The organism is Streptomyces sp. NPDC017246, from assembly GCF_044331325.1.
Lineage (GTDB): Bacteria > Actinomycetota > Actinomycetes > Streptomycetales > Streptomycetaceae > Streptomyces.
Genome location: NZ_JBIRMW010000010.1, coordinates 114,437 through 163,931, shown reverse-complemented (window position 1 = coordinate 163,931; position 49,495 = coordinate 114,437). Strand labels below are relative to the sequence as shown.

Annotated in this window: 25 protein-coding genes (1 of these 25 only partly in view); 5 read left to right on the top strand and 20 right to left on the bottom strand. The window is 72.8% G+C overall.

Features of this window, described 5'->3' with window-relative positions:
- Nucleotides 1–765: 765 nt before the first annotated feature.
- Nucleotides 766–6,804 carry an RHS repeat domain-containing protein gene (locus tag ACH4MY_RS23615; protein ID WP_398005705.1) on the bottom strand — a complete coding sequence of 2,013 codons (6,039 nt, stop codon included), beginning with the start codon at nucleotides 6,802–6,804 and terminating at the stop codon, nucleotides 766–768.
- 454 nt (nucleotides 6,805–7,258) lie between these two features.
- On the opposite strand from ACH4MY_RS23615, the gene ACH4MY_RS23610 reads away from it, so the two are divergent.
- Entirely contained in the window at nucleotides 7,259–10,354 is a 3,096-nt protein-coding gene (locus ACH4MY_RS23610) for an FG-GAP repeat domain-containing protein (protein WP_398005704.1), read from the top strand.
- Nucleotides 10,355–10,432: 78 nt separating this feature from the next.
- Here the strand turns inward: ACH4MY_RS23610 and ACH4MY_RS23605 are convergent, their stop codons facing one another.
- The 3 genes from ACH4MY_RS23605 to ACH4MY_RS23595 form a co-directional block, all read right to left on the bottom strand.
- Nucleotides 10,433–11,986 (bottom strand): MFS transporter, encoded by a 1,554-nt coding sequence (locus ACH4MY_RS23605; RefSeq protein ID WP_398005703.1) that lies wholly within the window; start codon nucleotides 11,984–11,986, stop codon nucleotides 10,433–10,435.
- Between the two features lie 93 nt (nucleotides 11,987–12,079).
- Nucleotides 12,080–12,490, bottom strand: coding sequence for a RidA family protein (locus ACH4MY_RS23600; RefSeq protein WP_327164787.1), 411 nt, complete (start codon nucleotides 12,488–12,490; stop codon nucleotides 12,080–12,082).
- A complete protein-coding gene (locus ACH4MY_RS23595; RefSeq protein WP_398005702.1) occupies nucleotides 12,487–13,644 on the bottom strand; it encodes an acyl-CoA dehydrogenase family protein in 1,158 nt (385 codons plus the stop codon). Before ACH4MY_RS23595 ends, ACH4MY_RS23600 begins: the two co-directional genes overlap by 4 nt.
- 186 nt (nucleotides 13,645–13,830) lie before the next feature.
- On the opposite strand from ACH4MY_RS23595, the gene ACH4MY_RS23590 reads away from it, so the two are divergent.
- The 3 genes from ACH4MY_RS23590 (at nucleotide 13,831) to ACH4MY_RS23580 (ending at nucleotide 19,233) form a co-directional block, all read left to right on the top strand.
- Nucleotides 13,831–15,453, top strand: coding sequence for an AMP-binding protein (locus ACH4MY_RS23590; RefSeq protein WP_398005701.1), 1,623 nt, complete (start codon nucleotides 13,831–13,833; stop codon nucleotides 15,451–15,453).
- Between the two features lie 125 nt (nucleotides 15,454–15,578).
- Entirely contained in the window at nucleotides 15,579–16,430 is an 852-nt protein-coding gene (locus ACH4MY_RS23585; RefSeq protein ID WP_398005700.1) for a PaaX family transcriptional regulator C-terminal domain-containing protein, read from the top strand.
- A 316-nt stretch (nucleotides 16,431–16,746) separates the two neighbouring features.
- The gene (locus tag ACH4MY_RS23580) at nucleotides 16,747–19,233 is read left to right on the top strand and encodes a phosphatidylinositol-specific phospholipase C domain-containing protein (protein ID WP_398005699.1); all 2,487 of its coding nucleotides are present in this window, start codon (nucleotides 16,747–16,749) and stop codon (nucleotides 19,231–19,233) included.
- A gap of 55 nt (nucleotides 19,234–19,288) precedes the next feature.
- On the opposite strand, the gene ACH4MY_RS23575 is transcribed toward ACH4MY_RS23580, so the two are convergent.
- The 3 genes from ACH4MY_RS23575 to ACH4MY_RS23565 form a co-directional block, all read right to left on the bottom strand.
- The gene (locus ACH4MY_RS23575; RefSeq protein ID WP_398005698.1) at nucleotides 19,289–19,777 is read right to left on the bottom strand and encodes a DUF1772 domain-containing protein; all 489 of its coding nucleotides are present in this window, start codon (nucleotides 19,775–19,777) and stop codon (nucleotides 19,289–19,291) included.
- A gap of 88 nt (nucleotides 19,778–19,865) precedes the next feature.
- On the bottom strand, nucleotides 19,866–22,187 hold the full coding sequence (locus ACH4MY_RS23570) for a bifunctional salicylyl-CoA 5-hydroxylase/oxidoreductase (RefSeq protein WP_398005697.1): 2,322 nt from the start codon (nucleotides 22,185–22,187) through the stop codon (nucleotides 19,866–19,868).
- Nucleotides 22,172–22,999 (bottom strand): enoyl-CoA hydratase family protein, encoded by an 828-nt coding sequence (locus ACH4MY_RS23565; RefSeq protein WP_398005696.1) that lies wholly within the window; start codon nucleotides 22,997–22,999, stop codon nucleotides 22,172–22,174. The genes ACH4MY_RS23570 and ACH4MY_RS23565 overlap by 16 nt, the downstream gene beginning before the upstream one ends.
- Nucleotides 23,000–23,256: 257 nt before the next feature.
- Here ACH4MY_RS23565 and ACH4MY_RS23560 point away from each other — a divergent pair, with 257 nt between their 5' ends.
- The gene (locus ACH4MY_RS23560) at nucleotides 23,257–23,829 is read left to right on the top strand and encodes an ATP-binding protein (RefSeq protein ID WP_398005695.1); all 573 of its coding nucleotides are present in this window, start codon (nucleotides 23,257–23,259) and stop codon (nucleotides 23,827–23,829) included.
- 177 nt (nucleotides 23,830–24,006) lie between these two features.
- On the opposite strand, the gene argF is transcribed toward ACH4MY_RS23560, so the two are convergent.
- From argF to ACH4MY_RS23495, 13 genes are all read right to left on the bottom strand, one after another.
- The gene (gene argF, locus ACH4MY_RS23555; RefSeq protein ID WP_398005694.1) at nucleotides 24,007–25,023 is read right to left on the bottom strand and encodes an ornithine carbamoyltransferase; all 1,017 of its coding nucleotides are present in this window, start codon (nucleotides 25,021–25,023) and stop codon (nucleotides 24,007–24,009) included.
- Between the two features lie 178 nt (nucleotides 25,024–25,201).
- The gene (locus ACH4MY_RS23550; RefSeq protein ID WP_398005693.1) at nucleotides 25,202–26,434 is read right to left on the bottom strand and encodes an arginine deiminase; all 1,233 of its coding nucleotides are present in this window, start codon (nucleotides 26,432–26,434) and stop codon (nucleotides 25,202–25,204) included.
- A 140-nt stretch (nucleotides 26,435–26,574) separates the two neighbouring features.
- Entirely contained in the window at nucleotides 26,575–29,394 is a 2,820-nt protein-coding gene (locus ACH4MY_RS23545) for a hypothetical protein (RefSeq protein WP_398005692.1), read from the bottom strand.
- On the bottom strand, nucleotides 29,391–31,766 hold the full coding sequence (locus ACH4MY_RS23540) for a hypothetical protein (RefSeq protein ID WP_398005691.1): 2,376 nt from the start codon (nucleotides 31,764–31,766) through the stop codon (nucleotides 29,391–29,393). The genes ACH4MY_RS23545 and ACH4MY_RS23540 overlap by 4 nt, the downstream gene beginning before the upstream one ends.
- A complete protein-coding gene (locus ACH4MY_RS23535; RefSeq protein ID WP_398005690.1) occupies nucleotides 31,763–34,369 on the bottom strand; it encodes a hypothetical protein in 2,607 nt (868 codons plus the stop codon). The genes ACH4MY_RS23540 and ACH4MY_RS23535 overlap by 4 nt, the downstream gene beginning before the upstream one ends.
- Nucleotides 34,366–37,953 carry a tubulin-like doman-containing protein gene (locus ACH4MY_RS23530; protein WP_398005689.1) on the bottom strand — a complete coding sequence of 1,196 codons (3,588 nt, stop codon included), beginning with the start codon at nucleotides 37,951–37,953 and terminating at the stop codon, nucleotides 34,366–34,368. The genes ACH4MY_RS23535 and ACH4MY_RS23530 overlap by 4 nt, the downstream gene beginning before the upstream one ends.
- Nucleotides 37,954–37,975: 22 nt before the next feature.
- Nucleotides 37,976–40,423 (bottom strand): VWA domain-containing protein, encoded by a 2,448-nt coding sequence (locus ACH4MY_RS23525; RefSeq protein WP_398005688.1) that lies wholly within the window; start codon nucleotides 40,421–40,423, stop codon nucleotides 37,976–37,978.
- An 8-nt stretch (nucleotides 40,424–40,431) separates the two neighbouring features.
- Complete coding sequence (locus ACH4MY_RS23520) at nucleotides 40,432–41,106, bottom strand: Pycsar system effector family protein (RefSeq protein WP_398005687.1); 675 nt, start codon at nucleotides 41,104–41,106, stop codon at nucleotides 40,432–40,434.
- Nucleotides 41,103–42,773, bottom strand: a complete 1,671-nt coding sequence (locus ACH4MY_RS23515) for a hypothetical protein (RefSeq protein ID WP_398005686.1) — start codon at nucleotides 42,771–42,773, stop codon at nucleotides 41,103–41,105. Before ACH4MY_RS23515 ends, ACH4MY_RS23520 begins: the two co-directional genes overlap by 4 nt.
- On the bottom strand, nucleotides 42,770–45,214 hold the full coding sequence (locus ACH4MY_RS23510; protein WP_398005685.1) for a hypothetical protein: 2,445 nt from the start codon (nucleotides 45,212–45,214) through the stop codon (nucleotides 42,770–42,772). The genes ACH4MY_RS23515 and ACH4MY_RS23510 overlap by 4 nt, the downstream gene beginning before the upstream one ends.
- Entirely contained in the window at nucleotides 45,211–46,152 is a 942-nt protein-coding gene (locus tag ACH4MY_RS23505; protein ID WP_398005684.1) for a hypothetical protein, read from the bottom strand. The genes ACH4MY_RS23510 and ACH4MY_RS23505 overlap by 4 nt, the downstream gene beginning before the upstream one ends.
- Nucleotides 46,153–46,259: 107 nt before the next feature.
- Entirely contained in the window at nucleotides 46,260–46,985 is a 726-nt protein-coding gene (locus ACH4MY_RS23500; protein WP_398005683.1) for a Crp/Fnr family transcriptional regulator, read from the bottom strand.
- 367 nt (nucleotides 46,986–47,352) lie between these two features.
- Nucleotides 47,353–49,495 carry the 3' portion of a polynucleotide kinase-phosphatase gene (locus tag ACH4MY_RS23495; RefSeq protein ID WP_398005682.1) on the bottom strand. 428 nt of this gene lie beyond the right edge of the window, so only the last 2,143 of its 2,571 coding nucleotides appear in the window; the start codon falls outside the window, past its right edge; its stop codon occupies nucleotides 47,353–47,355.

The window sequence follows — 49,495 nt, the reverse complement described above, 5'->3', positions numbered from 1 at the left end:
TTTTCCATACTCCTGCCCCCACCACCCCCCTGCGGGGCCCCCCCCCCCCCCACCCCCCCCCACCTTACTTGGGTGTGTTGGTTGGTGTTTTTTGGCCCCCCCCCCCCCCCCCCCCCCCCCCCGCGGCGGCTTGCCTCCTCGCTTCGTAAGCCACCGGGTGCGATTTCCTGCAGCCGTACGACACTGCATCACCGGGTCACCGGCTCTCACGCGGTCGAACCAAAGGAAATAGCCCTGCGAACGAGGGGCACATCGATCGCCGGAATTGCGAACTCCCAGCACCGACGAGAATCCTCTACAGAAAGCAGGCGGAACATGTCGCGATCAACCCGACCGCCTTCTCCAGTTATCGACCCTGCGCCATGAACGTGAAATGGGGCAACCAAATTCATAACGCTCGATTCCTTGGCGAATCGGACCGGCTTCCAGATTATGCATGAATCTGCGGCGGAGTCCAGGATCAACATCCCCCGGTGAAACCTTCCGCCTTCACGAATGTAAGCGGTGACAGCGCGAGGTTCTCCGGAATCGAAAGCCATAACATCCGCCCTTGCGCGCTCCGGAGCATCCACCAGGAACTGGTCGACGAGACGCTTGGGATTTCTCAGCAAATCCATGAAGGTTTGCGTTCCAGCGGCCCGATGTACCCTTTTTGCCACCCTTTATCCCATCCGCTGGAGCTTACATTCACGCTGGCTCGCTTCCGACGGCTTGGGTGGCTGAAGCCGTCAACCGAGCTTCAGCCACCCGACTACCGTTCGAGCTCTACGGCTTCCAGTACTTCTTCTTCGTGAACATCAGCCTCGCCATTCCAGACCAGGTGCTGCGGAACTGGTGCGCAGCGTGGAGCCTGAATGCAACCTTACCAGCGAATACTCCGCCGATATTTTGTGCCGCGCCCACGGTTGCCGCCTGCGCATATCCCCTTCCTGTGTGCTTTCCACCGCTGATCGAGTAACTTGCGGCTCCGCCGGCTGCACCGATCCCTGCGGCAATCACATAACCGGCGATGACCCCTCCACAGAGCCCTGCCGTGGCTGCGATACAGAGAGCCCCACCAAGGAGTGCTGCCGCGGTAATGCCGATCTGCGCAATTCCCCGCCAGTGATCGGATACGAACTCACCGGTGGCTTCTGCTGCATCTGCGACTCCAGATACAGCCTTCCCTCCCGTGTTATCCCAGGCCGTATCCAAGCCGCCGGCTATCTTCCCCCAGATACTCTCCTTCTTGCGACGCTCCGCGTCGGCCCTAGCCTGGCGTTCGGCTGCCCGCTTCGCCGCCTGGGCTTTCGCCGCCGCGACCGCCTTCGCGTTGTAGTGGTAGACCTTGTAGTGCGACGGGTTCGCCCGGTACGCCTTGTAGCGGCGCTGGGATTCCGCGTCCTTGCGCGGGCTCTGGTGCCAGATCCACTGGCCGCTCTTGTACGTGTAGCCCACCGACATGCCGCGGTCGTTGCCCCAGCGGGTGTCGTTGTACGACGCTCCGCCGGCCGGGCCGTCGGGGCGCAGGCCCGTCGGGTCCGCCTTGGTCAGCGGGTTGTTGTGGCCGTAGGCGTAGGCGTTCATCTGGGCCGGGTCGTCGAAGTCGATGACGGGGTCGACCGAGAGGAAGCGGCCCGTGCCCGGGTCGTACTCGCGGGCCCCCAGGTGTGTCAGGCCGGTCGGGTCGTTCGTGCCGCCGACGAAGCCGCGGGTGCCGAAGGTTCCCGACTGGGCCGTGCGCAGTTCGCCGAAGGGGAGCTGCTTGCGGTGGGTGACGCCCAGGGTGGCGGTGTCGATGGCCGTCATGGCCGTTCCCTGGTGGTCGCCGACCAGGTAGGAGATGGTCGCGCCGGTGCGGACCGCGACGGTCTCGCCGCCGTGGGTGTAGTAGCGGGTCGCGGTCTTGGTGCCGTTCGCCGCCCGCTTGAGTTCGTCACCGTTCGGCAGCGACAGCACGGTGCTGCCGTCCGCGTTCCGGGTGACGAGCCGGTCGCCGTCGGCGTCGTACAGGTAGCTGGTGGTCTTGCCGGCCTCGACCAGGGTGGCGAGGTGCCCTTCGGCGTCCCAGGTCAGGTCCTGCACCTTGGTGCCGATGGTGCGGTTGGTGGTGTTGCCGGTGGCGTCGTACTGGAAGGTGCTGACCCGGCCGTTGTCCGGACCGCCGGCGACGGTGGCCTGCTGGACGGCGTGCGGCCGGTCGGCCTTGGCCGCCGGGTGGGTGAAGTCGGTCGTGGCGCCGGCCAGCTTGTCGCTCTGTCCGGTGCGGTTGCCGAGCTTGTCGTAGCCGTAGGTGAGCCAGTACGCGTCCGGGCCGCCGACGCTTGTCGAGGCCGGTGCCGTGGCGCAGTCGGTCTTCGCCGTCCACGCCTCGGTCAGCCGGCCGAGGGCGTCGTTGGTGAAGCACTGACGGTCGGTGGACGCGGTGGCGTCCTGGCCGGTGGTGCTGGTGATCCCGGTGACGTTGCCCGAGGCGTCGTAGTCGTAGAGGGAGCGGTCGACCCGCCTCGGGGCGAGGAACCGGTCGGTGGTCCGCTCGATCAGGCGCCCGGTGTGCTCGTCGTACGCCTGGGTCCGGAAGACCTTCTTGTCGAGGGCGTCGCCGAACTCGGTGCCGACGGGGCGGCCGAAGACGTCGTACTGCACGTTGGCGACGAGCACGGATCCCGCACGCGTGGTGCGGTACGGCTGGTCGTCGCTGTTGTAGTTGGTGACGACCCGTTCGGCGGGGATGTCACCGACGGCCGGGTTGAGCGTCCACTGCAACGCGCCGGTCTCGGGGCTGTAGCCGTACGTCCAGGTGTAGGTGCCTTCGAGGCCGCTCACCGCGGTCGGCACGGTCAGGCTGGTGGACGTCGGCTGGTAGCGGTCGTCGAACCCGCCGTTCGCCATGGTGTACGCGACGGCGCCGTCGTAGCGGGTGCTGCTGGTGAGCTGTCCCTTGGCGAGGGTGTCGTAGGTCCACTTGGCGAGGGTGTCGCTGTCCTTCTTGACCTCGGTCTTGCGGCCGAGCTTGTCGTAGACGGTCGTCAGGGTGATGTTCCTGGCGTCCTTGCCGGTGAGGACCTGCCCGTTGGCGTCGTACGTGAGGGTCGTCTTCCCCTTGTCGGGGTCGTCGACCTCGGTCTTCTGGCCCCGGTTGTCGTAGGTGTAGGTCCAGGTGTTGCCCGCCGGGTCGGTGACCGAGGTGGGCTCGTCGAACTTGCCGTAGGTGTAGCTCGTCTTCTGGGGCTGGGTCTGCCCGGCGCCGGCGTACTGGATGAGCTCGGTGGTGCGTCCGGCGGCGTCGGTCACGGTGGTGGTGACGGTGCCGCCCTTGGGCGGGGTCACGGTGACCCGGTCGCCGCCGTAGGCCGTGGTCGTCCGCCACTTCTCGTCGCCTCGGAAGAGCGACAGGGCCTCGGTGACGCGGCCCATGCCGTCGAAGTGGTTCTCGGTGGCGTTGTCGACCTGGTGGATCTCCTTCGCCGTGTAGAGCGTCGCGGACGGGGCGACGTCGGCGTAGTACGGGGCGAAGCTCTTCCAGACCCAGCCCCGCGAGTCGTAACGGGTCTCCGTCATGATCGTGTGCTGGGTGCCGCCGGCCTGGGCCTGCGCCTGGCGCTCGCGCAGCAGACCGTCGTACAGGGCGTACGTGGTGCGGTAGGTGCCGTCCTGCTTGAGGGTCTTGGTGGTGACCGCGTTCGCCTGGGTCGCGGAGATCTTGTACGTGTACTCCGCGGACGGCTGGGTGGCGTGGTCGGCCTTCGTCCAGCCGGGCTGCCACACCTTGAGCACGCGGCCGAGTCCGTCGTGGACCGCGTCCGTGCGCTTGCCGTTGGCGTCGACGGACGCGACGACCACTCCGCGCACCGGGTCGTAGGTGGTGACCGCCGCGTGCCCGAGGGGGTTGGTCACCGTCATCGAGGTGGGGATGCCGGTGGTCGGGCTGTAGACGGTGGTGGTGGTCTGCGCGAGCGCGTCGGTGTCGGTGAGCTCGCGTCCGTGCTGGTCGTAGCTGTGCTTCGCCGTGGTGACGTAGCCGGTGCCCGCCGCGTCCTGCTCGTCGATCCGGGTGACGTCGCCCTTGACCGGCGCGGTGGTGAGGGCGGTGGCCCCGTCGTAGTAGCGGCGCTCGACGGAGATCAGGTCGTCGGGCAGGTTCGGAGCCGTACCGCAGGAGGTGGCCACGGTCCTGATCTCCGACGGCAGTCCGAGGATGCCGCCGGGGGCGTAGGTCGTGGTGGTGCACTCCTCGTCACCGGTGACGGCCGTGTCGCCGAGCCGGGACTCGGTGAGGACATGGCCGTTGGTGTCGAAGGTCCGGTGCGTCTCGGTGGTGCGCCAGCCCTGGCCGACGGCGGTGCGGAGCTTCTCCTTCTGGCCGCCGGTGATGTACGCGTGGCGGTCGGGAAGGCCTTCCCCGCGGTCCTCCGTCGCGGTCGCCGACGACACCCACGGGGTGAAGCTGCTGGTGGACTCCAGGCGGCCGCCGTCACCGTTGTACGTGGCCTCCTCGCGGGTCATGCCGGCGAAGGCCTCGTGGTCGGTCACCGCGATGCCTTCGCTGTCCTTCACGGCGGCACCGGGGATGCCGCGGAAGTAGCGGTACTCCTTGAGGGTGCGCTGGAAGGGGGACGCGCCGGTCCGCACCTGGACGAGGCCGAAGCCCTTGCGGTCGCCGTAGGTGAGGTGCGCGGCCTTGGTGAACTCGTCGTCCTTGGCCTTGGCCCAGGCCATGCCCTCGGGGTAGGTGTACTCGGTGCGCTTCGCGGCCGCCCCGCCGGTGTTGTCGTTCTCGACGATCAGGTTGACGGCGTAGGCGTGGAACCAGTCGAGGTACGGCTCGTAGTTCGCGGCCGGGGCGTCCGGCGGGGACCACTTGACCGGGTAGCAGCGCCGGTTGTTGGAGGTCGGGGACGGCACGCTCGTGGCCGAGCAGTCCGGCGGCGTGTAGCCGACGCCGATGGTGCCGCCCGTCTCGGTGTTGACGGCGGAGACGCGGAGGCGCCACATGGCCGGGACCGGGTCGGGCTCGCCGCCCGTGGTCGCGCCTTCGACGCGGTTGGGCATCGCGACGCTGTTGAAGGTCACCGGGGGCAGCTTGACGGTGCCGGTGCCGGTGTGACCGCTGCGGGTGATCGACTTGAGCCAGAGCGGCTTGGAGGTGGAGCTGTCGCCCGTCACCGGGAAGTCGTGGTCCAGGACCCAGCTGTCGACGGGCTTGTAGGCGGCCGCGGACCAGACGTACGTGGCGATGGTGGAGAGCTTCATCCGGGTCCAGAAGGACGGCGAGTAGCGGTCCTTGCACTCGGTCCCGGTGGCGCAGTACTGGTCGAAGGGTACGTCCGGCCAGTTCTTCGCGTTGGTCTTGTCGAAGACCGTGCAGCCGGTGAGGCAGCGCTCGGTGTGGGTGAACTCGACCTTCGCGGTGGGCTGACCGTAGGGGTTGGAGTCGCGCAGGCCGTACTCGATGCGCTTGAGGTAGCCGCTCCGGTCGTACGGGGTCGCGGTGGAGGCGCCTGTGTCGGGGTCGACGTTGCGGCCGTAGGAGTTGGCCTCCTCGCCCCAGTAGTACGTCATGGCGTCGCCGTGCGGGTCGACGACCAGGTCGAGGTTCCAGCGCCAGGCCTGCTGGCACCAGGCGTCCTTGAACGCGGCGTTGTAGCAGGGCTCGCCGGTGTGGTTGCCGAAGACGGGGACCGTCCAGGTGGAACGGGTCTCCGTCTTTCCGGTGGCCCAGCCGTTCAGCCGGTTGGCGCCGAAGTAGTACTGGGTGCCGTCCGGCGTCGTCACCTTCCAGTACTCACCGTTGTCGTCGCCGTTGTTGTCGCCGTAGTTGTCGGCGGCGGAGCTGGTGGCCTTGACGATCTTGGTGCCGTCGTCGGTCTCCAGGTTCCACGTGCTCGACGCGGTGTCCCAGATCAGCTGGTTGGTGCGGCCGCCGAGGTTGAGGACCGCGTTGTCCTTCTTCCAGCAGAGGTCGCCGACCTTTGCGGTGGTGTTGTTGCTGTTCGCCTTGTCGTCCGTACAGGGGATGTACTGACGCTCGATGTAGCCGGGCTCCATGGACCAGCCGTCGCCGACGCCGCCCGGCTGGTTGTTGGTGGCGGCCGTCCGGCCGTCGACGGCCTGTGAGCCGTACCCCAGCTTGAGCTGCGGGCTGACGTCGCCCGGGACGTCCGGGACGTCGATGTCGTAGTTCCAGGAGAAACCACCGCTGGCCCCGCCCGCCGACCAGGACGCGGACGCGGCGAGCGACGTGGCCTTGAAGTCGCCGGACGAGCCGGACGCCGCGGCGGTGGCCGCCAGGACGGTGGCTTCCCCGGCCGCGGCGGACAGCGTCACGGGCGCGGACAGCTTCCCCGCCTCGACGTCGTTGACCGTCGCCAGTTCCTTGCCCACGCCGCAGCCCTTGGCCTCGGGCGTGGTCAGCGCACAGGCGGGCAGCGCCCTCAGCCGCAGCCGGGAGGACCAGTCGCCGCCGTAGGCGTCGCGGAACGCGTCGTAGTCCAGCTCGACGCGTACCTCACCGGTCGCCTTCTGCAGGGGCTGTACGGAGAGCACGACCCCTTCGACGCCGAGGCGCCGCGCCGTGTCCCGGCCGAGCACGTTCACGCGCGTCCGCTCGGCGGCCTTCGCGTTCTGCTTCCAGACCCGGACGCCGGACACCGCCGGATCGGCGAGCGGCGAAAGGACGGCGCTCTTCGCGGCCTGCGGGATCGCGACGGATGCCCTGCCGAGGCTCTGGTCGGCCGATGCCTGGGCCGGCCAGGCCACCTGAGGAGTCCGCCACGTCGTGGCGGTGGATGCCTTCTGGCGTGCGCTCTTCTGATGGGGAGCCACCGGCTCCACCTGTACGGGATCGGTCTCCCGTGGCTTGTCAGGCCGCCATTCAGTGACCGCCGCCGCCACCGGTCCCCCCAGCAGACCCACGGAAAGCAATCCCGCGGTCAGGACGGCGACTGTCCTGATCTGTCTTCTCCCCAGAAGAGTTCTGCTCGTGTCGAGCTCACTCACTTGTACTTCTCCCCACCCAATTGTACGGATGCGCCACAGGCACGTCCGTAACCGACAGAAGTTAACGGCAGGCTCGTTCACCGAGGGTGAGGGTGAAAAGAAGAGAACTGAAAATCCGTCAAGTAGCCCTGGCCATTTTGGGCAAGCAGGCTAATTCCACTGGAACCGTGCACTCTCGGGCGTGAAAATCAGCCAAGTGACATAGTCCTGAAAACGGCGCATCCTCCTGGGCTGCAAACGATCTATTGTGCGGGGCGACCGAATCCTGGGAGGGGAAATCATGAGGAATCGGACCATTCGAAGAAGTGCGAAAAGACCCGTCGTCGGTGTCATAGCCGTCACCACCGCAGCCGTCCTCGGCTCCGCGCTCGCACCCCAGCCGACCGCCGAGGCCGCGCCGACCACCACGCGGACCGCCTCACCGCAGCCCGCGCCGGAGGACACCGCCGGCAAGCAGGCCAGAGAGACCGGTAAGCGCGTCGAGGTCCTGGCCCGTCGCACCGAGACGTCCCAGCTCTTCGCCAATCCATCGGGCGGCTACACCCAAGAGCAGTACGCGCTGCCGCGATGGACGCGGAAGGACAACCAGCTCGTGCCCATCGACACGGGCCTCGAGCCGACGAAGGACGGGCGGATAGGCCCGAAGGCCACGATGGCCGGACTCTCGTTCTCGGGCGGCGGAACGGGCCCTGCCGTCAGCATCGTCCACAACGGCCGGAAACTTTCGCTCAGTTGGCCGAACGCACTGCCGAAGCCCACCACCCAGGGCGACACCGCGACCTATGCGGAGGTGCTTCCCGGGGTCGACCTCACTCTCCGTGCGGGCAATGCCGGCTTCGGCCAGCTCCTCGTCGTCAAGACGCCCGAGGCCGCCGCGAACCCGGCCCTCAAGTCGATCCGCTTCTCCATGGCCACGGACGGCGTGAACGTCTCGGCGGACTCGAACGGCAACCTGACCGCGGTCGACGCGGCCGGCCAGCAGGTCTTCACCGCGCCGACACCCCGTATGTGGGACAGCTCGACCTCGAACGGCCTCGGCAAGACGCGTGCCGCCGGCGCATCGACACCGCCCACCGACAGGTTCGAGCCCGGGCACGGTGCCAAGGAGGCCGACCTGGGCGTCTCCCTCGGCAAGGGCTCCATGACCCTGACCCCGGACCAGCCTCTGCTGACCGGCGACGACACCACGTACCCGGTGTACATCGACCCCACCTATGCCGTCCCCGGCACTCGTGAGGCCTGGGCGCTCGCCTACAAGCGCACTCCGGGCACCGCCTACTTCAACGGCGCGGGCTGGCACAACTCCGACGGCAGTGTCGGGACCAGCGAAGCGCGGGTGGGCTACGAGAACATCACCAACGGACTCGGCCGCTCGTTCTTCCGGATGGATTCCAACAACCTCTGGAACACCAAGAAGAAGATCAAGAAGTCGACCTTCCGGATCAAGAACACCTGGTCCTGGTCATGCGAGGACCGAAGGACCGAGCTCTGGCTCACGGGGGGCATCTCGACCTCCACGACCTGGACCAGCCAGGACAACTCCACCATGTGGGCCAGGAAGCTGAGCCACTCCGACACCTCCCTCGGCTGGGCCGGCGGTGACTGCCCGGCCGGCAACCTCGCCTTCGACGTCACCTCCGCGGCCACCGAGGCGGCGACGAAGAAGTGGAACAACATCACGCTCGGTCTGCGCGCCAGCAGCGAGACCGACGTATACGCGTGGAAGAAGTTCGACGTGGCGACGGCGACGCTGTCCACCGACTTCAACACGTACCCCAAGGCGCCCACGAGCCTCGACACCACTCCGGACACGAACACCGACGCCTGTGTGGCCGGCGAAGCGATGATGGGCACCCCGACGATCGGCAACACCGACATCACGCTTTCGGGCACCTTCTCCGACCCGGACGGCGGCATGGCCAAGGCCCGCTTCGTCATGTGGCCCTACGGCCACGGCGGTCCCGACAACGAGGTCAACCAGGTCGTCGACGTCCCCTCCGGCAAGGGCGCGAAGCTCACGGTCCTCAAGGCGACGATGAAGACCCTCCTGGCTGACGCCGGAACCACCTCCTCGGGTCTCTTCTCCTGGCACGCACGCGCCGAGGACGGCGAGCTCACCAGTGCCTGGAGCCCCGTCTGCGTCTTCAGGTTCGACGCCACCCGGCCGAGTTTTCCGCCGAGCGTCAGCTCGACCCAGTTCCCGGACGGCTCCGAGGGCTGGCCCGAGACCACCGGCCTCGCCCGCAGCGAGGGAACGTTCCGGCTGAGGAACCAGGACACGGATCCCGCCTTCACCTTCGAGTACTGGACCGACTGGGATCCGACCATCCGCAAGATCGCGTTCGGCGCCCTGGGTGGCTTCCTCGCCGACGTCAAGCTCACGCCACCCAGTGTCGGCAGGCACTCCCTCAGCGTCCGGCAGACCGACAAGGGCGGCAACATCTCCGACACGGCGCGCTATTGGTTCTACGCCAACGGCCTCGACACCCCCGACAAGCCGGGTGACCTCAACGGTGACGGAGCCGCCGACTTCTACGGCGTCCGCACCGACGGTGACCTCTGGTTCTACGCCGGTCACGGCAAGGGCACCTTGTCGCCCGCCACCACGGCCGCGAACCAGGACTTCACCGGCGCCGACGTCACCCGCCGCGGAGACTGGACGCAGGACGGATTCGAGGACCTCGTGGCCCTCAACGCCGGAAGCGACGGGAAGACCATCACGGTCCACCCCAACAACGGCTTCGGCTACGCGTGCTCCGCGCGTGACGAACAGGCCGACGGTGTGTCGAAGGCGTGCCGGTACGACGAGATCGAGCTCTCCGTTTTCAGCGACACGAACAACCACTGGGAGAACGCCTCCCAGATCCTCGCCGTCGGCGATGTGGACGGCCCGCTGGACACGGACGCCGACGGTGTGATCGACGTTCCCGGCCACCCCGACCTCCTGGTCAAGGAGGGCGGCAAGCTCTGGCTCTACTTCGGGTCGGCCGACCACCGGCTCGACAGCGGCAAGGACCCGCTGCTCGTCGGCACCGGCGGCTGGACCGGTTTCGATCTCGCCGCCCCGGGTGACCGCGACAAGGACGGCGACGTCGACCTCATCGCGAGGAACGGGGCCAACGGCGAGCTCCGCCTCTACCCCGGCACCGCCGACGGTACCGGCCTCGGCAACGGCACCACGTCCACGGTCATCGGCACGGGCTGGACCAAGACCAACCGCCCGCTGTTCACCGCCGTCCCCGACGCCAACGGGGACGGGACCTCGGACATCTGGTCGACCAGCGGCGAGGGCCAGCTGTACTTCTACCCGAACGCCGTGGGCTCGGGCACGGTCGTCGGCACCGGCGGCTGGAGCTCGTTCCAAGACCTGGGCTGACCCCGGCAGCAGCACGGCGGCCCCGGCGGGATCCATCTCCCGTCGGGGCCGCGCTCCGTTGTGCCGCCGTCGCGCGGTTCAGCCGACGCCCGGTGGGCCCATTCCGCCCTTCAGGCGGTCGATGTCCGACTGGCGGACCTGGATCACGAAGACGGCTATCAGGGCGGCGACCACGGCGAACACCGCCGCCGTGACGAAGCCCGCGGAGACTCCGGCGGTCAGGACCTCGTCGCCCCAGGGGGGCGGCAGCTGGCCGGTCTTGGCGAACTGGGCCTTCTCCAGTGGTCCCGCCTGGGAGAGGAAGGCGGGGACCTGCGTGTCCGCCTCGGTGCGGCTGGCCGTTCCGAAGACCGTCACGAGGATCGACAGGCCCAGCGAACCGCCCACCTGTTGCGTGGCGTTGAGCAGGCCGGAGGCGGCGCCCGACTCGTGGGGTTCGACGTTCGACAGCGCCATGATGGTCAGGGAGACGAACATCAGGCCCATGCCGAGGCCGAAGACGAGGATCGGTCCGAGGATGCTGCCCAGATACGTGGAGTCGATGTCGGTGAGCGTCAGCCAGGACAGTCCGGCCGCGGCGAGCACCGAGCCGGTCACCATGAAGGGTTTCGGGCCGAACCGGGGCAGCAGGTTGGACGTCAGGGCGGCGCCGACGCCGATGATCGCGCTGATCGGCAGGAACGCGAGACCCGTCGTCAGGGGGCTGAAGCCGAGCACCTGCTGGACGAACAGGGTGAGGAAGAAGAACATCCCGAAGATGGCCGCCGCCAGGCAGAGCATGATGACGTAGGTGCCCGAGCGGTTGCGGTCGGCAAACATGTGCAGTGGTGTGATGGGCTGCTGGGAGCGGCGCTCGATCAGGATGAAGGTGGCCAGGAGGACGACCGCGGCGACGAACGAGCCGATCGTGTAGGGGTCGCTCCAGCCCTCCTGCGCGGCCCGGATGAATCCGTACACCAGGGCCACCATGCCGAGCGTCGAGGTCAGGGCACCGAGCAGGTCGAAGTGGCCGGGGTGCCGCTCGGACTCCTTGACGTGGCGCGGTGTGAGGAACGCGATCAGCAGGGCGATCGGGACGTTGACGAAGAAGATCCAGCGCCAGTCGAGCCATTGGACGAGCATGCCGCCGGCCACCAGGCCGATGGCGCCGCCGCCTGCCGAGACTCCCGCGAAGACACCGAAGGCCCGGTTGCGTTCCGGGCCTTCGTCGAACGTGGTGGTGATGAGGGAGAGCGAGGTCGGGGAGGCTATCGCGCCGCCGACGCCCTGCAGGGCCCGGGCCGCGAGGAGTTGCCACTCGCTCTGGGCCAGTCCGCAGAAGAGCGAGGCGAGACCGAAGAGCAGGACGCCGAAGATGAAGACGCGGCGCCGGCCCAGGATGTCGCCCGCGCGCCCGCCGAGGAGCAGCAGGCCGCCGAAGGTGAGGGTGTAGGCGTTGACGACCCAGGACAGGCTGGTCGTGGAGAAGTCCAGCGCGCTCTGGATGTGTGGGAGCGCGATGTTCACGATGGTGATGTCGAGAACCACCATCAGCTGGCAGGAGGCGATCACGAACAGGGCGATGCCCTTGCCGTCACTGCCTTTGCTGGGGGTGGCGGTCTGTGCCGGGGGCGTCGGCTGGGGTGTACTCATTTGGCGACCTCGGGTCCGCGCCTGGTGAGTGAGCCGTGGGCCGGTCAGTCCACCTTTCGACACTAAGCCCGGCCTGCCGGGGTGACCAGTTGATCAAGCGTGCGGCTCGTCCAGGACCGCGAAGCCGTCCAGTTCCACCCGGGCCTGCTCGTCCCAGAGGCGTACGACTCCGATCACGGCCATCGCCGGGTAGTCGCGGCCCGCCAACCGGCGCCAGATCCGTCCGAGTTCATGGGCGTGGGTGCGGTAGTCGTCGACGTCGGTGGTGTAGACGGTGACGCGGGCGAGGTCGGCGGGGGTGCCGCCGGCGTGCCGCAGGGCGGTGAGCAGATTGCCGAGGGCGGTGGTGAACTGCTCGGTGAGGGTGTCCCCCACGACGGCGCCCTCGTTGTCGAGGGCGGTCTGTCCGGCGAGGAAGACCAGCCGGGAGCCGGTGGCGGTCACCGCGTGGGAGAAGCCGGTGGGCGGGGCGAGTTCGGCGGGGTTGTGCCGGTGCAGGCTCATGAGGAGGGCACCTCCTGGAGGCTGTCGAGCCTACGCCGGTGGGACGCGTACAGCTCCTTGGCGATGATCGCGCGCTGGACCTCGGTCGCCCCCTCGTAGATCCGGGGTGCGCGGACCTCGCGGTAGAGGTGTTCGAGGAGGTGGCCTCGTTGCAGGGCGCGGGCGCCGTGGAGTTGGACGGCGGAGTCGACGACGTACTGGGCGGTCTCGGTGGCGAGGAGCTTGGCCATGGCGGAGCGGCGGGGTACGTCCGGGTCGCCCTCGTCGTACGCGGTGGCGGCCGCGTAGACGAGCAGGCGGGCGGCCTCGGTGCGGGTGGCCATCTCGGCGATCCGGTGGGCGACGGTCTGGAGGTCGGCGAGGTGGCCGCCGAAGGCGGGGCGGGCGGCGGTGTGGGCGAGGGCGGCGTCGAGGGCGGCCTGGGCCATGCCGACGGCGAACGCCCCGACGCTGGGGCGGAAGAGGTTGAGGGTGTGCATGGCGACCCGGAAGCCCCGGTCGGGTTCGCCGAGCAGGTCGTCGGGTCCGACGGGGACGCCGTCGAAGGTGAGGGTGCCGAGGGCGTGCGGGGCGAGCATGTCGAGGGGGCTGCCGCCGAGCCCCGGCCGGTCGGCGGGGACGAGGAAGGCGCTGACGCCGCGGGCTCCGGCGCCTTGGGTGGTGCGGGCGAAGACGGTGGCGAAGTCGGCCTCGGGGGCGTTGGAGATCCAGCGCTTCTCGCCGTACAGGCGCCAGCCTCCGGCGCCGTCGGGGCGGGCCTCCAGGGCGAGTGCGGCGGCGTCGGAGCCGGCGTCGGGTTCGGAGAGCGCGAAGGCGGCGACGGCCCGTCCCGCGGTGGCCTCGGGGAGCCAGCGGGCGCGCTGCGCGGGGGTGCCGAAGGCGGCGACGGGGTGGGTGCCGAGGCCTTGGAGGGCGAGGGCGGTCTCGGCTTCGGTGCAGGTGCGGGCGAGGGATTCGCGCAGGAGGCAGAGTTCGAGGGCGCCCGCGTCGAAGAGCCGGGCGAGGAGGCCGAGCTCGCCGAGCTCGGCCACGAGGGGGCGGTTGACCCGGCCGGGTTCGCCCTTGTCGGCGAGGGGTTTCAGGCGTTCGGCGGCGAGTGCGCGGAGTTCCGCACACCAGGTGATCTGTTGCGGATCGAGCGAGAATGCGGGCATGTGGGCCCTCTCCGACGCCCTCGGGCGCCTTCGTCCCTGCGCCGACGGGCGTCTGCGTCCCCGCGCCGCCCGGCGCCTTCCTCGGAGCGCTTCCGGGCGCTCTTGTCGCGAACCGTTGACTGCCGTCACCAACACGATACGCTCGTGGAGCGACGAGCGACCCCACCACGACAGGGGGACGGACTCATGGAGCTGACACCCTCGGCCCACCTCGACACGTTCGCCCGCGACGGGCTTCCGCCGCCGGACCGCTGGCCGCGTCTCCTCTTCGACCTCCCCGAGCTCTCGTACCCCGACCGGCTCAACTGCGGCGCGGAACTCCTCGACCGCACGGTGGAACGATTCGGCGCCGACCGGCCCGCCTTCCACGACGGCGAGGGCGGCGTCTGGACCTACGGGGAGCTCCAGGACCGGGTCGACCGCATCGCCCATGTCCTCACCTCCGACCTGCGGGTCCGGCCCGGCAACCGGGTCCTGCTGCGCGGACCCACCACTCCCTGGCTGGCCGCCTGCTGGCTCGCCGTGATGAAGGCGGGCGGGGTCGCCGTCACCGTGCTGGCCCAGCAGCGCGCCCCCGAACTGGCCGCGATGGCCGACGCGGCCCGCTGCACCCACGCCCTCTGCGACAGCCGTGCCGTCGACGAGCTGCTCGCGGCCCGGATACCCGGGCTCCGAATCACCCCCTTCGACGGCGAGGGGCCGGACGACCTGCTCGCCCTCGCCGCCCGTCGCACCGGCCCCTACACGGCGGTGGCGACGGCCGCCGACGACGTGGCCCTCATCGCCTTCACCTCCGGCACGACCGGGCGGCCCAAGGGCTGCGTCCACTTCCACCGGGACCTCCTGGCCGTCGCCGACACCTTCTCCGCGCACGTCCTGCGCCCGCTGCCCGACGACGTCTTCGCCGGTTCGCCGCCGCTCGCCTTCACCTTCGGCCTCGGCGGGCTCGTCGTCTTCCCCCTGCGGGCCGGGGCGAGCGCGGTCCTGCTCGAACAGGCCGGGCCCAAGCAGCTGCTCGCCGCGATCGAGCGGCACGGGGTGTCGGTGCTCTTCACCGCCCCGACGGCCTACCGGGTCATGCTCGAAGAGCTCGCCCAGGGCACCGCCCCCGACATCGACTCGCTGCGCCGCTGCGTCTCGGCCGGCGAGAACCTCCCGGAGGCGACCTGGACGGCCTGGTACGCCCGCACCGGCCTCCGTCTGATCAACGGCATCGGCGCGACCGAGCTCCTGCACATCTTCATCTCCGCCGCCGACGGCGACATCCGCCCCGGCACCACCGGCCGCCCGGTGCCCGGCTGGCAGGCCAGGATCGTGGACCACGCGGGCAAGGGGGTTCCGGACGGCGAGGAGGGACTGCTCGCGGTGCGCGGACCGGTGGGCTGCCGCTATCTGGCCGACCCCCGCCAGACGGAGTACGTGCGCGAGGGCTGGAACGTCACGGGCGACACGTACGTCCGCGAGCCCGACGGTTACTTCCGCTATGTCTCACGGGCCGACGACATGATCATCTCGGCCGGGTACAACATCGCGGGACCGCAGGTCGAGGAGGTCCTCATCGACCACCCCGACGTCGTGGAGACGGCGGTGGTGGGCCGCCCCGACACCCTGCGCGGCCAGGTCGTCGTGGCCTACACGGTGGTACGGGACGGGGTGCCGCGCGACGCGAGCACGGCGGCCGCGCTGCGGGCCTTCGTCCGCGCCCGGCTGGCCCCCTACAAGTCGCCCCGCGAGATCGTCTTCCTGGACGCGCTGCCGCGCACGCCCACGGGCAAGCTCCAGCGCTTCCGGCTGCGGGACCCGGCATGACCGACGGGCCCGCCGCCGCCGGGCACGGCCGAGAGCCACCTGGCACACCCGGGAGCCGCCCGCACACCCCGGGAGCCGCCCGCACGGCCGGGCGCGACCGTGGAACCACCCTCTAAAGTGATCACGTGGCCGAGCAGCACACCCCCCGATCCCTGATCGTCTCCCTCTACGGCGCGTACGGCCGTACGTCCGACGGCTCGCCGATGCCGGTGGCCGCGCTCATCCGGCTGCTCGCGGCCCTCGGGGTGGACGCGCCCTCGGTGCGCTCCTCGGTGTCGCGGCTGAAGCGGCGCGGACTGCTGCTGCCGGGCAGGACGGCCGACGGGGCCGCCGGGTACGCCCTCTCGGAGGACGCCCGCCGGCTCCTGGACGACGGCGACCGCCGGATCTACGCCCGTACCGAACCGAAGCTCTCCGAGGGCTGGGTCCTCGCCGTCTTCTCGGTCCCCGAGGCCGAGCGGCACAAGCGGCACCTGCTGCGCTCCCGGCTCGGCCGCCTCGGCTTCGGCACGGCGGCCCCGGGCGTCTGGATCGCACCCGCGCGGCTGTACGAGGAGACCCGGAACACCCTGGAGCGCCTGGAGCTCTCCTCGTACGTGGACCTCTTCCGGGGCGACCACCTCGGGTACGCGGCCACGGCCGGGGCGGTGGCCCGCTGGTGGGACCTGCCGACGATCGCCGGGCTCCACCAGGAGTTCCTCGCCGCCCACGAGCCCGTGCTGCGGGCCTGGCGGACGGCCCCCGCGGGCGCCGAGGACGCCTACCGGGACTATCTGCTCGCCCTGGACTCCTGGCGGCGCCTGCCGTACGCGGACCCGGTGCTCCCGGCGGAGCTCCTTCCGGAGGACTGGCCCGGGCGGCGCTCGGCGGAGGTCTTCGCGGCCCTGCACGAGCTGCTGCGGGACCGGGGCGCGGAGTTCGTGCGCCCGTCCGTGTCCGGCGCCGGGGACCGGTCCGGCGCCGCGGCCGGGGGCTAGACACCCTGGGCTCGGCGCCCGGACGCGCCTCATCCTCGATCCGGTTCGCCGGTTTCTTCCGACGTGCTTGTCCACCGGTCAGCTGTTAGTGGCACGTTATCGAAACGACAGCAGGGTGCGGGATGCTCGCGAAAGGCCTGTCGCCCTGCGGGGAAGAAGCTCCGCCTCTTCGTCTTCCTGACGATTGCCGAACCCCGTACGAGGCATCGAGGACAGATACGCGTGAACGCTCTCTTGGAGACCCTAGGTGAGACATTACATTGCGAAGAGGGCCGGGTGGCACAGAGTCGTCGCCCTGCTCTCGACGCTCATGACCATGACCGGAATCCTCGCCGTCCTGGCCCCTGGAACGGCATGGGCGCTGGACGACGACACGGACAATCCGGCCTACCGGTCGCTGGGAAAGGCCAACAATCCCGACTGGATGAAGGGGATCGATGGTGAGACGCCGCTCGGCTGGCTGTCCGTCCCCGGCACCCACGACACGCTGTCGATCCGCGGCGGCGACAGTACGTACACGCAGCAGAACGGCGGCCCCAGCGCCCAGACGCTCGCCGCTCAGCTCCAGGCGGGCATCAGGTCCATCGACATCCGCGTGCGGGCCATCGGGGGAAGTTTCACCATCCACCACGGCGCGGTGTACCAGGACGCGAACTTCGGCGATGTCCTCAAGGTGCTGAACGACTTCCTGACGGCGCATCCCTCCGAAACAGTCATGATGCACATGCGGGCCGAGTGCGACAACAGCAGCGAAGCCATCGAAGTCTGCAATGACGAACCGCAGAGTACGACCGACGCGCAACGCGCCGCGATTTTCCGCACGTATATCGACGGAGACCCGAACGCCAGGAAATTCTGGGGGCCGTCGGTCAGCGGGACGGGTCAGACCGCCGTTCCGAAGTTGAGTGAGGTACGCGGAAAGATCGTCCTGGAGCGCTTCCGTAATATCGGTGCGGACAGCGAAAAGTACGGCATCAACGGGGGCAGCCTCTCCATCCAGGACGACTGGAAGGTGGCGACCATCCTCCCCGGTGACATCGACGCAAAGGTTCGGAAGGTCACGGACCACCTCACCGCGGCGGACAACGACAACGACGCCTCACGTATCTACGTGAACCACACAAGCGGCTCCAGCGCCTTCGCCTATCCCAAGGCCGTCGCGGACCGGGTGAACGAAAAGGTTCTCGGGCCGCTGGGTGCAGTGAGGAACCGCACCGGCGAGATCATGATGGACTACCCCGGCTACGCCATGATCAATACGATCATCGCCGCCAACCGGCCGTGGGACGGCCTCACTTGGCAGGTGCCCCGGCTCACGGTCATGCCGCTGGGTGATTCGATCACCTTGGGCGTGGGCAGCTCCACCCGGACCGGATACCGGCCCGCCCTGGCGGAGAGGCTCGTCAAGCGTTCGGGCGGCGTGGTGGAGTTCGTGGGTTCGCTGGCCGACGCCGATGGCGTGACACGTCACGAGGGGCATTCGGGCTGGCGCATCGACGAGCTGCAGGCGAACATCGAGACCTGGCTGGCTGCGGCGAAGCCCAATCTGATCACGCTGCACATCGGTACCAACGACATGAACCGCAACTACCAGGTGGCGACCGCGCCCCAACGTCTGGCCGCGCTCATCGACCAGATCCATGCGGCCTCCCCCGACACCGTGGTCGTGGTCGCCACCCTGGTGCCGGCCACCGACCCCGCGGTCCAGGCCCGGATCGACACCTACAACCAGGCGATCCCGGGGATCGTCCTGGACCGCTTCCAGCGGGGCTACAAGATCCAGCAGGTCGGCATGGGCTCCTTGACCACTGACGACCTCAACGACAACCTGCATCCCAACAACAGCGGCTACGCCAAGATGACGAACGCGTTCATGCGCGGCATCGGGGAGGCCGCCGGCAAGGGCTGGATCAAGGAGACCGTCGAGGTCAAGCCCGCGCCGCCGCGCCAGGGAGGCGACTCCGGCGACTACGACGTGGACGTCAACGGCGACGGCCGGGCCGACTATCTGGTGGTGGACGACAACGGAGCCGTCCGCGCCTGGCTCAACACGGCCAATCCCACCACTGGTGCCGTCGAGTGGACCGACCAGGGCTTCATCGCCTCCGGCTCCAACGACTGGTCGGCCAAGCAGGTCCGCTTCGCCGACGTCGGCGGCGACGCCCGCGTGGACTACCTGGTCGTGGACCCCGCCAACGGGGCGGTCCGCGCCTTCGTCAACATGGGCGGCGACGGCCGCGGCGGCTGGCAGGACAGAGGTCTCATCGCCACCGGGTCCAGCGGGTGGACCGGTGACCAGGTCCGCTTCGCCGACATCGGCGGCGACGCGCGCGCCGACTACCTCGTCGTCGGCCCCAACGGTGCCACCCGCGCCCTGCTCAACACCACCGACGCCACGACCGGTGCCATCAAGTGGACCGACCAGGGCGTCATCGCCTCCGGCTCCACCGCGTGGACCGGTGGACAGGTCCGCTTCGCCGATGTCGGCGGCGACGCCCGGGCCGACTACCTCGTCGTCGGCGACCAGGGTGTCACCCACGCGTACGTCAACACCGGTGGAAACGGCCGCGGTGGCTGGTCGGACCAGGGCGTCATCGCCACCGGCTCCTCCCTCTGGCTCGCCGGCCAGATCCGCTTCGCCGACATCAACGCCGACGGCCGCGCCGACTATCTCGTCCTGGACGACAACGGCGCCATCCACGCCTACCTCCACACCACCAGCACGACCGGCACCGTCAAGTGGTCCGACCAGGGAGTGATCGCCACCGGTACCGGAGCCCCCGGCTACCGCGTCCGCATCTAGAAACCGCTCCCGTCCGGCCACTCGCCCCGCCGGCTCCCCGGCGGGGCGAGCACGCCTAGTCCCCGGCCCGGGTCCGCGTCGTCAGAGCCCGGAGCAGGCAGACGAAGGCCGCCGTGCTCAGGACGGCACGGGCGATGTTCCACGCCACCCAGGGGCCCTCGAAGGCGTCACGGGCGGCCGACAGGTCCTTGATGGTCGCGAGCGCGTCGTTGAGGGGCACGTTCACCGCCGAAGTGACCAGGAAGACGGCCACGGAGAGGGCGAGTCCGGCGAACGTCCAGGCCCGCGCCCGCGTGGCGCGGTACTGCCAGGCCGCCACCGCCGTGAGGACCGGCGCCCCGAAGAACACGCCGAAGAAGAGCGGGTTCTGGATCACGTCGTTGATGTTCCGCATCACCTCGGCGAAGACGCGGTCGTCGCTGCGTGCCAGGGCCGGCATCACCGAGCAGACGTACGCGAACCACACCCCCGCGACCAGTCCGGTCGCCACCGTCGCCGTGCCGAGGACAGCCCCGGCACCCTTCCCACCCCGCTGCTGTGTCATGTCCTCATTCAAGGGCAGGGAGCGGTGCGCGGACCATGGTCCCGCGTCGCACCCGCATACGCGAGCGTCCACGGACTCACGGCAGCCCTCAGCCGCGGCGGCCGGTCGGGGGCGGGCGGCTGCCCGCGCGGTACGGGGCCGGCCAGGGTGCGGCGGGGCCCTCGTAGCCCTGTTCGGCCGCCGCGTGCAGGGTCCAGTGCGGGTCGTAGAGGTGCGGGCGGGCCAGCGCGCACAGGTCGGCGCGGCCCGCCAGGAGCAGCGAGTTGACGTCGTCCCACGAGGAGATCGCGCCGACGGCGATCACGGGGACGCCGGTCTCGTTGCGGATCCGGTCGGCGTACGGGGTCTGGTACGAGCGGCCGTAGGCGGGGGTCTCGTCGGAGACGACCTGACCGGTGGAGACGTCGATCGCGTCGGCGCCGTGGTCCGCGAAGGCGCGCGCGATCGCGACGGCCTCCTCCTCGCTCGTTCCGCCCTCGGCCCAGTCGGTGGCCGAGACCCGGACGGTCATGGGGCGCCCCTCGGGCCACACCTCCCGTACCGCGTCGAAGACTTCGAGCGGGAAGCGCAGCCTGCCGTCGAGGTCTCCCCCGTACGCGTCGGTGCGGTGGTTGGTGAGCGGGGAGAGGAAGCCGGAGAGCAGATAGCCGTGGGCGCAGTGCAGTTCGAGGAGGTCGAAGCCGGAGCGGGCGGCGCGCCGGGCGGCGGCCGTGAACTCCTCGCGTACGGCGGTGAGTCCGGCGCGGTCGAGGGCCTCGGGCGTCTGGTTGACGCCGGGCCGGTACGGCAGGGGCGAGGCTGCGACGAGCGGCCAGTTGCCCTCGGGCAGGGGCTGGTCGATGCCCTCCCACATCCGACGGGTGGAGCCCTTGCGGCCGGAGTGGCCGAGTTGCACGCCCAGCGCGGTGCCGGGCGCCTGCGCGTGCGCGAAGGCGGTGATCCGGGACCAGGCGGCGGCCTGTTCGTCGGTCCACAGGCCGGTGCAGCCGGGGGTGATCCGGCCGGCGGGGCTCACGCAGACCATCTCGGTCATGACGAGTCCGGCGCCGCCGAGCGCCCTGGCCCCCAGGTGGACGAGGTGGAAGTCGCCGGGGACGCCGTCCTCGGCGACGTACATGTCCATGGGGGAGACGACGACCCGGTTGCGCAGGGTCAGTCCGCGGAGCCGGAAGGGGGTGAACATGGGCGGGGTGCCGGGCGGGCAGCCGAAGTCGCGTTCGACGGTGGCGGTGAAGGCCGGGTCGCGGAGGCGCAGATTGGCGTGGGTGACGCGGCGGCTGCGGGTGAGCAGGTCGAAGGCGAACCGGCGGGGCGGCCGGTCGGCATGGCCGGCGAGCTCCTCGAACCAGCGGAGGCTCGCGAGGGCCGCGCGCTGGGTGGACTCGACGACGGGGCGGCGCTCGGCCTCGTACGCGGCGAGGGCCTCCGGGAGGGTGCGGTGCCCGCCGGTGGCGGCCTCGCTCCCTTCGAGGCTGTTCGCGAGGGCCAGGGCGTCCTCGACGGCCAGTTTGGTGCCGGAGCCGATGGAGAAGTGCGCGGTGTGGGCGGCGTCGCCGATGAGCACGGTGTTGCCGTACGACCAGTGCGCGTTGACGACGGTGCGGAAGGCGGTCCAGGCGGAGCGGTGGGAGCGGAGCTCCCGGCCGCCGAGCGCCTCCGCGAAGATCTTGGCGCAGCGGGCGGTGGACTCGGCCTCGTCGAGCTCGGCGAACCCTGCGGCCCGCCAGACCTCCTCGCGCATCTCGACGATGGCGGTGGAGGCGTCGGCCTCGTAGGGGTAGGCGTGCAGCTGCATCACGCCGTACTCCGTCTCGGCGGTCTCGAAGCGGAAGGCGTCGAAGGCGAAGTCGGCGGCGAGCCAGATGTAGCGGCAGCGGTGGGTGGTGATCCGGGGGCGGAAGTGCGCGGCGTGGGCCTCGCGGGTGCGGCTGTGGACGCCGTCGGCGGCGACGACCAGGTCGTGAGCGGCGGCGAGGACGTCGGGGGGCGGGGCCTCGGTGCGGAAGCGGAGCCGTACGCCCAGGTCGGTGCAGCGGGCGTGCAGGATCTCCAGGAGCCGGCGGCGGCCGAGGGCGGCGAAGCCGTGGCCGGTGGAGGTGGTGCGGTGGCCGCGGTGGACCACGTCGATGTCGTCCCAGCGGACGAGGTCGCGGCGGAGTGCCTCGTACACGACGGGGTCGGCGTCCCGGATGCCGCCGAGGGTCTCGTCGGAGAGGACGACGCCGAAGCCGAAGGTGTCGGAGGGCGCGTTCCGCTCCCAGACGGTGACCTCGCGGCGGGGGTCGAGCCGTTTGAGCAGGGCGGCGGCGTAGAGACCGCCGGGGCCGCCCCCGACCACGGCGATACGGGACGGGGTGGGACCGGCGGCGGGGCCTCGGCCGGTGCCGGGCACCGTCAGCACCCCCGCCATTTCGGGGGCCGCTTCTCCGTGAAGGCGGCGTGGAACTCGGCGTAGTCCGCGCCGTTCATCAGGAGGGCCTGGGTGGCCGCGTCCATCTCGATCGAGGCGGCGAGCGGCATGTCGAGTTCGGCGGTGAGCAGGGCCTTCGTCTGGGCGAGGGCGAGCGCGGGGCCGTCGGCGAGGCGGCGGGCGAGCTCGGCGGCCCGCTCCCCCGCCAGGCCCTCCTCGGTGAGCTCGGAGAGCAGGCCGATGCGTTCGGCCTCGGCGGCGTGGACGGGTTCGCCCAGCATGAGGAGGCGGGTGGCGTGGCCGAGTCCGACGACCCGGGGCAGCAGATAGGCCGCGCCCATGTCGCCGCCGGAGAGGCCGACCCGGGTGAAGAGGAAGGCGAAGCGGGTGGTGGGGTCGGCGATCCGGAAGTCGGCGGCGAGCGCGAGGACGGCCCCGGCGCCCGCGGCGACCCCGTGGAGGGCGGCGACGACCGGGAAGGGGCACTCGCGGAGGGCCCGGACGACCTGGCCGGTCATCCGGTTGAAGTCGAGGAGCTGGGCGGTGTCGAGGGAGAGGGTGGCGCCGATGATCTCGTCGACGTCGCCGCCGGAGCAGAAGCCCCGGCCTTCGCCGTCGAGGACGAGGGCGCGGACGGCCCGCTCGCGGGAGAGCTCGGCAAGGAGATCGCGCAGGTCGGCGTAGGCGCCGAAGGTGAGGGCGTTGAGTTTGGCGGGGCGGGCCAGGGTGACGGTGGCGACGCCGCGGTCGATCTCCAGGCGCAGGTGCTGCCAGCGTGCCGTGCGGGGCGTGGAGCCGGTAAAGGGGCTCATTCGGAACGGCCTCCTTCCTCCGTCAGGAGGGTATCACTCTACTGTGACTGTCGTCACGAGTACGCGATAGAGGAGGAACGGGAAGGGCCGCCCAAGGTCCCGGCAGGTCCCGGCACCACGTGACCGAGGTCCCTACCGACCGGGGAGGGGCGCCTCTGGAGAAATAAATTGCACCTCGTAAGGTTGAAACCAGGACGTCTCGGGATGCTCCACCCCACTCGCCCACCCGCCCCCACTCGGTGAAGGGAGCCCGCCCCATGCCCGAAGCGACCGGACCCACAGCCGGCGGACCCACAGCCGACGGAACCGCCGGACCGAACGGACCCCCCACCCTCCCGGCCTCCGCCCGACCCGACGGACCCCCCGCCTTTCCGGCCTCCGCCGGACCCGCCACCGCCTGGCGCATCCGGCTTCCCCACACGACCGCCGCCGTACCGATCGCCCGCGCCCTGATCCGCACCGCGCTCACCGACCTCGACCCCGAGGCCGTCGGCCGGCCCGACAGCGACACGGCGGAGCTGCTCACCGCGGAGCTCGTGGCCAATGCCGTCGAGCACACCGCGGGCCAGGGCCCCATCGTGCTGGTCATCGAGCTGTTCTCCGCGCCCGGCGGCTGTCAGATCGAGGTCCACGACCCCCGGCCCGCCCGCCCCGGCGAGCTCGACGGCCCCGCCCCCGGCACCGAGGTCGACCCCTGGCAGGAGCACGGCCGCGGCCTGCTCCTCATCCGGGCCCTCAGCAGCGACTGCGGCCACCGCCCCACCGCGCGCGGCAAGGCGGTCTGGTTCACCCTCCCGGGGATACCGGCCCAGCGCCGTCCACTGCCGTGACCGGGGCGAGGCGAACGCGGCCATGCCCGAAGACATACGCGCGAAGACGACGCACGCGCAGAGATGCCGCGCGTAAGGATGCCGCACGCGTAAAGGGGTCCGGACGCCTGCGTCCGAACCCCCATCGACATGCGGCCGTACGCCGCACCCCGCGCGTCGCCCAAGAGGGCGTCGAGACTAGGCCGTCGCCGACGGGCCCGCCATCGTCGCGACCAGGACCGCCTTGATCGTGTGCATCCGGTTCTCCGCCTCGTCGAAGACGACCGAGTGCGCCGACTCGAAGACCTCGTCGGAGACCTCCAGCTCGGTCAGACCGTGCCGGGCGTGGATGTCCTGACCGACGGCCGTACCCAGGTCGTGGAAGGCCGGCAGGCAGTGCAGGAACTTGACGTCCGGGTTCCCGGTGGCGCGCAGCACGTCCATGGTCACCGAGTACGGGGCGAGGGCGGCGATCCGCTCGTCCCAGACCTCCTTGGGCTCCCCCATGGAGACCCACACGTCGGTGGCCACGAAGTCGGCGCCCCGGACCCCCTCCGCCACGTCCTCGGTGAGGGTGACGGTGGCGCCGCCGGCCTCGGCGAGCTCGCGGGCCGCGGCGACGACACCCTCGGCCGGCCAGTACGCCTTCGGGGCGACGATCCGTACGTCCATGCCGAGCAGGGCGCCGGTGACCAGGTAGGAGTTGCCCATGTTGAAGCGGGCGTCACCGAGGTAGGCGAAGGTGATCGCGTCCAGCGGCTTGTCCGTGTGCTCGGTCATGGTGAGCACGTCGGCGAGCATCTGGGTGGGGTGCCAGTCGTCGGTGAGTCCGTTGAAGACGGGGACTCCGGCGAAGGCGGCGAGCTCCTCGACCACGGCCTGCCCGTCACCCCGGTACTCGATGCCGTCGAACATCCGGCCGAGGACGCGCGCGGTGTCCTTGACCGACTCCTTGTGGCCCATCTGGGAGCCGGAGGGGTCCAGGTAGGTGGTGGAGGCGCCCTGGTCGGCGGCGGCGACCTCGAAGGCGCAGCGGGTGCGGGTCGAGGTCTTCTCGAAGATCAGGGCGATGTTCCTGCCGCGCAGCCGCTGGACCTCGGCGCCCGCCTTCTTGGCGGCCTTGAGTTCGGCGGCGAGCGCGACCAGGCCGCGGAACTCCTCGGCGGTGAAGTCCAGCTCCTTGAGGAAGTGGCGGCCGATGAGGTCTGTGGCCATGGGACGCGCTCCTGTGGGTACGGTCGGGGGACGGCGATCGGGGACCCTGGAAGTGTATACGCAGCCCGGCATTTATATACAGCCCCCTCCATGCGGGGCCCCGGCACGGCCCACGGCCCCGCCTCCCGAGCCCCTCAGGACGCGTCGTGTCCCCCCTCCCGCCGAGGAGACGTCCCGGTCAGGACGCGTCGCGCTCCACCGGGCAGCTCATACAGCGCGGGCCGCCCCTCCCCCTGCCCAGCTCACTGCCCGGGATCTCGATCACCTCGATGCCCTGCTTCCGCAGATGCGTGTTCGTGGTGACGTTCCGCTCGTACGCGACCACCACCCCCGGCTCCACGGCGAGCACGTTGCACCCGTCGTCCCACTGCTCGCGCTCCGCCGCGTGCACGTCCTGGGTCGCCGTCAGGACCCGGATCTCCGGAAGCCCGAGCGCCGCGGCGATGGCACTGTGCATCTGCTCCGGCGGATGGTCGGTCACCCGCAGCGGCTGCCCGGCGTCCCCCGGTTCGATCGTGTACGAGCGCAGCATCCCGAGCCCCGCGTACTGGGTGAACGTGTCCTGGTCGACCATCGTCATCACCGTGTCGAGGTGCATGAACGCGCGCCGCTTCGGCATGTCCAGCGCGACGATCGTGCGCGCCGAACCGGCCGCGAACATGCCCCGGGCCAGCATCTCCACCGCCTGCGGCGTCGTCCGCTCGCTCATCCCGATGAGCACGGCGCCGTTGCCGATGACCAGGACGTCCCCGCCCTCGATCGTCGACGGGTAGTCGGTCTGCCCCTCCGACCAGTGGTGGAACGACCCGGCCTCCGCCCCGGTGAAGAGGGGATGGTGCTTGTAGATCGCCTCGAAGTGGACGGTCTCGCGCTGCCGGGCCGGCCAGCGCATCGCGTTGATCGAGACGCCGTCGTAGATCCAGGCCGAGGTGTCCCGGGTGAAGAGATGGTTCGGCAGCGGCCCGAGGAGGAAGTCGTCCAGGTCCATGGCGTGGAAGCGGACCGAGGTCGGCTCGCGGTGCGCCGCCAGGAACTCCCGCTTCGTCATCCCGCCGACGAGCACCTCGGCCAGCGCGGGGGCGTCCAGCGAGTCGAACGCGGCCCGGAGATGGTCGGTGGCGAGCGGCCCGTACTCCTTCTCGTCGAAGACCCGGTCGAGCACCAGCGCGCGGGCGGTCGGCACCTCGAGGGACTCGCTCAGCAGGTCCCCGAAGAGATGCACCTCCACGCCCCGGTCCCGCAGCACGTCCGCGAAGCCGTCGTGCTCCTGCCGGGCCCGCCGCACCCAGAGCACGTCGTCGAAGAGCAGGGCGTCCTTGTTGGTGGGGGTGAGCCGCTTCAGCTCCAGATCGGGCCGGTGCAGGATGACGCGGCGCAGCCGCCCGGTCTCGGAATCGACGTGGAATCCCATGCGCCCATCCTGACGGAGCGGAGCGGCCGCGGCCTGCCTTTCGGAGCAGGCCGGGCCGGAGGGTGTCGGGAGCTCGCCGGGGCGCACCGGGCGGGCCCCGGGAGCCTCGGAGGGTGCCGGGCCGGTGTCGAGGGGCACGGTCAGCCGAACCACTCCCCCACGGCCACCAGCAGGATGATCGCCACCACCAGACCGCCGAGCAGTATTCCGGCGCGGCGCAGGAAGCGGCGGGTGTAGCCGTTGCCGGGGTCGTCCGGGTGGACGGCCACGCCGGAGGCCGGCACCCCCGGGCGGGGCGCCGTACGGGGAATGCCGTACGCCTCCCTGAGAAGGCTGGACCAGACCGCCTCCGGCAGCCCCGGGCGCTCCCCGTCGACGATCAGCCAGAACGTCTCACGGGCGGACGGCGCCGGGCTGGTCCGCAGCCGGGAGAGGAGCTCGGCGACCGTACCGACCGGGGCGTCGCCGCCGCCGAGGAGCGGGCGGACGGCCCAGCGGTGGAGCTCGGCGGCGTTGGCGGCGCGCTGCTCCTCCGGCGGTTCGGAGGGGCCGGCCTCGCCGCCCGGCGGTGCGACGGCCCAGAGTTCCCGGCCGAGGGCCACCTCGCACAGCTCCCGGCGCAGGGGGTGCTCCCAGGACGGCAGACGCCGGGCGGTCTCGCGGAGGAGGAGGGTGAGGACGAGGTACGCCTGCGGGCGGCGCAGTGCGTCGAGCAGCTCGCGGCTGCCGGCCCGTTCGACGAGCCCGAGGGCCTCCTCCACGGTGCGGATGGTCGGCAGCTTGTGCACCAGGCCGGTCTCGGCCTCCCGCTCCCGGCCGCGTCCCCGCAGCCTGGTCCAGGGCCGCCCGCCGGCCCCACCGGGCCCGGTCCACGCGGGCACGGCCGCCGGGAGGACGGGCCGGGGGTACGAGTCGGCGGCCGGCCCCGGGGACGGCCGCGGGTTCGGCGCCGCCCCCTGCGCGCCCCGGCCGCCCGGCCCCTCGGAGGCGGGTGCGGCGGGCCCGCTCGACGGGTCGTCCCTCCCCGGGGACACGGACCGGTCGGCGGACTCGGGCTTCGAGAGGTCGGGGCGGGGAGGAGGATCCTCTGGGCGGTTCCGGTACGGGGCAGCCGACGGGTCCTGGAGATCGGGGCGGGCCTGCGTGTCGGCCTGGGCGCGGCGGGACGGGTCGTTCCGCGGCTCCGGGGGTTCGGCCCGGGCCTCCGGATCCACCGGGTCGCGCCGGGCCGGCGCACCCCGGAGGTCCTGGCGGGTCTCCGCGTCCGCCGGGCCGCGACGGTACGGGTCGGCCTGCGCGCCCTGGATCTCCTGGCGGGTCTCCGCGTCCGCCGGGCCGCGCCGGTACGGATCGGCCCGCCGGTCCTCGGCGACGGGCGTCGGCAACGGGGCGACGTCGGGCCGAGGGGCCGAGGACTCGTACGACTCGGACGGAGAAGCCGAGGATTCGGACCCGTACGACTCGGACCGAGGAGCCGACAGCTCGGACTCGTACGGCTCGGGCCGGGGAGTCGGAACGTCAGGGGCCGTCGCCCCGGACCGGTGGTCCGGTGTCGTCGGGCGGTGCCGGCCGTCCTCTCCCGGCTGGTCCTGGCGGAACCACAGGTCCGGGCGTTCCGACGGGCCCGGGCGGTGGTCGCCCTCTCGGGGCTCCCCCGCGGCGGGCCCGGAACGCCCCTCCGGTGCCTCGTCCGCCCCGGGCGAGCCGCCCCGCGCCCCGGGAGGTACCGCGGCGCTCCCGCTCTCCGGCGGCGGGGCGTCCTCGGAGGTCCGGCCCCCCGAGCCCCACGGCCAGAGCCGTCCCGGTGTCTTCCGCGGCGGGGCGGGCGGGGTCTCCGGCGGGGCGGCGGGCTGCCGGGGCAGCGGGGGGCGCGCGCCCTCCGGGGCCGGGCCGGCCGGCCGAGGGGGTTCGGAGACCGGGGGCCACGAGGCGGTCCCGCCCCCGGGGCCGGAGGCATACCCGGTTCCGGACACGTGCCCGGTACTCCGGGCAGGCCCGTGCCCGGTGCCGGGGCCGGACGGATGCCCCGCGCCGGCCGCGTACCCGGTCCTCGGGCCGCCGGCGCGCCGGTCGAGGTTCTCCAGGGCCTGGGCCGCGGTCTCCAGGAGCGTGGCGCGGCGGGCCGCGAGCGCGGAGGAGGCCGCGTGGAGGGCGCTGCCGACCGTGTACTCGCCGCCCTCCCCCTCCTCGACCCCCCGCAGGTGGTGGCGGACGAGCCGGGCAGCGACGATCTCCGCCCGGTCGCCGGTCCGCTCGCGCGGGTCGACACGGCGGCGCTCGATGTTCCGGCTCGCCGCGCCCGACCAGCGGCCGACGAACACGAAGCGGAGCGCGGGGAGTTCGACGGTGTCGTGGGTGGCGAAGGCCCACCGGCCGGTGAGCGCGCCGAACATGCTGTGCAGCCCCCAGAGCACGGGGCAGGCGGTGTCGCCGCGTTCGTCCAGGACGGTGAAGCGTTCGTCGGAGTGGCGCAGCAACTCCGCGACGGTTCCGACGAGTTCCTCGGCCGCGTACGCGAGGCCGGCGTCGAGGTCCGCCTGTCCCCGCCCGGTCGCGGGGACGAGGACCTCCTCCGGGATCACCGGCAGCGGCCCGCGGACCCGCTCGGCGTCCACGTCCGCGCCCTCCCAGTTCCAGGCGTGGAGCCCGAGACAGGTGGCGGGTTCGAGGAGGCCGGGTGAGCCGACGAGGGCGTGGCAGAGCACGGAGGTCCTGCCGACGGCGTCCCTGAACGGCAGGCGCCGGATGAGCATCACGTCCGCGCGCCGCTGGAGCCTGATGAGGGCGGGCCGGGTCTCCTCTCCGCTGGCGCGCAGCACGGGCCCCGAGATCCGGAAGAGGTTCTCCGCCTCGTCGCGGGGCCCGGACCAGGCGACCGGCCCGAAGCCGGTGCTGCCGGTGAGGTTCTCGCTGTCCCAGCGGAAGACGATCTGGTCGACCTCGTTCTCCGACCGTGTCATCGGACGATCCCTTCCCTGGGTCCCGCGGGTTCCGCCCCGGGCAGCAGCCCGCACATGGCGAAGAGCGACAGCAGTGGCGCGAGGACCCGGCGCGGCCGGGCCCCGTGCGGAAATCGGTCGCCGCGCGCCTGTCCGCCGGTCGCGGCGACGAAGTGCAGGGTGCAGTCGGCGCAGTCGTCGAAGGGCTTGAGCCAGGCGGCGCTGGCGTGGTGGGCGAGGAAGGCGTACGCGTCCCGGCTCTCGGTCCGGAGCGCGGCCGGGTCGTGGCGGCCGGGCAGGGCCCGGCCGAGCCAGCGGTCGACGACCGGTTCGAAGCGCACCAGGTCGCTCTTGTTGACGGCGAGCGCGGCGGGTGCGGCGACGAGGCCGCCGCGCTGCCGGGGGATGCGGTTGAGCACGGTGGCGAAGGCCTCGTCGCCGAGCTCGCGCCGCCGCAGTCCGCTCTGTTCCCGTACCGGGTCGAGGGCGGGGAGCCGGAGCGCGCGCAGCGGGTCGAGGACGAAGATGAACGCGTCGACGCCCATGAGGAAGCGGCCGACCTCGCTGTCCTCGGCGAGGTCCTCGCCCGCGAGGTCGAAGAAGACCACCGGCCGGGGGGTGGCGCCGGCCGCCGAGACGAGCAGTCCGTCGGCGAACCGCGCGAAGGTCTGCTGGCCGGTTCGGGCCAGCTGCCGCCCCTGCTGGAGGCTCTGGACGCGTTCGCGCAGATAGGTGCGGTGCGCCTCGGGGTTGAGCGGGAGGCATTTGAGTCCGTACGGTTCGAGGCCGCCGAGCTCGACCTCGCCGAGCATCGCGGCGAGGAGGTGGGTCTTTCCGACGGAGGAGCTGCCGACGAGGGCGATGGAGAGCGGTTCGCCGTTGACGAGGTAGGGCACGGGGAGTTCGTGTCCCTCGCCGCCGTCCCTGGTGTGCGGGCAGAGGTGGTACGCCTTGCGCAGGGCGTCCGCCCGGTGGCCGGGCGAGGGTTCGACGCCGAGGTCCAGCGGGATGCGGTTGCCCTTGGTGTCGATGGTGACGAGCAGCCGTTCGTCGTACTCGACGGGGAGCAGGCAGTGCGGGCACATCCGGCTCCGCGCAGGGGGTGCGGGCAGGGGCTCGGCGGGGGCGGCGGGCACGGGGGGACGGGGGGACCCGTCGCCGCCGCCGAAGATCCGCCCGATCAGGGAGCCACGCGGGGGGCGGGGGTCCCGGGCGGGGGCCTTCGGGGCCTCCCCGGCCGGCTCCGTCCCCGGCCGGGCTCCCCCGGTCAGCCCCTTCTTCCGCGCGATCTGGAGGTCGTACTCGGCGCGCCCCCTGGCGAGCGGGTCGACCGCGCCGGTGGCGAGCGGGTCGGGCACATGGAGGAGTCTCAGCAGCTCGGCCGGGTGCGGTCGTTCGGACGCGTTCGGCGAGAAGAGGCCGCTGTGCTGCAGGGCGGCGAGGCGGCGGTAGTCGGCGAGATCCGCCGGGGGGCCGTCACCCCGGTCGGGGCGCCCGGAGAGCAGGTAGTAGGCGAGGGCCGCGACGGACCACAGGTCGTCGCGCGGGTCGGCGGCGCCGAGTCCCGCGCGCTGTTCGGGCGAGGCCCAGGGGGCGGCGCCGAAGGGCTCGCGCGTCTCCCCGGTGCGGAGCGCCGCGTACGGCTCACGGAGCCGCACCCTGGCGCCGTCCCATCGCACGGTGTCGGGGGTGATGGTCCGGTGGACGAGGTCGAGGTCGCCCAGGAGGCGTACGGCCATGGCCAGTTGGCCGGTGATCCGTTCCTGGGCCTCGGCGCCCAGGCGCCCCGTCCAGTCGGAGAGGGGGCGCCCGCTCGGCGGGCGGTAGAGGACGAAGGGTTCGGCGGCGGTCAGGTCGAAGCCGACGATCCGGGTGAGGACGGCGCCGAACTTCGCCGTGCCGTAGCGCCGTTCGAGGGCGACGGAGGCCGCCACCTCGCGCTCCAGGAACCCGTACGCCTGGGGGTCGCCGTGCGCGGACGAGGTCAGCCGGTACTGGAGGACCGGCGCCGACCCGGTCCCGAGGAGCGCCCGGCGCGCGAGGAAGCCGGGGCGGTCGGGGGGCCTGTGGTCCTCGCCGTACCGCACGACGAAGCGGGCGTGCTCCTCCTGCGGGGTGAGGAACTCCAGCTCCTGGTAGTACGGGTGGGGCGGCGGGCTCGACTCGCTGAGGTGGTCCGGGTGGTCGGGGCCGATCGGCGGGTTCGGGTCGGCCGGACGGCTCCGGCGGCCGGGGCCGGGATCGGGGCCGGGCCCAGGGCCGGGGCCGGGGTCGGCGTCGTCCGGGTGGTACGAGGCGTCCGGACCGCTCCGCTGATCGGGCTCGTCCGCGTAGTCCTCGTACTCCGGCCGGTTCGGGCCGTTCGGGTCGGTCGGATGGTTCGGGTCGGTCACGCTTCTCCCGCCTCCTCGGCGCGGACGGTGTGCACGACGTCCGCGCGCAGGGGTACGAGACGCAGGATTCCGGCGTGGCGTCCCGCGCCGGTCCAGACGACGTCCTCGGCGGTGCCCCGCCAGACGTCGTCCCCGGCGGCCCCGCGCCGCATCGCCTCGGGCACGAACCGGACCTTCCGGGCGGCGAGCGGGTCGTGGGAGAGCAGCCGCAGATGCTCGGGGCCGCAGAGCGCGACCGTGCGGCCGGGGTCGTCCTCGGCGAGCAGCAGCCGGGCCACCGCGTCCGGGGCGACCCCGGTGAGCCGGGCGGCGTCGGGCCGGTCGGAGCGGTCGGTGAAGGAGGAGAGCGCGGAGAGCGCGTCCGGGTCGCGGAGGCCTTCGTGGCGGGGCGGCGGCGAGGCCGCCACGTCGCGCTCCAGACGCAGTCGGGTGTCGACGAGCAGCTCTGCGATCCGCTGCTCGTGGACCGCGGACGCCATGGCGCCGGGGTCCCGTTCGACGCCCGCCCAGCACCCGTCGAGGATCAGGAGGGTACCGGCGACCAGGTCCCCGACGAGCGTGTCGACGAGGAGGGGGCCGCCGTCCCCGTACCGCCGCTCCAGCCACGCGGGCGCGGGTACGGGTCCGGGTCCGGGTCCGGGTCCGGGTCCGGGTCCGGGTCCGGGTCCGGGCGGCGGCCCGCCGACCGGGGAGGCGGGCTCCCGGTCGGACGGGCCGGACGCGTACGGGGACGCGGGCGGCGGACCGGAGGCGCGTACCGCCGGCTCCTCGTCCATGTCGGACCAGACGTCGTCCTCCACCGGGTCCCACTCCTCCCAGTTCCAGGAGGCGTTGCCGCTCTCCGGGCCCGGCGGTTCCGCGCGGGACCCCGTCCGGGCCCCGCTCCCCCGCGTCCCGGCCGCGTCCTCGTACGGCTGCCCCTGCTCGTACGACCGGCCCTCCTCGTACGGCCGGCCGTGCGCGTCGGCCGTCTCCGCGAGACCGCGGAGCAGCCGCGCCACCGCGCCCGCGCCCGCCGAGCAGTGGTGCCGCACCTCGGCGAACAGCCAGTCGTGCACGGCGGTCGTGACGACGAGGCTCTGGACCTCCCGCAGGATCCGCCAGGCCTCCTCCGGGTCGGCCCGCGCCCACCAGTCGTCCACGGCCAGGCTCCAGTCGCGCAGCGCGAGGAGGAGGACGGCCACCAGGGACACGGTGAGCGCCACGGCCCCCGCCCACGGCGGAAGACCGAGGAACTGGCCGAGGCCCGCCCCGACGAGACCGCCGAGCACACCCCCGAGGAGCCGGGGCGCCGCACCCGTGGAGCCGCCGCCGTCGATCCGTCCGTCCGGCGAGCGGTTGGGCCTGCGCCGCAGCATCAGCCGGGCGAGTCCGGCGGCCAGCACTCCGACGGCCGGGCCGAGGACCCAGCCGAGGACCGGCCAGACCCCGGCGAGCAGGGCCAGGACCCCGGTCAGGGCGAAGGCCCCGGGGCGCGAGCCACCGGCCGTGAAGGGGTACCGGCCGCCGAGCCTGCGCAGCCGCTCCGGCCCGCAGATCGCGTCGAGCCGGGCGAGCCGGGCGGCGCTGCCCACGGGTGCGGTGCGCGCGGAGAGCGCGGAGAGCCGGGCCGCCACCGAGCGCAGCGGGAGGCCCTTGCCGATCAGCTCGTGCGTGTGGTCGCGCAGCGCCGGGACGATCCCGGCCCGCGAGATCTCCCGGGGCATCTCCGGCAGTTCGATCCCCCGGTCCCTGAGCACCCCCCGGTGTTCGGCGGTGAGCCGGCTGCCGCCCGCGGCGGCGAACGCGTCCGCGACGGCGGTACGGACCCGGTCCAGCTCGGCCGTCACCCGCTCGATGTCCCCCGGCAGGTCGACGGCGCGGCCGGCCCCGGTGAGGAGTCCCGCCGCGCCCCGCACCCGGTGATAGCCGTCGACGGCGTCCCCGACGGCCTCGTCGCAGGCGGTGATCCGGACTCCGGCGCGGCCCTGCGGCGGCAGCCAGCGGTGCTCCGAGAGCGATCGGGGAACACCCTCGTCGAGGAGGAGCGCGAGCGCGCCCGGCGCCTGCTCGGCGGAGACGGCGCCGGCCGGGACGTCCGGACCGGTGAGCCCCTCCACCGCCTGCCGCCAGGCCCGCGCCCGCGCCTCGTCGGTGAGGTCGTGCTCCAGGACGCGCACGGCGGGTACGGCGACCCCGTGCACCACCTCGCCGAGCGCGCGCAGGACGGCGTCGAAGACCTCGGGGGTGGACAGGACGTCGACGAGCGGGCGCAGCACGGCCTCGCCCGGGACGCCGTCCTCGACCGTGTCGAACACCCACAGGACGCCGGCGGCGGGCGGCCGGAGGGTCAGGGTGCGGCTCACGGTCCGCTCGCCCCGGGCGCCGACGGCCACACAGACGACGCGGGCGGGCCCGTAGGAGGACAGCCGCTCGTAGAGCAGCTGGTGGGCGACGAGCCGGTCGGCCTCGTCGAGGACGAGGAAGCGGCGCTCGCCGCCGGGCTGCGGGGCGTCCAGGGCCGCCCGGACGACGGCGTCGGGGTCGTACGCCCCCGCCGTCCGCAGGTCGAGGCAGACGGCGTGGCCGGGCAGCGGCCGTTCGGGCAGGACGCGCACGCTCATTCCGCCTCCCCCGCACGGTCGCGGGGGCGCGGCTCGTCGTCGAACCAGGTGTCGAACTCCGGCTCGGGCTCCAGCTCCCAGTCGTCCCCGAAGGCGGAGTCCCGCTGCGGCGGCCGCGCCGGAGCGGGGTCCGGTCCGCGGGTCTGCCCGTGCCCGTAGGCGGTACGGGGATCGGGCACGGTGGCGTTCCCGCTGCCGGACCCGCGGCGGGCGTCGCTGTCGTACGGGGGGCGGGCGCCGTTCTCGTACGGGGGGCGGGCGTCGCTCTCGTACGGGGGGCGGGCGTCGCTCTCGTACGGGGGGCGGGCGCCGTTCTCGTACACCGGGCGTGAGCCGTTCTCGTACGCCGTGGGCTCGTACCCCCTCCGCGCACCGGAGCCCTGGCCCGGCGCCTGCCCGAGCCCCTGCCCCGGCCCCTGGCCCGGCCTCGGGCCCTGCCCCGCCCCCTGCTTCGGTGCGTGCCGTTCGTACAGGGCCCGCAGGGACGACCTCGTCGCGCGGGCCGCCCTGGGGAAGCGCATGTCGAGCGCGCCCGGGAAGGTGACCTCCCAGAAGTGGCGCAGCGGCGCGAGCCATTCGATGTCCGACTCTCCGTACTCTCCGTATTCGGCGACGAGTTCGTCGATCAGGCCCAGCTGCCGCGGGGCGACCTCCTCCACGAAGTGGGTGAAGAGCGGTGACGGGGGCGCCGGTACCTGCGCGAGCCCCTTGGGCAGGGCCTGCATCAGGCGTTCGCAGAACTGCTCGATGATCTGTCCCTCGTCGAGCAGCGCCCAGCGCTCGTACGCCCGCAGCAGCCCCACCCAGCTGGAGAGCGAGCCGTCGAAGGCCTCCAGGCGCAGCGCCATCGTCGCGGACTCGCCGTCCTGGAGCCGGATGCGGACGACGTGCGGCGACCCGGCCGGGCCCTCGGTGTCGATGTGCCCGTTCCACATGGCGCAGAGCAGCCGGTGCAGGATGCGCTGCCGGTCGCTCTCGGTGGAGACCAGCCAGTCGTCCTGGTAGCCGAGGCGCTGGCGCCAGTGCAGGAAGTCGTCCTCGCCGGCCGAGTCGCGGGCCTCGGCCCAGAGGGTGAGGACGTTGCGGACCTCGGAGATGTCGGTGAGGTTCATGCCGCTGCGGAAGAAGACGACGGTGATGGAGTCGGTGTCGCCGGCCCGGCTCTCGGGGGTCACCCGGGCGGGCAGGTTGAGCTCCTGCTCCAGGTACTCGCGGGCCCGGCCGTCGGCCTCGCTCGACGGGTGCACGATGAGGATCTTCAGCGGGCCGCTGCCGTCGGGGACGAAGCCCACCGGGATGAGCCCCGCGAGACGGGCGCGGAACTGTTCGAGCCAGCGCCGGTCGATCTTCGCCTCGGCGGTCTCGTCGCCCGACGCGGCCCGGAGCAGCAGCTCCATGGAGGGCAGCAGGGGGCGGGCGAAGTAGTCCTCGTTGGCCTCGCCGAAGAGCCGTTTGACCCGCCGTTCGAGGACCTGCTTGATCTCCTTCACCGCCGCGCCGCCGGGGCGGCGGACCGCGTCCAGGGCCCGTCGCCAGTCCTCGGGACCGATGAGCCGGCCGAGCAGGGTCGCGGCGTCGGCGGCCTCGCGCAGGCCCTCGCTCTGGGCGAGCCGGTCGACGACGTCGTCGTAGAAGGCGCGCAGGGTGTTCTGCGGGGGCAGCAGATAGGCGATACCGGCGCGGTCGTCGCGGTAGAGGTCGCGACGGCTGTCGGCGAAGGACTTGGCCTCGTCCTGCTCGTGGGAGCGGAGCACCTTGGCGAGTTCGGTGACCTCGGAGGTGACCCGGTTCAGGGAGGGGCGCCACTGGGCCTCGCCGGCCTGCCAGCCGCGGTGCCAGAGGGTCCTGGCCCGCCACTGGTACCAGGCCTCCTGGGCGGCGAGCGCGTCCTGGACGTCGGGGTCGTTCCAACGGGCCGGGACGACCCCGCCCACCGTGCCCTTCACCTGGGGGATCGCGGGGGCGGAGGTCTGGACGTGCGCGGGCCGTTCGGGTTCGTTGCGCCGGTTGTCGAGCATGCCGGTGAAGCCCTCCCTGGCCACCCGGTCGGGGTGGCCGGGCAGACCCGTCAGGAGGACTTCGACCTGGAACGGGTCCATGGAGCCCAGGAGTTCACGGACCCCCGCGCCCGGCCTGAAGTCCTCGGTGAGCCGCGGGATCTCGCGGGCGAGACCGGAGTCGAGGCGGCGCAGGGCCTCCTCCATGTCCCCGATCCGGTTGCGCAGCTCCTGGATGACCTTGCCCTTGCCCCGGGGCAGTTGCTCGGGGGCGGGGACGTCCGGGGCGTCCCGGCTCCAGAGCCGGCCGATGCCGGAGCGGGTGAACAGGTCCCGGACGTGGGACTGCCCCTCCCGGTCGGGCCGCCGGGCCCGGTCGGACATGCCGCGGACCGCCTGGGCGAGGAGCCGGGCGGCGACGATCTCGGCGAGGTCGTCGACGGGCACGGTGAGGGAGGCGGCGAGGCTGGTGGACATGCCGCGGTAGCCGATGCCGCTGCGGGCCGGGGTGGAGCGCTCCACGCTCTTGTTGATGAAGCTGGCGGCGAAGGACTGGTAGTCGTCCTCCGCACGGGTCGCCGAGCCGGTGTCCTCGCCGAGGTCGGTACCGATCAGCGACATCACCATCGCGGCGATGGAACGCCGCAGGTCGTCGCTGCCGATGACGGACGGCTTGGAGAAGAGGAACGCCGTCTGCATGGTGGCGGGCCGCAGCGCCACGACGCCTTCACCGGGGTACGTGACACTGAGCCGGCCGCGGTTCTCGACGTCGCCGACCTGGTCGAGCGCGTCGGGCACGTTCTGGTCGTCGACGAGCCGCGAGAGGTCCACGAGGGCGCGGGCGGCGTTGAGTTCGGCCTCGCGGCCGCCGCCGGCCTCCAGAGGGAAGGCGGAGGGCATCACGACGAGCGGGTAGATCTTCACCCCGGGCACCCCGGCGTTGCGGAACTCGTGCCCGATGAGATGGATGAAGTCGTAGAAGATGCCGGCCCCGGTGCCGCCCGCCACGGAGAAGGCGACGAACACGTCGCAGCCCCGGATCCGGCCGCCGCCGACCCGCCGGAGGTCGCCGGCCGCCTGGCCGATGGACCCGATGGCCTCGCGGAGCTGACGCAGGACGGGTTCGAGCCCGGAGCGCAGGGTCGCGAAGAGCGCGGCGCGCCCGACGGTCGGCAGCTGTCCCGCCCCGCTGTTGAGCGGGGCGACGCGGGGCTGGCGGGCCTTAGGCGGCAGCCAGAGCCCGGTCTCCTCGGGGATGGAGGTGCGCAGCATGCGCGTCACCTCGGACGAGGAGTCGAAGTCGGTGGGCAGCAGGTCGCGGACCATCCGGGAGGTGCGGGCGAAGGCGGCGGCCTCGGCGCCCTTCGCCTTGAACTGCGGCTGCTGGAGCAGCTCGGCCTCGCTGAAGTCGGCGTAGACGAACTGGAGGCAGTCGGGCAGCTGGAAGGGCAGGCGGCGGCCGCCGTCGACCAGGTCGGTGCCGTCGGGGCCGCACAGCTCGCGGCGCAGGCTGCGTTCGAGTTCGCTGCCGATACGTCCGCCGGTGCCGCCGAGTCCGACGAAGAGCATGGGCTGATAGATCTTCATGTCGTTCTCCTCGGTGACCCGCTCAGAAGTGTTCGTTTCCGTCGCTCGCTCCGCCGACGGGATCCCGGCCCGGTCCGATGCCGGAGCCGGGGCCGGAGTCGGTGCCCCGGCCCGCGCCGCCCCGGGTGCCGGGGTCCGGGCGGCGGGGACGGCGGGGCCACGAGGGGGAGCCACCGCTGCGCGGGGCCGGGCGGCCGCCCCGTACGACGAGTTCGTGGTCACCGATTCCGGTCGGCTCGCCGATCCTGACGGGGACCTGCCCACCGCCCCGGGGACGCAGCAGCAGCTCGCCCGCGCCGTTGCGGCGCAGCACATGGGCGGCGGAGGAGCCGCTGCCGGGGATCCGGCGGAGGGTCGGCGGCGCGCCGTACGGTTCGTCGACGGCGAAGGCGAAGGCGCCGCCGGGGCTCTGCCCCCGGCGGACGGTGAGCGAGTCGTGCGACCGCTCGCCCTCGCGCAGTTCGAGCGTGAGTCCGGTGAGGTCGCGGCGGCGGCGCCGGGCCAGGAGCCGGGCGCCGATCAGGGCGCCGACGACGAGGACGAGCGCGGCCCCGCCGGCGACGGCCTTCCACCAGCGTTCCCACCAGGTCGGCGGCGCTTCCACCCGGACGTTCAGGAAGGCTCCGCGCAGGGAGCGGTCGCCGTCCGCGGGGTCCACGACGGTGACCCGGCCGCCGAGTTCACCGAAGGGCGTGCCCTTCCCGAGGGTGATGGTGAAGGGGAACCGGGTGCCGGCGTTCGGGGGTGCCGTGACGGTCGCCGGGGTGATGGCGAGTTCGGCGCCGGGCGCCTGGTCGCCCAGGGCGAGCCGCAGGGTGCGCGGCGCGGAGTCGTTGTTGGTGACGTCGAGGGTGCCGCTGACGGTGCCGCCGGGGTGCACGGCCGCACCGTCGACGGTGAGGGCGGCGGTCACGAGCGGCGCGTCGGGGGCCTTGGTGGTGCGCAGCGGACGCCGGTCGGAGGTGATCCCGGGCGCCTCCATCCGGGTGATGAGCTCCAGGGCGCCGGTGGCGCTCGCGGGGACGGTGGCCGTACCGGTGAACCGGGCGTCGCCGGCCTTGGCGTCGGGGGCCTTCCCGTCGTCGGCGAGCCGGAAGGCGACGGGCGCGAAGCCCTCGCCGGTCAGATCGGCCGCGGCCGAGAGCCCGGCGAGCTGGTGCGGGTCGGTGATGACGACTCCGCGCCGGGTCTGCATCCGTACCTCGACCTTCACCTGCTCCCCGGCGCGCGGGGACGCCGGGTCGAGGACGACGGCGGAGCGGAGCCGGCCCTGCCAGATCGCCCGGACGGCGACCTCGCGGTCTCGGTGGCCCTCCGGCGCCTCGATGTGCACCCGCCAGGCGCCGGGCAGCGGGTTCTTCACGCGCAGCGCCTCGACCGGGCCGTTCTGTCCGCTCACCTCGAAGGAGGAGCCGTCGAACTCGCCCCGGACGGGCACCTTCCGGCCTGCCGGGTCGAAGTAGGTGACCTGCACCTTCGGGTCGTGCTTGGCGACCGTGAGGGAGCCGTCGGTGGCGATGGGCGGGATGGTGACGGTCAGGTCGGCGGGCGGCTTGCCGACGGTGCCGTGGGCGATCCGGGCGCAGCGGGCGGCGGCGAAGGTCTCCTGGAGGGCCTTGTCGATCTCGGCGGAGGTGCCGACGACCCGCATGCGCGGGACGGAGCCGGGGACCTCGGAGCAGGCGCCCCGGTAGCCGCCCTCGGCCATCGCGGTGAGGGCGGCGCGGTCGATCTCGCTGCCGAAGCCGAGGGGCCAGATCTGGACGCCGGCCGCCCGGGCGCGGGCGAGTTCCTCGGTGAGCCGCTTCTCTCCGTTGGACCGGCGGCTCTCCGGGTCGGTGCCGTACTCGGGGCTGTCCTCGACGTCGAGCTTGCCGTCGGTGAGGAGGAAGACGACCTTGGGGGTGGGGGTCCGCTTCTCCGCGCCGATGCCGGAGCCGGTGCCGCTTCCCGTGCCGGAGCCGGTGCCCGCTGCGGTGAGCCGGGTGACGGCCTGGCGGATCGCCGCCGGGAAGTCGGTGCCGGGGCCCGTCCGGGCGTCGCGCCGCTCCAGCTCCTGGACGCAGTCGCTGAGCCGCTCCCGGCCCGCCGCGTCGACGACGGTGAGCGGGCAGACCTCGCGTACGGGCGACTGACCGGGCTTCTCCGAACTGCCGAAGCCGATCACGGCGGCCCGCGAACGCTCCGATATCTCTCCCTGGCTGAGCAGCGCGGCCGCCTCGGTCTCGCGTGCCAGGTCCTTGTCCGCGAGGCTCGCCGACTGGTCGACTACGACGGCGAAGTCGACGGGGTCGGGCCCGTCGGCCGGGTCGGCGGGAGCGGCGGCGGTACGGGTGACGGCCCGCGCCCCGGAACCGCCGGGGGCGCCCGCTCCGGGTGCGCCCGAGGCGGTGGTCGCCGCGAACGGGCCGGAGAGCGCGAGGAGCGCCCCGGCGAGGAGCAGGGCGCCCCCCTTGTCGGTCCACTGCATGTTCTCTCTCACCACAGTTCGCTGAAGAGGGCCAGGAGGGCGCCGAGCGCGAGCGCGCACACGCCCAGGCGCAGCCACCGGTACTTCGCCGCGAGCACGAGACCGTGCACGCTGGCCTGTTCGAGGAGCCAGCCGGTGGCGTCCGCGCCGGGTGCGGAGAGCCGCTCGCGCAGCGCGGTCTCCGACGGCCCGGCCGTCAGCTCGCGCAGAAACGTGCGGTCGGCCCCGATCCGGGTGCGCGGCAGCACCACCGAGACGAGCATCAGGACACCGGCCGTCCAGAGCACCGCCGCCACGAAGAGGAGGGCGAGCGCGGGGCCGGCGGTGGGCAGGGGACCGCGGTCTCCGGAGAACACGACCGCGAGGAACGCGAGGGCGCCGGAGAGCAGGATCGCGGCCTTGGTGTCGGCCCGGCCTATGTCCTCACGGACGGTGGCGAGCAGCCGCTCGGCCATGAACCTGAGCTCCTCGGAGGGCATGGGGGCGGGGGCCGGCGCGGAGTCCGGCCCGGGCCCCTCCGTGGGGCCGGGCCGGACCGGCTCCGGCGTGGATCCCTCCGTGGGGCCGGGCCGGACCGGCTCCGGCGTGGATCCCTCCGTGGGGTCGGGCCGGACCGGCTCCGGCGTGGATCCCTCCGTGAGGTCCGGTGCGGGGTCCGGTGCGGGACCCCGGGTGGTCGTCATTCGTCGTCCCAGTCGTCGAACTCGGAGCTGGGGCGCACCGGGCGGGCCGGCCGGCGGTTCCGGTCGGGCCGTTCGCGGTCGTACGGGTCGCCGCGGTCGTACCGGTCGTTCCGCTCGTACGCCTCGTTCCGCCCGTACGGGTCGTCGTTTTCGTACCGGTCGCGGCCGTCGTCGAAGCCCTCCTCGTGCCGGCCCCGCGCCCGGCCCCGGTCGCGGGGGTCGCCCTCGCGGCCCCTTTCGCGGGCCCTCCCGCGCTCCCGGTCCCGCTCGCGCTCGGAGCCGGACTCGACCCGGGTCGGCTCGTAGACCCGGGGGTCGCTGGGGGCGTCGCCGTGCTCCTCGTCCCAGTCGGGGCGGCTCGGCTCCGGCAGCGCGTCCTCCAGGGCGAGGCGGCGCGGCCGGCTGTCGCCCGAGGGGTTGAGCACCCGGTCGGTGATGCCGCCGAGGACACTGCCGGTCTGGGTCCGCAGATACATGAGGACCTGGTACATCTGCTCGCCGATGTCGTGCCGTTCGAGCACGCCGGTGTCCAGGAGCCGGTTGAAGACGGCCAGGTAGTCCTCCTGGCCCTCGCGCCGCTCCCGCTGGAGCTGGGTGCGGATCTCCCACTGCTTGTCGGGGTGCATCGCCATGTGGTGGGCGATCTGGGCGAGGTCGCCGCGCTGGAAGAGGGCCTCCATCTCGCGGGCGCGGTCGGCGACCAGGGTCCGGTCGGCGGCCTCCCTGCGGCGCTCCGCCTCGGCGACGCGCTCGTCGGCCTCCATGGTGACGCCGACCCTGTCCCGGCGTGAGACCTCTGCCTTGACGGCGTCGTCGAGGTCGATGAAGACGAGGACCCGGGTCCGCAGCCCGATGTCCCGGCCGAAGCTGAGGCGTCCGGCGGCGAGTTCCTCCCGTACGGCCTCGTCGGCGCGCTGCGCCTCGGTGATCCGGAACCTGCGGGAGAGCCTGCGCAGTCCGTCGAGGAGTTCGTCGTGCAGCAGCTCGGCGACGTCCTCGACCTGTTCCCTGACGACGAGGTGCGGGTCGGTCACCACCCATTGGATCTTGGCGACGGCCTCGAAGAAGACGCCGTCCCCGGCGGCCGGGAGCTGGAGGCTGAACTCCGTGACGTTGCGTCCCAGCTGGACCTCGAAGACCGTGTAAGGGGAGCCGAGCATGGGCTTGTTGACGTCCTCGGTGCGGTCCGGCCAGACCACCCGGTGCCCGCCGTTGCGGTAGAGCAGCACGGAGGCGATCCGGCCGCTCCGACGGCGGAACGGGGGCGCGTACTCGCCGAGCAGCGGCCCGCGCGGCCGCCCGCCGGACCCGGATCCGGGCCCGCCGCCGGATCCGCCGCCGGGCCCGCCGCGGGTGTCTCCGCTCCACCGCCCGCCCTGGCCCCGCACGCGTCCCCGCGCCTGTTCCTGCCCGTGGTCCAGCTCTTCCTCCGGATCCCTGTCCAGGTCCTCTTCGTCGTCGCGGCCGCCGGCGTGCCGGCCACCGCCGTTCTGTCCCTCGTACCGCTGCCCCTCGGTCCGCTGCCGTTCCCGACCGTCCCGTTCCCGGCCGTCGCGTCCCCGCTCGTCCCGTGCCCGGCCGTCGCTGCCGCGCTCGTCGCGGTCCCGGTCGTACCGGCGCGCCCGGTCGTCCGGCCGCGCGTTCCTGTTCTGCTCGGGCCCGGTCATCGGTTCGCTCCTTCCGTCACGGCGTTCCACATCCGGCGCGCCGCGCCTCTGTCCAGGGGCCGGTCACGGTCCCGGACCAGTTCGTTGAGCAAGCCCCTGAGCCGGTCGCGGTCACGGCGGTCCACCGCGAGGCGCGGCAGGAAGGCGCAGACGTGCCCGAGCGACTCCGGGTCCTTCGCGGCCCGCCGGAGCAGGCTGCCGAGCGCTTCCAGGGCCGCTTCCCCGGAGCGGGCCGTGGCGAGCGCGTGCCGCAGCAGCGAGGCCAGTTCCGAGGCGAGCTCGGGCCGGGTCGCGAGCAGGGCGACGAAGAGCGGGCGGGCCGCGTGCCCGTCGAGTTCGGGAACCTCCCGCAGCCCCCAGAGGTGGGTGGTCCGGGTGCTCAGGGCGCGGATGACGGCGAGGTGGACCAGGTTGGCGAGGTTGAGCCGGCCGTCCTCCAGCCACTGCCGGAGCCGTCGGAGGACGGGGGCGGGTTCGCCGGAGGCGAGCAGCCGCGCCACGCTGAAGGAGGCGGGCACGAGGACTTCGACGTCGGTCGCCTCGCGGGTCCTGACGACCCGGGCGAGGGCGTCGAGCGAGCCGGAGACGCTCCCGGCGGCGAGCACGTAGCCGTGGGCGAGCAGGGCGGTCCTGACCAGGGTGTCCGAGTCGGAACCGGCCCAGTTCTTGAGGACGTCGGCGACGGCGGGCCGGACGCGCGGGTCGCGCGCCGCCTCGGCGAGCGCGGTGGCGGCGGCCATCCGGGCCCTCGGCTCGTCCGTCACGGCGAGCGGCACGACCAGCTCGCGGAAGCCGTGGATCCAGTCCCAGGAGCAGAGCACCCCGGCCGCGATGGAGGCCCGCACCCACACCTCGGGGCGCGCGTCGTCGCAGAGCGAGCGCAGCCACCGGGCCACCGGGCCGCGGACGTTGTGGTAGCCGTGCCAGATCTCGCCGAGGACGGCCCCGGCGAGGGCCTGGCCCTGGAAGCGGACGGCCCGCACGGGGACCTTGGCCGGGCCGAGGTCCAGCTCGCCGTCCTCCAGGACGGCACGTGCCTGCACCGGCCGGTGCTCGGCGTGGGTGCCGAACAGGCGCCGGCCCGGCGGGTTCTCGGGGTCGAGGGTGACCGCGAGTTCCCAGGCGAGGAGTTCCGCGGCCTCGGCGGCGAGGCTGTAGGCGGAACCGTCGAAGACGGCGACGGCGATACGGAACGCCCCGGCGCTCAGGGCCGGCAGCGCCTCGGGGAGCGCGCCAGGACGGTCGGCGCCCGCGAACCACTCCCGGGCCTGGGAGCGTACGAACGAGGCGCATTCGGCGATGAGCTGCTCGTCGGTGACATCGCCGCGCCAGTGCCGGGCGAGGTGGTCGGCGAGCCGGGCGGCCTCCCTGGGCCGCAGCTCCTCCAGGCCGAGGGCGGCGACGACGTCCTGCCGTTCGGCCCGCGCCCGCGCGGCCCCGAGGGCCTCGTCGGACTCGGTGCGCAGCTGGTGCCAGAGGTGGCGGTGGAGGACCTCGTCGGCGGGCGGCGGCGCGCAGTACATCCCGTACCGGCCGCGCAGCAGCCGGTCGGCGAGCTCGCCGTTCTCGACGAGGACGACCCCGTACGCGTCCCGGCCGCGCAGCAGTTCGCCGAAGCGGTCCAGGTGCAGTTCGGAGAGTCGGGTGACGGGGCGGCGGGCGGCGGAGGGGTGCTCTCCCCGGCCGGAGCGGGGGGCGCGCGGCTCGATCTCCGCGCGTACGTCGTCGGCGAGCAGCTCGAGGAGGTGGCCGCCGCTCTCCTGGAGGACGTCCTCGGTGATCTCGTCGATGCCGTGGCGCGGGTCGAGGCGGAAGACCTTGCCGCCGGTCAGTTCGTCGAGCAGGGCGAGCGCGGTGGCCTTGCGGCCGCTGCCGGGTTCGCCGCACAGGACGAGGACCCGGTGGTCGCGGAGCCGGTCCCGCATCCGCCGGTACCCGGCGGTCGCGCAGTACACCCGGCCGAGGTGGTCGAGCGTCTCGGGCGGTACGGGTCCCTGGACGAAGTGCGAGGCGCGGTCGGAGCCGTAGAGGGCGAAGATCTGGTTGCCCTCGAAGACGGTGCCGTCGCCGTGGATGGTGGTGAGCCGGTCGGCGCCGCCGCCCGCCCAGGTGCGGACGGCCCGGCGGGCGGTGGCGGCGCCGCCGGTGTCGCTCTCGCCGCCGAGGGGGCCCCGGTCGGCGGCGGCGAAGACGCTCGGCTCGCGCGGCTGTTCGGCGGCGCCGTCGGTCCGCTCGGACGCGCCCTCCCGGTCCCGGTCACGGTCCCTGCTGTCCCGATCCCGGTCCCGGTCACGGTCCCCCCGGTCCGCGCCGCGGTCCGCCCCCCGGTCCGCGCCGCGGTCCGCCCCCCGGTCGGCGCCCCGGTCCGGCGCGTCCCCCCGGTCGCCGTGGCCGCCGTCGGGGGTGTCGTCGTGCTGTCCGGCGTCGTCCTGGTCGCTCACTCCGACTCACCCGCCCCCGGACCCGGGCCGGAGCCCGTTCCGGAACCCGGTCCCGCACCGGAGCCCGCTCCGGAGACCGAACCGGAATCCGCGGTGGATCCGGAGTCCTTGCGAATTCCGGTGAAGCCGCCGTGGATGGTGTTGCCGTGGACGTCCAGGAGATCGCCCCCCACGTTGTACGTCCGGTTCCCGTCCCGGGTGGGTGGCGTTGGGCCGTCCCCCCGCGACGGCCCAACGCCGGTCCGTGCCCCCGCGGACGACAGCCGTTCCCGCCCGGCCGCCGGCCTCCCCTCCCGCGCGCCCTCCGCCTCGGGCGGCAGCTCCCCGTCGAGCCCGATCAGCGGCGGCGCGGGCCTGCGCGGTACGTGGAACCAGGCGGCCTCGTCGGTCTCCTTGGACCGGATACGGGCCGACCGGTAGTGGTCCGGCTCGACGTACCGTCCGCCCTCGGCGACCACGTTCACGTACAGCCAGTCCGAGACGACGACCAGAAGGCTGACATCGGGGGTCTCGCTCATGATCCGCTTGGCCGGGGAGCTGTCGCAGAGCCGGGCCGCGAGATCCACCGCCCGCCCGACGATCCCGTGCCGGTCCTGGACCACGAGCCCCGCGTTCATCCCGATCCGCAGCCGCAGCGGCCTCCCCCGGCCCTTGTTGTGGGCGCGGAGGCTCTCGTACAGCGTGTCGATCCACCGTCCGACCATCAGCGTCGGCGGCACGTCGGGGCGCAGGGCGGCGAGGATGCCGTCCCCCCGGTCCTCCTGGTGGAAGGTGCCGGGCTCGACGCCGACGGAGCTGTACGCGTCGTCGAACGCGGCGTACATCGCCGCGCGCTGGTGCTTCTTCTCGGCCATGTCGAGGGTTCCGGAGCCGCAGATGTCGCCGAAGACGACGAACCGGTGGATGCCTCCCACTTCTCCGCCCACTTCCCCGTTCACTCCCGCACTGATCACTCTCGGACTCCCTGTGTGCTGCCCCGGTGCCGTTGGTGCCGTGGTGGTACGTGTCCAGACTGGCCGCGTTCCGCGACCGGCGATGTAGCCGTTTACACACCCGGCGGAGATTCGCCCGCCGGGTTTCCGCCGGGGCGTGCGCGCCCCTCCGCGAGCAGCACCAGGACCCGCATGTCGATGACGACGACGGTGCGGTTCGCGGTGCGGACCACGTCCTGCTCCCGCAGCAGGCGCAGCGCCTTGGCCACCGCCTCCCGGGTGGCTCCGATGGCCGCCGCCAGATCGTGCTGGGGCAGCGGCAGTTCGAGTACGGTCCCGGCCTCGGCCCGGCGTCCGGCGCGCTCGGCCAGTTCGACGAGCCGGGCCGCGAGGCGCTGGAGGACGGTCTCGGAGGCGAGCGCACGGCGCTCGACGTCGGCGCTGCGCAGCCGGGTGGCGAGCTGGCGCATGATCAGCGAGGTCGCGTGCGGCCGGGCGGCGAGGAAGCCCCGGAACCGGTCGCCGGAGATGGCCACCGCCTCGACCGTGCCGAGGGCGGTGACGCTGGCGCTGCGCGGGCGCCGGTCGACGGCGGCGAGGTCGCCGACGACCTCTCCGGCGCCCCGGAGGGCGAGGATGAGCCGTGATCCGCGCTCGGTGCCCACGGAGACGACGGACCAGCCGGTGAGGAGCGCGAGGACGTAGGCGCTGGTGTCGCGTTCGCGGATCATCACCTCCCCGGGTTCGTAGACGCGGCGGGCGCCCTCGGCGATCAGGGACCGGCGGTCGGCCGCCGGCAGGGCGTGGAGGAAGGAGCGGTCCTGGCCGAAGAGACTCACCGCCCGCTCATCCTCCGTACCGTCCTCGGGCCCTCCGGGGAAGACCGCGCACCGGTGATCGACCGGCGCGTTCGCGTGCGTGTTCCCACCTCATGTGACCTGTCGCGTCACACTGTTGACGCTGTGTCACGTCATGGGGTGAAGAACGCTAGAGGGTGCGACAGAAATGCGACAACGGGCACGGGGGGCGCAGGGGAGCGCCGCACGGGACACCCCTGCGCCCCCGCCGGAGCCGGGCGGAGAAGTCGCGGGGGCCTCGCGAAGACCTCGCGAAAGCCCGGCGAACAGCGCACGAAAACCCCACGGAAACGGCGCGGAGCCCCCGCCCGGGTCGTCCGGGCGGGGGCTCCGTGAGGGACCCTCGGCGTCAGAGCCTCGGGTCCACCGGCTCCGACTCCAGGGCGAGGACCGCGAAGACGGCCTCGTGGACCCGCCACAGCGGTTCCCCGTCCGCGAGGCGGTCGAGCGCCTCCAGGCCCAGGGCGTACTCCCGCAGCGCGAGCGAGCGCTTGTGGCCGAGGAAGCGCTGCCGCAGCCGCTCCAGGTTCTCCGGCCGGGTGTACTCGGGGCCGTAGATGATGCGCAGGTACTCCCGTCCGCGGACCTTCACGCCCGGCTGGCCGAGGCGGCCCTTGGCGTCCCGGACCAGGGCGGCCAGCGGCTTGACGACCATGCCCTCGCCGCCGGCTCCGGTCATCTCCAGCCACCAGTCGACTCCGGCCCGCACCGAGTCCTCGTCGCCGGTGTCGACGACGAGCCGGCGGGTGACCTGGAGCAGCCCGGTCGGGTCGTGCTCCACGAGCCGGTCGAGCCAGGCCAGCTGCTCGTCGTGCGGTACGGCCGCGAGCGAGCGCCCGCGCGCCCCCAGGAGCTGGAAGGGCGCGAACCGCACTCCCTCCAGGCCCTCGGTCGGCCAGCAGTACCTGCGGTACGCCTCGGTGAACGCCTCCGCGTCCACCGCCCGGTCCCGCTGCCGGTCGAGGAGACCGTCGATCCCCTCGACCCCGCGCGCCACCGCCTGTTCGAGGGCGGAGATCGCACCGGGGAAGACGGCCCCGGAGGCCGCGCCGACCGCCGCGTACTGTGCGCGGAGCAGCCCCGCCGACTTGAGCGACCAGGGCATCAGCTCGCCGTCGAGCAGCAGCCAGTCCGTGTCGAGCTCGTCCCAGAGCCCCGCGGCTCCGATCGCGGTGCGCAGCCGGTCGAGGACCTGCTCGGTGACGGCCCGGTCGTCGAAGAACGGGCGCCCGGTACGGGTGTGCAGCGCGCCGGTCACCCCCTCGGCGGCGTCGACGCCGAAGCGCTCACGGGCCGCGTCGGCGTCCCGGCAGACCAGGGCCACGGCCCGGGAGCCCATGTGCTTCTCCTCGCACACGACCCGTTCGACACCGTCCGCCCGGTACTGCGCGAAGGCCTCGGCCGGGTGCTCCAGGAAGCCGTCCTCCTTGGAGGTGGCGGTCGGCGCCATCGTCGGCGGCAGGTAGGTGAGCAGCCGCGGGTCGACCGCGAACCGGCTCATCACCTCCAGGGCGGCCGCCGCGTTCTCCTCGCGCACGGCGACGTTCCCGAGCTGCCGGGTCTCCACGATCCGGCGTCCGTGCACGTCCGCCAGGTCCAGGGGGCGTCCCTGGTGCCCGCCGGGCGCCTCGGTCGCGAGCGGCCGGGCCGGCTCGTACCAGACGCGCTCGGCGGGTACGTCGACGAGTTCGCGCTCCGGCCAGCGCAGCGCGGTCATCTTCCCGCCGAAGACCGCCCCGGTGTCGAGGCAGATGGTGTTGTTGATCCAGGAGGTGTTCGGTACGGGGGTGTGGCCGTAGACGACGGTGGCCCGGCCCCGGTACTCCTCCGCCCACGGGTAGCGCACGGGCAGCCCGAACTCGTCGGTCTCGCCGGTGGTGTCCCCGTACAGCGCGTGCGAACGCACCCGGCCCGAGGTGCGGCCGTGGTACTTCTCCGGCAGCCCGGCGTGGCAGACGACGAGGTCGCCGCCGTCGAGGACGTAGTGGCTGACGAGCCCCTCGATGAACTTCCCGACCTCGGCCCGGAACTCGTCGCTCTCGTGACCCAGCTGCTCGATGGTCTCGGCCAGTCCGTGCGTCTCCTGGACCTTGCGGCCCTTGAGCCAGCGGCCGAGCTTGTTCTCGTGGTTGCCGGGGACGCACAGGGCGTCGCCGGCGGCGACCATCGCCATCACCCGGCGCAGGACGCCCGGCGAGTCGGGGCCCCGGTCGACGAGGTCGCCGACGAAGACCGCCGTGCGCCCCTCGGGGTGGTGCCCGTCGACGTAGCCGAGCTCGGCGAGCAGGGTCTCCAGCTCGGAGCGGCAGCCGTGGATGTCGCCGATGATGTCGAAGGGGCCTGTGACGTGGCGCAGGTCGTTGAAGCGGCGCTCCAGGACGACCTCGGCCGCGTCGACCTCCTCGACGGACTTCAGGACGTGGACCTTGCGGAAGCCCTCGCGCTCCAGACCGCGCAGCGAGCGGCGCAGCTCGCGGCGGTGGCGCTGGATG

What these genes read in the sequence shown, in the direction of transcription:
- ACH4MY_RS23610 (WP_398005704.1), top strand. Translation starts at nt 7,259, where the DNA reads ATGAGGAATCGGACCATTCGAAGAAGTGCGAAAAGACCCGTCGTCGGT.
- ACH4MY_RS23605 (WP_398005703.1), bottom strand. Translation starts at nt 11,986, where the DNA reads ATGAGTACACCCCAGCCGACGCCCCCGGCACAGACCGCCACCCCCAGC.
- ACH4MY_RS23600 (WP_327164787.1), bottom strand. Translation starts at nt 12,490, where the DNA reads ATGAGCCTGCACCGGCACAACCCCGCCGAACTCGCCCCGCCCACCGGC.
- ACH4MY_RS23595 (WP_398005702.1), bottom strand. Translation starts at nt 13,644, where the DNA reads ATGCCCGCATTCTCGCTCGATCCGCAACAGATCACCTGGTGTGCGGAA.
- ACH4MY_RS23590 (WP_398005701.1), top strand. Translation starts at nt 13,831, where the DNA reads ATGGAGCTGACACCCTCGGCCCACCTCGACACGTTCGCCCGCGACGGG.
- ACH4MY_RS23580 (WP_398005699.1), top strand. Translation starts at nt 16,747, where the DNA reads ATGACCGGAATCCTCGCCGTCCTGGCCCCTGGAACGGCATGGGCGCTG.
- ACH4MY_RS23575 (WP_398005698.1), bottom strand. Translation starts at nt 19,777, where the DNA reads ATGACACAGCAGCGGGGTGGGAAGGGTGCCGGGGCTGTCCTCGGCACG.
- ACH4MY_RS23570 (WP_398005697.1), bottom strand. Translation starts at nt 22,187, where the DNA reads ATGGCGGGGGTGCTGACGGTGCCCGGCACCGGCCGAGGCCCCGCCGCC.
- ACH4MY_RS23565 (WP_398005696.1), bottom strand. Translation starts at nt 22,999, where the DNA reads ATGAGCCCCTTTACCGGCTCCACGCCCCGCACGGCACGCTGGCAGCAC.
- ACH4MY_RS23560 (WP_398005695.1), top strand. Translation starts at nt 23,257, where the DNA reads ATGCCCGAAGCGACCGGACCCACAGCCGGCGGACCCACAGCCGACGGA.
- argF (WP_398005694.1), bottom strand. Translation starts at nt 25,023, where the DNA reads ATGGCCACAGACCTCATCGGCCGCCACTTCCTCAAGGAGCTGGACTTC.
- ACH4MY_RS23550 (WP_398005693.1), bottom strand. Translation starts at nt 26,434, where the DNA reads ATGGGATTCCACGTCGATTCCGAGACCGGGCGGCTGCGCCGCGTCATC.
- ACH4MY_RS23545 (WP_398005692.1), bottom strand. Translation starts at nt 29,394, where the DNA reads ATGACACGGTCGGAGAACGAGGTCGACCAGATCGTCTTCCGCTGGGAC.
- ACH4MY_RS23535 (WP_398005690.1), bottom strand. Translation starts at nt 34,369, where the DNA reads ATGAGCGTGCGCGTCCTGCCCGAACGGCCGCTGCCCGGCCACGCCGTC.
- ACH4MY_RS23530 (WP_398005689.1), bottom strand. Translation starts at nt 37,953, where the DNA reads ATGAAGATCTATCAGCCCATGCTCTTCGTCGGACTCGGCGGCACCGGC.
- ACH4MY_RS23525 (WP_398005688.1), bottom strand. Translation starts at nt 40,423, where the DNA reads ATGCAGTGGACCGACAAGGGGGGCGCCCTGCTCCTCGCCGGGGCGCTC.
- ACH4MY_RS23520 (WP_398005687.1), bottom strand. Translation starts at nt 41,106, where the DNA reads ATGACGACCACCCGGGGTCCCGCACCGGACCCCGCACCGGACCTCACG.
- ACH4MY_RS23515 (WP_398005686.1), bottom strand. Translation starts at nt 42,773, where the DNA reads ATGACCGGGCCCGAGCAGAACAGGAACGCGCGGCCGGACGACCGGGCG.